This window comes from Sphingobium sp., from assembly GCF_032153725.1.
Taxonomy (GTDB): Bacteria; Pseudomonadota; Alphaproteobacteria; order Sphingomonadales; family Sphingomonadaceae; genus Sphingobium.
In genome coordinates this window covers 1-42,181 of sequence record NZ_JALDYQ010000046.1, presented here as the reverse complement: position 1 = coordinate 42,181, position 42,181 = coordinate 1, and the positions used below count along the sequence as shown (strand labels likewise).

Genomic DNA, 42,181 nt, shown 5'->3' with positions numbered 1-42,181 from the left:
CGTTCAGACGGCAGCACTCTACAATATAACCTACTTCAGTTCCAGGTGACTAGGACCGATTACAACGCTCTCCAACCGACCCTTCCAAGACGTTCAGCAGCCAATTTCGTCTACTCAACTGCGGACGGTCAGGTTTCCCGTCCGGGCCGCCCGCCACTGGCCGATTTCGGAACAGCGGCTTGGCGCCAAACGCTCGATAGAGCTGCCGCTCCCGTTCGAGGAAGCGCCCTAGCTGGAAGCCACCCTGTATGGCCGTTCTGTTCCTGAAATTGGGCTCTTCATAAGTTCAGGTTGCTACAGAAGCCATTCCGCATTGCCCTTTCGCAATGACTCAACGATAAATATGAGTTGGCCTGGGAATTTCCGATGCTGCACAAGCGTATTGGAGAGAGGCAAACAGGGGGATAGGTCTGCCTTCAGCGTTATAGGGGCCAGATTCGATTCAAAAATGAAATACGAATTCTCGCATATTTTCCGCCGAAATCAAGGGAGCCCTCAGACCGCCCCGACCCATGAGGGGGAAATTCTATTCCTCTTTATCGGCGGCATACATCAGCTTCTTCACCTCGCACCCGTAGCCGCTGCCATGGCGAGGCAGTATCCGGACGCTCGGATCAACTGCCTCTACCGGGACGACGAAACTGGCGAAATGCTACAGGAAATCCGCCGTTCCAAGAGCGCGTGGAGCATGCAGATCACTGCCTGCCCTCCCCCGGGATGGAGCACTAATTTAGGGCGCTGGTTACGCCGGCCAGCTATTGAAAAACTGCCTTTGCTCTACAAAATCGCTCGCAAGCATCGCGCTGCGCAAGCCGTGGTCGTTCCCGAACGAACATCAACGCGTCTGCGGAAAATGGGGATGGTGGACGCCCGCCTGATTCACTTCCGCCATGGCGCGGGCGATCGTGCACCAAGATCCGAGAGCCGGTTGAGCACCTTTGACCTCATCGTGGTACCTGGCCAAAAGGATATTGACCGCGCGGTAACGCAACATGGCGTGGATCACACCCGTCTCCGGCAATGCGGTTATGTCAAACTGGATTATCTGTCCAAGGCAGCCCAAAGAGGGCACCATCGACTTTTCCCCGATCAGAGACCGGTGGTGCTCTACAATCCTCATTTTGATCCCAAGATTTCGTCCTGGCACGATGCCCGGCAGGTGATCGAGATATTTTCCAGGCAGGACAGATATAATCTGATCGTCGCTCCCCATATACGGATTAGTGAGCGGTTGTCAGCACAGCAAATCGCTACCTGGAACGCATTGTCGGTGCCCGGCCGCATCATCGTCGACCTCCACTCCCGCAAGATGGTCGACATGAGCTATGTTTTGGCATCGGACATTTATCTTGGGGACGTATCGAGTCAGCTCTACGAATTTCTGTACCAGCCGCGCCCGGTTGCCTTTCTGAACAGTCACCTCGTCAACTGGGTCGACAACCCCCGCTATGCGGGGTGGCACTTGGGGTCGGTAGCAGATCATGTCGACGACATTTTGGTCGCGATCGATGAGGCAGTTCGGAATCACGCCCGGAAAAGCATGGATCAGATTGCAGCGGTTGAAAATGCCTTTGGCGAATGGTCTGACGCTACGATGAGGGGGGCAAAAATTGTCGGCAATTATTTGGGCCTGCGGTCAACGTAGGAGCAACCAGTCTGAGGATTTCGCATTCGCGGCATTGACAATGGGTAATCAGAGCATCTTTCTGCGCAGGTATCAGGCTCCGCACGGTCCTGAAGAGAATCCAGAAATGATCACCCGCGACAAACCCATGTTCGACCAAACGCCTGCCGTTCGTCGATCGCCCGGTTCTCGCACAGAACAAATATTCCTTGATATTTCGGTGAATTAGATTGATCGTTCGTTGTCACGGCGCAGGAAGGCGCGATCGTCATCGGCGCTCTCTGGGCGTGGTGCGGTGCTTATCAGGCAAGACCATGCACGGCTTCCAGCCGGATTACCTCTGACATGATGCATCGCAAGGATCACGGCCTGCACATGTGGATTAAATCATTCGCGCCGACGACAAGGTCATGAGCTTTGTTCTAGATATGACGGATGCGTTATCCCACGCCTCCATCGCAACACAATGCGCGGTCTGCCTTCCCAGTCATGCTGCGCACCGTTGTTCAATGCGGTATTGGCATATTTCTTCTAGCCTTGTTTCTCCGCCAAATCGATTTGACCTCCACGAGATCAGCGATCGGTCGTGCGACAATCGCGCCCCTTATTGCCAGCTTGATGGCCTATGCCTTGGATTTCCTGCTGCGCTCGGTTCGTTTCTGGATGCTGCTCAAAGCAGTCAGTGGCCGGCAACTGCCGCTTCGATCCGTGCCCGGCCCATTTATAGCTAGCTTCGGCATTAGCGACCTGTTGCCTTTACGCGCAGGAGATCTGTTTCGGCTCGCATGGTTCCAACGAAAGAGGGGACTGACGACAGGAAGCGTGATCGGCGCAATGATTATAGAGCGATTCTACGATCTCTCGTCTCTGCTGCTGGTGGCCGCCATGTTACTCGGATGGCATCTGGGATCGATAAGCAGCATATTCATACTTTGCGGCGGCATTTTGGCGATGATCCTGCTTCCAATGGCCCTGAGCCATATCTCTCCCGATGCCCGTCGGACCGCTTCCTTTCTGCCTGCGCGCCCCTGGATGACGCGGATTGCAACCGGTTGGCAGGATATGCGAAACGCCTTTCGCATATTGGGCTCATTCCGCCGTGTAGCTAAGCTGGGCGCAATATCCCTTATTTGCTGGACGCTGGAAGCCAGCCTCTTCCTCGGTGTGTGGATCAGCCTGGGAGAGACGGTTGAGCGCTGGCCAGCGCCAATGGCTGCCTTCACGGCCAGCACCCTGGGAACCTTGGTCCCCGGCCTTCCCGGCCATTTTGGCACGTTCGAGCTTTTCGGCTTCGAAGCTTTCACCCTAAGCGGAGTCACACACGCCAAGGCATCCGCAGTGCTGCTGCTGGCCCATCTGCTGCTATGGGCGCCGACTGCCCTCTTCGCCATAATCTGGCTATTCTTCGTGCAACCGGGTGGACAGTCACGAAAGGCGGCGAAGCAGACCGATGGCATGTTGCCGCATGGCTGAACGATGCGCGGAAGAACCGTGCCCATGCAGGCGATGGCCGCGAAACCAGTCATAACTTTCGATGAGCATGGCCGCGTTGGAATAGCGGGGCCTCCAGCCGAGGACAGTCAGGGGTAAGACCTCAAAATGACAGTCACGATGGTAGGTCCGGTATTGCCAGGCCACCAGCGGCGACAAGCGCAGCCGATGCAGCAAACCCAGTGCAGCCATCGCCGGAAGAGGCGGTAATCCCGTGATCCTTGAGCCGCTTCCCGCATGAGCGATCAGTGCATCCAGATCCTCGGCCAAAGTCCCGAAACGATCCGTTCCGACATTATAGATCCCGCTTTTCTCCAGGGACAACGCCAGCATGATGAAGTCGATCAGATCATCGACATGGACAAACTGCACTCGATTGGAGCCATCGCCAATGATGTAGAGGCGTCGGTTCTCGGCGATCCAGTCGAACAGGATCTGGTAGATGCCCAGCCGTCCCCCGCCCAACGTAGCGCGCGGGCGGATGGTGATAAGGGGCATGCCTGCCTTGCGGCAGAGTTCACTCATCACCTGTTCACCCGCCAGCTTCGACCTGCCGTAGCTCTCGATCGGACGAGGCTGCGTGTCCGCTGTGATCGGTCCGCGTGGAGGCAGGCCGTAAACGGCCGTGCTGCTGATATGGACGATGGCACCGACACCAGAGCGCAACGCTTCTTCGGCAACGATCCTGCTGCCCTTCACATTGACCTCATGATAGCGGCGCCCCGCATTCGACTGCGCGACAAGGGCGGCGCTATGGTGGACCACGCTCACGCCTCGCATAGCCTCAGCCATGGCAGTGCCATCGCAGATGCTGGCCTGGATGAATTCGATGCCGGGCGGTAGGCCCGGATCGCGAAAAAGATCGACGATGCGGACGCGTTCGCCCCGCGCGTGCAGATGCTGGGCCAGACGTGCGCCGATGAAGCCCGAGCCGCCTGTCACCAGATGCAGGCTCATTTGAACTTCCGCTCGATGGCGCGCAGGGCGTTGCGGTGGGCGATGGCCATCACGCTACCCTGCGGATTGGCGACGGTGGGTCCGCACATCAGCGACGCGTCGGCAATGCGCAGGCCGTCGCCGCCATGCACGCGCCCCCAGGAATCTGCGGCGCTGAGCCGCCGGTCCTCCCCCATCGGACAGGAAGCGAAGAGATGCACCGACGACAGCATGGCCGAACGGCGCGGCAGGTGGACCGGCAAGTGCTCGATCTCGTCTACCGAGCGTAATGGGGCAAAGCCCGGAAGGCAGGGCTGAACAAGTTGCGCGCCCGCCGCGAAGAGAGCGCGAATAAGATGCTTCAACCCCTCGTAAAGCTGGTCCAGTTCCGCTTCGTTATGGCGAACCCGGACCAGAGGATCATGTCGCCCGGGCAGGACATGCACCCGGCCATGCCCCGTGCCGTTCTGCACATAATAGAGTCCCATGCGAGGAACCTCCGTCCCGATCAACGATCGCATCTCCGGATTTGCCGACAGGGCTAGCGCCAGAAGCGAAGGCGAACTGATCGAACAACCGATCCCGAAGCGCGGTTCGAACATTTTGATCTGATGGACCGGATCCGGATCGCCCTGACGATTGACGGGCGCATCGAAGAGAGCCACTGCCTTCAGCATCGGATGAAAGCGCAAACTGCCACCGATATTGTGGCGCAGCCCGGATCGCCGGAGCAAGGTCGGGGTCTGTACCGCGCCGCACGCGATGAACAGCGCATTGGCGAGGATTGTCCTATCCTCCACCGGGCTGTCGGGGGCGCGCCGCCGCACTGTGACTTCCCACCGGCCGTTTGCCCGCCGGATGCGCAATGCCTGATGGTCTGCGATCAGCCGCCCGCCTGCCTTGCGGAAGCGGGGAACGAAGGTGGCGCTCATCGACTGCTTTCGGCCAGCTTCATAATCATAGAGGCGCGGCGCTTCGATGGCGTCCCAGCCCAGTTTCGCGGCACCCTCGCCAAGCCGGGAGGACAGCGGCGGCGGCGTTCCCGGTAGAGCTGCGACATGTGCCGTCGCCTCGCAGGCATCGAAATGGGGAGCCAGCATATCGGCAGTGAGGGCTTCCACCTTATGGCTGCGCGCCCACTGATCGAGGATATAGTGCGGCGTACGGTGATAGAGGCCGCGATTGACCTCGCTCCCCCCGCCGACGCAGCGCCCCTCGACATAAGACACCGAAGGGATACCGAAGGCCATCGTAATACCCGCATTGCGATATTTGCTCAGAATTTCTTCGCCGGAAAAATGCGGGGCGGCATCCAGCGGCAGATCAGGCCCTTCCTCCACCAGCAACGTGTCAAATCCTGCCTCCGCGCACAGGGTTGCGGTCACGGACCCGCCCGGTCCAGAACCGATCACCGCGACGTCCGCATGCAAAATGTCGCGGACGGGCTCAGCCATAACGTCGTCCTTCGGACCAGAGGCTGACCAGCGACAGCCCCACATAGAAGCTCATGAGCATTCGCGCGGGTCCCATTGCCGACCGCTCCCATGCCTCCACCTGCGCGCGACGCCTTGCAGCCGGCAGACGGTGGAAAGGCACGCCGCGCCATGGCATCGACCAGACGTCGAAGAACAATGTCGCCGCCCGCATCGGCGGGCGCAGATAGGATGGCATGGCGGCAAAGCTGGCGAGGATGAATTCGCTTGCCGCTTCGGGCGAACCGGGGACGCCCTTCTCCCGCTCCGCAACGGTGGCGGCCAGGGCGCGGACCGTAGCGGCGAAGTCAGGCAGCATGGCCGAAGATCGGATCATCGAAGTGACGAAAGTCGCGTCCCCGAATCAACGCGCGAACGCCCGCGCGCCTTGCCGCTTCGCCATCCCGATCGGCACGGTCGCCGATCATCAGGGTGCGCGAGGGTCCAGTCTTCGCGGCTGCCATCAGCCAATGAAGACCGGCCGGATCGGGCTTCAATCGCCCGACATCGTCCGCCGCCACGGCAAAATGAGCGGAAAGGCCCAGCGCCTCCAGCTTGCGGGCGGCAGGATAGTCCGAATGGACCGCCACGATATGGCTGGCCGCAAGCCGGGCGAACAGGTCCACAATACCCTTCGCGCGAAAGGATCTGAGATGCGGCAAGGGACGTTCATCGATCCATTCGTTCACGACTTCGCGCACCCTTTCACTGTCATGGCCGCGCAGACGATATTGTTGCCGGATGAAATCGACGTCCGCCCTGTCCGCAAGCCGCTCTCTGTGACGGCGAAACGCGCCGAGCAGCCGCGGCACCGCCAGACTGCGACTGCGGACCGCTTCACGCACCAGCAGGGTCAACATCCTGCGGCGTAGCGCAGCCTGATCATAGAGCGTACCGTCCATGTCGAACACGATCAGATCGAACTGCTTCCAGGCGATGCTTCCCGTCATGGCTGCACCTGGACGAAGCTGGGCGCGGAGAGATAGTTCAGGAAGGGCATGTCGATGAAGGTCAGAATGGTGAGCGAGGCCACCACGGCGAAGGACGCCAGCATCAACCTTTTTGACCGGAACAGCCGCTCTGGCCGGGACGCTACCGATCCCTTGAGCATCGCCAGCCAGAAATAGCTCGCAAAAAGCGCCGCGATGAACGGGAGGGCAAAGATATATTCCTGTCGGTACTTGATCAGGAAAACGGCGAGGAAAAAGGCGGACAGCATCGCGTAGAGCAGGCAGGAAACGGCCAGATTTTCCGCATTGTAGCGGCCGAAGGAGCGACGGTAGCGGGGCAGCAGTTCCGCACCGCCATCTGCCGTGATGTCGCGATATTCCGCAAGCCGCTTGGCGGCCATCAGGAAAGCACCGCCCATCCAATAGGCGAAAAGCAGGCTGCTGGGCGGCATGGTGGCGGCGTCGATCATCGTCCAACCCAGCATCAGCCTAATCGGATTGTTGATGCTTTCGCTGACGACGTCCAGATAGACCCGGTCCTTGGTCCGCACCGGTTGGACATTATAGACAAGGCCCGACAGCACGAACGCCGCGGAGGTCCAGGCAAAGAGCGGTCCCAATTGCATGGCCAGGCCAAGGCCGACCAACACCAGAAGCCCATATTCGGCATAGACGATAGGTCCCGAGAGGCTGCGATGCACAGCCGTTCGCGCTGACTTCAACGGGTGGAAGGCATCGAATTCGCGATCGAGCCATTCATTGACGACATAGTTGGCCGAGGCAATGGCAACCGCGCTCATCAACCCCATCAGGATGTGAAGCGGCACGATTCCCGCCGCCGGATGGCGCAGTACATAGGCGAGGACAATGCCGGGCAGGATGAAGACGTGCTTCGTCATGTGGTCGAAGCGCGCTATCGCCAGATAGTCGCGCAGGCGCCCGCGCGGCTGCAAGGGACGGGTCGCGGCGATGCCGTCTGTGCTCATCTTCGCTCTCCTGCAATGGCGGCGGCCGATCCGCCGCAATAGATGCTGCCGTCAATCCGGCGGGCGACGAGGTGAAGGTTCAGAAGGCGTGTGAGTTCATCTTCCGAAGCCATGTAAAATCGCCAGTCGACGTTGTTCAGGAACACGACATAGGCATTGCCGTGCGCCAGCGCGGCGCGCGTCTCCGCAAGCTGGGCGGCGTAGGGGAAGGCAGGATCCTCGCGCCCCGTCCTCAGCAGAATATGGGCGGGAATATTGCGCACGTGGCGGCGCAGCACATAGCCAATGGCGTCGGGGCCGTTGCTGTAGAGCGCCGCGTCGGCCGGAAGCCGCCGCACGGCAGCCAATATGGGGGACTGAGTCCATTGCAGCGATGCAAAGCCGATGCCTTCCCGATAGGCTTGATGGGTCCGGTCGGCGGTCCGCAATGCGTGGCTGACCAGCATGAACATGGCCAGTCCGACAAGCGCGCCATGCATTTTCCGTACTCGGCCGGAACGCGCGGCCATATGCGCAAGGACGATCGTCATGGCCATGATGCTGGTGCAGTAGACCGGATAGGCATAGCGGCTGTTCAGATGCAGATTGGCCTCGATGGACGTGGCCAGGACGATGAAGCCGAGATAGGTGAAGAAGAACAGGCCAAGCGAAATCGCCAGCAGCGAAGGCTCCATTTGCCCTGTTTGCGCCCTTGCCAACATTCGGCGAGCATGGCGTACGAGCAGCGTCATGCTCGCCGTCACCGCCATCAGGAATAACGCGCCGCGGATAGCGAAGGGAACTTCGTCCGGCACGATCCAGGCGGTCAGCGAATTGAAGCTGGTCAGCCAGTCCTCGGCGGTCATATTCCCATACCATTGCAACGGCCTGCCCGTCGAACGGCCCATCAGCCACTCGCTCAGACTGGCCCAGCCAAGGAACAGCAGGGCCGAAGGTAGGAGAATGCACAGAACATCGCCAATCCGGTGCTGCATGGGGTGGCGCGGAAGGATCAGCAGAAAGACGGCGATGGCGGCGCCCAGCGGCGGTCCGGTAAAGCGGACAAGGGACGCAAGGCCGACACCGCTCCCCACGGCGAGAAGCCAGCGCCGGTCATCCGACCGCAGATAGTGGAGCAGCGCAACGAAGGTCGACAGAATCATGGTCAGGAACAGCGGTTCCGACATGGCCAGCGCATGCAAGGCCACGCTTTGCGGCGCGATCGCGACCAGAGCCGTGCCGAGCGCCGCATAGCCGGTGCGCCCGCTCGCTTCCCGAAGGATGAACCAGATCAGAAAGGCATTGAGCGCGCTCACTATCAGTCCGATGCCCCATGCGCCGGTGGCGATGTCGATGCCGCTTGCCGCCGCAAGCTGCAACAGGGCCGGATAAATGGGCGCGTCCCATGGTCGGGCGGCAAGGCTCATATACCGTGTGCTGTCGGGCAGAATACCGATCCCATGGTGGGTCGACAGCATGAAGAGCGACAGGGCCAGCAAGGGAAAGCCCACCGCGCAGACCCGATCATAGGGGACAGCGCGGACCTGCGCGGCCAGTGCATCCTGCGCCGGATACTGGAACATCACTTACCCCTGGCCCAGGGAAGAACCAGAATGCGCCGCGCATTTTCCGCCACGAAGTGCAGGGCGGAATCGGCAATGCCCCGGCTGAAGATATCGTCCAGCCCCTCGATCAGCCGGTCGATCTCCGCGCACGTGACCACGAAAGGCGGCATGAAATGCAGTATGTCCCGCGCGCCTGGCTGGAAGTGGACCAGAATGCCATGCCGGTCATAGAGCTGCCGCGCGACGGCGCCGATCAGCACGGTCTGATAGGTGAGGAAGACAGGATTGTTCGATACGTCGATCAGCTTCGAGACCAGATCTTCGCGGAAATTGAGCCTGATCGCCCGGAACAGACCTCGCCCCCGAACATCGATCAGGGTGCGAGGGTAGCGCGTCTTCAGTTCTTGAAGCCGCTGCCCCAAATAGGCGCCCATTTCCGCAGCATTGTCGATCAATGCTTCATCGTACAGGACATTCAGCGTCTCGATTGCCACCGCGCAGGTTTCCCCAAGGCCCCCGAAGCTGGAACTGTGCAGATTGCAGTCGTTGCGATTGCCATAGGCCCGGTCGAACATCGCTCGGGACGTCACCATCGCGCCGATGGCGCGCTTGCCTCCGCCCAGCGTCTTGGCGAGGGTCACGACGTCGGGCACGACAGCCTCATGCATGAAGGCGCAGAAACGGCCGCTTCGCCCGGTGCCGACCTTCACCTCATCGAAGATTGAGACGATGTCATTGTCGCGGCAAAGCTGCACGAATTGCGTAAGATAGCCTTCCGGCGGCACTTCACAGGCCGTTCCCCTGATGGGTTCGACGATGGCCGCGATGATAGCATTGCCCTTGTCGCCCATCGCCTCCGCCAGGATTGCCGCCCGCATAGCGTCGATATCGCCATAGGGAACATAAACGACATTCTCCTTGGGCACGCCCAGCAGGAAGCCAGTATGCACGTCCGTTGCCGTCGTCAGCGCGAGGGCGCCATGGGTCTTGCCATGGAACGCCCCCCGCATGCAGAGAAACTTGCGCTTGCCCTTTGGCGTCTGGATACGCTCGGCAAGCTTCATGGCCGCCTCGTTAGCTTCCGCACCTGAAGTCGCGAAGAAGCTGGTATCGAGCGGATCGGGCAGGATCTGGGCCAGATTATAGGCCAGCGCCGCCTGCAATTTATTGGGTGAGAGCTTGGTGCAGTCCAGCACGCGCCGTTCATGGCAGGCCCGTTCCGCCGCCAATATGCGCGGGTGGTTATGGCCCAGACCCACCACCCCCATGCCGGTGGAGAAATCGAGTATCTGTCGACCGTCGGCAAGATGCAGCGTGGTCCCCTCCGCCGCACGCACATCGAGCAGGTCCAGCCCCAATATCCCGAAAATTTGAAGCAGATAACGGTTCAGATGGTCCGCATAGAGCCGGTTCGCGCGGTCCATGTCGAGGTCCAGCGCATCGTTCAGGGTCAGCAGCGCCGGCTTCGTGTGGAGGCCTTCCCGGCCGATATCGTCGCGCCGAATTTGCGTTGCCATGCCGTCAATCCCCTGTTCGTTCCTGTCAGGAGGAGACTAGGGGATGCGGCGGACACCACGGAATCCATGGAATTATATACTTCGGAGGAGAGGCGGCGCTACCCCTTCCAGCTATCTCCATTTGCGCGGGGATGCTCAGGCGCTTCTCCTGTGCCCGGCTGCCGGTAATAGAGTGCGGCGAGAGCCGTCCTATTGTTGATCCGCAGCTTCTGGAAAATATTGTGGAGATGAATCTTCACCGTGCCCTCTCCGGCGCCGAGCTGGCGGGCGATCAGCTTGTTGGAAAGGCCGCTGCATGCCAGTCCGGCAATCTCCATCTCACGCGGGGTCAGGCTGGCCAGTTCCCCGCTTGGGTTTTGCGGGGGCAGAATGTCGGCCATGACCGCCACTTCGTCGGCAAACCAGCGCCGCCCGGCGGCAACGCTCCGCAGGCAATCGATCAGCCTGTCCGGAGCAGCTTCCTTCAGCAAGATACCCCAGACATCGTTGGCAATCGCCTCGCTGACTTGCGCGGGACTGATCATGGCGGTGAGGAAAACGACCCGGACCGGAAGGTCCGCGCTCCTGATCCGGCGAAGAATGGCAAGTCCGCTGACATCGGGCATGTTGATGTCCAGAACCGCGATGTCGGGCTTCAGCCGGTCGAGCAGGGCAAAAGCCTTGCTGCCTTCTGTCGTGCTGCCGATTACCCGAAGGTCGCTTTCCATAGAAACCAGATCGGCAAGCCCGCGCAGCAGCACGGGATGGTCGTCCACCAGGAAGACGCTGTGGGCGATCATGGCAACGGCACTTCGATCCGCATGGCAAGGCCGGGTGCATAGCGCGTGATGGCAAGACTGCCGTCCATGTCCTCGACCCGGGCGCGAATTGAGCGTGGGCGTGTCTGATCGTCCGCTTCGCCGACTGCCATGCCGCATCCATTGTCAGAGATGGCGACCGTAAGCCCCTGTTCCACCTTGCTCAGGTCAACCTGCAAGCGCGTCGCGCCGCCATGGCGAACCGCATTGGCGGTCGCTTCGGACAGGAGTTGCACCAGTTCACGATGGACTAGCGCAGGCGCTTCCAGATCGGGAGGGTCTATCGTAAGCCCAATGTCGCATCCCCACTGATCGCAGAGATTATTGACGTTCTGCGACAGGGTAGAGGACAGGTGCCGCACCGTGAACACATCGGTCCGTCGGCTGGATTCGACGAACAGCCTGATACGGCGCTGCTGTTCGATCATCAGCGCGTTGACGCCTTGCAGGGCGCCGCGCGCTTCCGCCGGAACATGCGTCATCGCTGCCTTCAGTTTCAACGCCGCCGCGGTCAGATCCTGCAGCACGCTGTCATGAAGATCGCGGGAGAGACGGACCCGTTCCTGATCGCGGGCGCTCTCGGCTATGGCTTGGGTCAGCGCGAGCCGCTCAAGTTCCTGACCGATGCGCCGCGCGATGATCCGGACAAGCGAGGCTGCATCCTCCTGCCGATAACGCAGGTCCAGCACATAAAGCCGTCCCCTGTTTCTCATGCCCTCGAAACTGGCCGAACAAAGATGGCCATCGTGTCTTACAGGCCCTCCCGTCGCCAGCGCTATGGCCTCAAATTCCGACCGCTCGATCCTGCCGGGCAGATCGTCGTTGACGAGATTGGCGGCCCGCTCTTGCCAAAAGGCCGGACCAAGCCCACCGGCAATGCGCAGGCCCTCTGGCCCGAACAGTGCTGCCATTCCCTCTGGCTTTTCGCGATCATGCCAGACCAGAAGAAGCCGCGAAGCCTCCAACAGACCCGAGGCATGATGGAGAACATCTCGCAGCCATTCCGGCTCATTCAGGCTTGCGGGAGCAACTGCCCATGAGGCAAGTTGGGCAAACCGCTGGCTGCTGCGGGCGCGGTAAGCACCAAAATAGCCGAGCATCGCGGCGGCGACGAGAAAATAAGCCGAGCGCATGATGACCAGGTTCAACTCCGAATCCCCATCGGTCAAGTCTTGCCAACCGACGGCGATCATCATGACTTCCATCGCCAATGCACCCAGGACCGCCCCACGCATGCCCCAGCGCATCGTCGTCGCTAGCAGGATGAACGGTACGAAAGGGAAAAACGGGCTGTCGAGTTCGTCCGTCAAATAGACAAGCAAGGCGAGCGCCAATATGTCGATGCTGTGGGTGATGAGATGGGCCGGACTCGCCAGCGATCGTCCGGGACGGAAAATCGTCAGAGAGAGTGAAAAGCCGACATAGGCGCCAAGCACCAAATGTGCTTCGTCGAGAGATCGGGCCGGTCGGGTAGGATCGAGATATATGGCAAGCGCTGCGAACAGGGCTGAAACCAGACGTCCAGCACAGATCAGCCATTCGGGATCGGAGCCGACGTGCAGCTTCTCCCAAAACTGCCTCCGTTTGCACTTCGAGCGATCCTGCACCTTTGTGTGATAACCGAATGGTCCCACTATGCACCTCGCCATCATCTCGCACGAGGCTCGGAACATACTCAATTGCGATTATGGATGAGGCAGCCATAGTCAGCACGGGGCGCCCACTGATAAAGTCCGGCGAAGCGTTGACCATTTCGTGACACCCAGATTTCCGTTGCCTAATTCAGCGGCTGGACGTTCCTGTAATCACATCACGGTTCTCTTTGGCAGCGCGTCTGTTTCTGGCTCGTTTCGTTAGAAGAAGCTGCTCGCGTCCGCCCCCGCCAGCATGTTCACGCCGACCAGCTGGATGCTCTGGTCGAACGCGCCGTCGCCATTGCTGTCGTAGAAGACCCAGCCGTCGGTCGTGCCGGCGATGAAGGTCACATGATTGGCCCCGGCGGTCGTGTTCGCGGCGGCCAGCGCGTCGGCAAAGACATTGGTGGCGATCGTCTTTTCCGCATAGTCCGCCGCGGGCAGGCTGCCGTTCAGGAAGTCGAAGTCGATGCGGTCGCCCTCGCTCGCCTTGAAGTCGGTGATGCGGTCGTAGCTTGCCGTGTTGAGCGTCGTGTCGCCGCGCGCGAAGACGAAGACGTCCGCCTCCGTCCCGCCGGTCAGCGTGTCCTTGCCCGCGCCGCCGATCAGCGTGTCGGCTCCCGCACCGCCCTTGATCGTATCGCCCGCCGCGCCGCCGTCGAGCAGGTCGTTGCCCGCGCCGCCGTCGAGGCTGTCCTGCCCATCCTCGCCATAGAGCCGGTCGTCGCCCGCATTGCCCAGCATCGTGTCGTTGCCAAGGCCGCCCCAGAGACTGTTATTGCCACTGTTGCCGGTGATGGTGTTGGCGAGCTCATTGCCGGTGCCGTCGATAGCGTCGGTGCCGGTCAGGGTCAGCTTCTCGATCTCGGCCGCCAGTTTGTAGCTGACCGAGGCGTTGACCTGATCGGTGCCCTCGCCCGCCAGTTCGACGATCAGATCGTCATTGGCGCTGTTGCCGTCGTCGGACCAGCTATCGACGATATAGCTGTCGTCGCCCAGCCCCCCGGTCATGCTGTCGGCGCCGGTGCCGCCGTCCAGATAATCGTTGCCCGCGGCGCCGATCAGATTGTCATTACCGTCGCCGCCGAACAGAGTGTCATTATCGTCGCCACCGTCGAGCATGTCGTTGCCGCCCATGCCGTAGAGTATGTCGGCGCCAAGCCCGCCGGACAGCGCGTTCGCCGCGTCATTGCCGGTGATGGTGTTGGCGAGGTCATTGCCGATGCCGTTGATCGCGGCCATGCCGGTCAGCGTCAGCTTCTCGACATTGGCGGCGAGGCGGTAGCTGACCGAGGCATAGACGAGGTCGCTGCCGCCGCCCACCAGTTCGATGACCTGATCGTCATTCCCGGCAAAGCCGTCATCGGAATAGGTGTCGACATAGAAAATGTCGTTGCCCGCGCCGCCGTCCATAATGTCCGCGCCCGCGCCGCCATCGATCGTGTCGTTGCCTGCAAGGCCATAGATGGTGTCGTTGAGCGCGGTGGTCTGATAGGCGAGCACGGTGGTGGTCGGGCTGATGACGTTGTTGCCCGACGAGCCGGTGATGGTCCTGCCCCCCTCCGCCACGTCGGTGATGCTGATCGACAGCGCCTGATCGTCGAACAGGCTGCCGTCGCTGGCGCGTACCGTCACCTGATAGATGCCGTCGCCATCGGCATCGAGCCGGTTCTCATAATCGGGCGCATTGATGAAGGACAGGACGCCCGTTACCGCGTCGATGGTGAAGAGCGCCGCGTCGGCGCCGCCTGCAATCATGTAGGAGGGGGTCGCGCCATCCGCGTCGCTGGCCGCGACGGTCGTGACCGCGCTGCCATTTTCCGCGATGCTGATCGCCGCCGAAGCGCCGCCGCCATTGGAGCTGATGATGGGGGCGTTGTCGTTCACATTGGTGACGCTGATCGCCAGCGTCTGGGCGACGCTGTTGGTGCCGTCGCTGGCGCTGACGACCACATTGTAGATGCGGTCGCCATTGCTGTCGGTCGGCGCTTCATAGTCGGGCGCGGTGCGGAAGCTGAGCGCGCCGGTCGCCGTGTCGATGGTGAAGAGCGCCGCATCCGCGCCGCCGCTGATGCTGTAGCTGAGCGCGCCGCCATCGGCATCGCTCGCCTGCACCGTGGCGGCGAGCAGGCCGTTCTCCGCCACCGACAGCGCCGCCGAAGCCGCCCCGGCATAGGAGGTCAGCACCGGCGCATTGTCGTTGAGATTGGCGACGGTGACGGCCAGCGTCTGTTGATCGGTGTTGCTGCCGTCGCTGGCCTGCACGATCACGTCATAGACATTGTCATGATTGGCGTCGGCGGGCGCCTCATAATTGGGCGCGGTGCGGAAGGTCAGCGCGCCGGTCGCCGCATCGACGGCGAACAGCGCCGCATCCGCCCCGCCGACGATCGCATAGCTGATCGAGGGGCCGTCCGCGTCCGTCGCGGTCACGCTGGTCACGGCGGTCGCATTCTCATTGACCGTGATCGCCGCGCTGGCGCCGCCGCCATTGGAGGTGATGACCGGCGCCGCACCATCGGGCAGGTCGTTCACCGTCACCGACAGCGCCTGCGTATCGACCCCGCCATTGCCGTCATTGGCGGCGACGATCAGCTGATAAACATTGTCGCCATTGGCATCGGCCGGACTCTCGAAATTGGGCGCGGCGATGAAACGCAGTGCACCCGTCCCGGCATCGATGCTGAACAGCGCGGCGTCGGCGCCGCCGATGATGGAAAAGCCGATCGTCTGGCCCGCGTCGGCGTCGGTCGCGGTGACGGTGGTGACGGCCGTGCTGTTCTCGTCAATGGCCAGCGCCGCCGTCGCCCCGCCGCCGTTGGAGGTGATCACCGGCGGCGCGTTCAGCCCGGTCGAGGGGGTCGTCATGTCGGCGAACTGGAAAAATTCGACATTGCGGATCGTCTTGGTGCCTTCGGGCGATCCGGCGCGCTGGTCGACCGCGACATAGCTGCCGTCGGTCTGCAGGGTGAAAGCATAGTCCGCCCGGTTGCCAGAAAAGACCAGCGTGTCGATATCGGCGCTGCCGTCGATCACGTCATTGCCCGCGCCCGCGATGATCGTGTCGTTGCCACCGCCACCATGCATATAGTCGTTGCCCGCGCCGCCATCGAGCCAGTCGTCGCCCGAATCCCCGTACAGCTCGTCCCCGGCGAGGCCGCCATAAAGCTGGTCATTGCCCGCATCGCCGTGCAGCACGTCGCTACCCGAGACAGTGTCGTCGTCGCCATAGAGGATATCGTCGCCCGCGCCGCCCGCCAGACTGTCATCGCCCGCGCCGCCATAGAGCATGTCGTTGCCGTCGCCGCCGCTCAGCTTGTCCTTGCCGCGCCCGCCATAAAGCTGGTCGTTGCCCGATCCGCCGTCCAGCGTGTCGTCGCCCGATCCGCCGTCCAGCGTGTCGTCGCCCGAAATGCCGTTATAGCCAAGGTCGTCGCCATAGAGGATATCGTCGCCAGCGCCGCCGGAGATGGTGTCGCTGCCGCGCCAGCCGAAGATGATGTCGTTGCCGCCATCGCCTTGCAGATTGTCCTTGCCCGCGCCGCCGATGATGATGTCATTGCCCTCGCCGCCCTGGATCAGCACATCCTTGGCATAGTCGATCCCGCCCGCGCCATGCGCCGACAGGTCGATGATGTCGTCGCCATCGGCCAGCCAGAACTGCTCGATATTGTCGAAGCTGCCGAAGCCCCCGGAAATCACGCCATTATTGTAGACGATCGCGTCGTTGAGGTTGGAACCATACATGATATCCGTCCCCTGTCCGCCTAGATAGAGGTCGGTGGATATCTGGATATTGGCGCCGATCAACTGATAGGCGGTACCGCTGCCGGTCAGGATCGCGGAGTTCCAAACCAGCTGCGCCATCACCGCATCGGGGCGCACATAGTCCAGATTGGCGAGTCGGGTGAAAGCAAAGAACTGATCCTTTTCGCTGCCCGCCGTAATCGTCTGACTGCCCACGACATTGAAATAGTTTGCCATCTTGGACCACCTTTCAAATTCCATGGGCCGTCGTTCTAGCGTGACCTGCCCCGCTTGAATGCCGGTCTTTAGTAACCTCAGATGCGCCATGAAAGGGTTGGGAATTAGGATGATTGCCGATCCGAAAGTGCAACATTGTAGACCATTAGATTGAGCCCAGATTTCCAATTTAGGATTATGCTGAAGCGTAGTCTGAAAAGTTCACAATGAAAAATCCGCTGTCAGCGGCGTTGCTCGCGTGGCTTACCTTGCGTACATGCTGTCGCCACTACCCCGGTGCAGCAGACGGGCTCGAACGTCGCTCAAACTCGCCCGTCCATATCAACCTTCCCCGTAAGGGTTAACGGGTCGGCCTGCACATCGTCCTTTTCGAGGATTGCTCAGCGTTCACTCACGTTACGGCCTGTACGCTCGCACGGTCACCTATGTGACCGTTATCCTGGGGCTTCAGACATTTCGTCACCTCCATGCCTGCCCCGGTTGCTTCCGGCTGGAGCATCGCCGGGTGGGCCTTTCACCCACTGGTAAATGTGCCACCTTTCACGGCGCACACCCAAGTCGGCCACTCAGCCGCCGAATTTTGCTTTCGACGTGCGGACCGACCGCTCCTTGCCACAGATCACACCTGCTGCTATCTTACCTCTGTCTTACTCACGGAGGCCGCCATGGGCGTTCAGGAACGGATCACTACCACGGTTTCAACCAAAGGGCAGGTTATCTTGCCCAAAACGATCCGTGAACAGAAACATTGGGCGGCGGGCACCAAGCTGATTGTCGAAGAAACGGATGAGGGCGTGCTCCTGAAGGCTGCGCCTGTCTTTGCCGCCACAGACATCGAATCCGTCTTTGGTTCGCTGCGGTCAGCAAAGCCCGCGCTCTCTATCGATGAGATGAATATGGTCATATCTGAGGAAGCAAAACGGCGTGCGCGGGATTGATACCAACATTGTCGTCCGCTTGCTGACCGCCGACGATGAAAAACAGGCGAAGGCAGCCCGCCGGGTCGTTGAAGGAAACGAAATTTTTCTCGGCGTAACGGTGCTATTGGAGGCAGAATGGGTGCTGCGAGCAGGTTATGGTTTCGCGCCCGATCAAATTGCTCGCGCGTTACGCGGTCTAGCCGGTCTTCCGGGCATGCTGGTAGAGGAGCCTGCCCATATGGCATTAGCCCTCGATTGGATGGAACATGGAATGGATTTCGCCGACGCCCTTCACCTTGTGCGATCCGCCCAATGCACTGAATTCCTGACTTTCGACCGCAAGTTCGCCAAATGCGCTGCGAAATTGGACACGGTCCCGGTCTTCGTGCCCTAGGCCCATCCTGGACGACAAGGTCGAACGGGGAAGCGATCATCGACCCTTCCCGGCCGTTCAGCGCCTAATTTTTCAGTCCCAGCTGCAGACCGTCAGGTTTTTCGTGCCGGCCGCCCGCGATTGGCCGAAAGGCGAATGTCAGGTTTGGAGCGGCAATCATGGTATAGCTGCCATTCGTCGCGAACAGGCGCACCTTCGCGTAGCAGTTGATTTAGCCACCGGCTCCTTGAGGTGGTTCCAGGGCGCGTCGCTGCTGAAGCGTCCGGGCGGCAAGTGAGCACAGGATAGCCCAGGCGCCGCCCACGCACCAACCGGCGATGACGTCGCTGGGCCAATGCACCCCCAGATAAACGCGAGACAGACCGATCGTCATGGTCAGGATCACCGCCAAACAGATTAGATAAATGCGAATCGCCGGGCTGGTCTGCGTACGTGCGAGCATTACGCCCAGCGTCAGAAAGGTGACGGCTGAGTTCATTGCATGTCCACTGGGAAAGCTGGCACTGGTGACTTCTACCAGATGCTGCACATCGGGACGCGATCGCGCGAACAGCTGCTTGAGTAGCGTGCTGGCGGCCGCGCCACCGGCCACCGTGAGAACCAGGAACGCCGCCATGCTCGCGCGGCGTGCGGCGAGAAGATATCCTGTGGCCGCTACGGTTATGAGCGTCAGGACCGATGTACCGCCCAAGGCTGTCAGTTCGATCATCGCTGCCCGCAGCCAGCTCGGTCCCACGGGAACAGCTGGATCGGCGGTGTTGCGAAGTGCAAGCAGCAACCAGCGGTCGAAAGCGAGGATTTCCCCCTCGCGCACCTCTGACGCGAGGGACAGAAATATGAAGAGGGCGGCCGCCGACAGGAAGAACATGACAAGCACGTAACTTTCCGCATGATGGCGGTGCGGCGCGGTGTTCAGTTGGGGAAGCCTCATTGCCTATCTCCAGCTGTGTCGCCAATCGGCGTCGACTCACCAGCCTGTTTGTGATCGTTCCCCGATCCTTGATCCCGCCCGGTTTTACCGCGCAACGGGCTTCCCCGCCGTTTGCCGCGTCTGTAGCTGCCAGAAAAGTGCAGCACCGCAGCAGGAAGGAACAGCAACACAAGCGGTACCGCCGCAGTCAGTCCGAAAATGATCGCAGTCGCGAGTGGCTGCTGCAATCCCGCGCCGCGACTGAGGCCCAGCGCCAGCGGGCTCAGCGTCAGGATCGCAATCAGGGCGGACATGAGGATTGGACGCAGCCGCTTGCGGCCGGCGATGACAAGTGTCTCGGCCTCGCCGCCTTTTTCTGGATCAAGTTCGGCAAGGAAGAAGATGACCAGTTCCGTCACCATGCCGACGACCATCGTCAGCCCCATCAGCGCCGAAATGTTGAGTTCGATGCCCGTGATCCAGAGCCCGATCAAGACGGCGGCCGCCGACAGCAACACCGTCATCACGGCGGCGAGTGTCCAGGCGATACGTTCGAACAGGATGGTCAGCAGCAGCGCGGTCAGCAGCAGCGCGGATGCGAAGACCATGCTCAGATCAGCAAAGCTCTTCTGCTGCTCCGCATAAAGTCCGCCATAATCGACGCGGATGGCGTTTGGCAGATGCAGTCCCGCAACGGCCTTGCGGACATCCCGCATGCCGGAACCGAGATCGCGTCCTTCGAGGCGGGCGGTGACCGCGACGAAGGGAGCCAGATCCTCCCGCGTCAACTGCTGCTGTCCTGCCTTCACCTTGACATCCGCGACCTGGCCGATCGTCAACCCATGACCATCTGGTGCGACAAGCGGCAACCGCGCAATCTGTGCGGCGCGTTGACGCAAGTCCGCCGGCGCCCGGACCCGGATCGAGAGCAGTTGCTCTCCCGCGCGCATCCTGGTCGCCTCCGTCCCACCGATCAGTCCCTCAATTTGCGAGGCGAAGGCATCGGCGTCGAGCCCCTGCTGGGCGAGCGCACCGGGACGCACGCGAATATCGACCGCGTCGCCCGCGACACGAAGCCCGTTCACGACCTCGACGACCCCCGATATCCTGCCAATCGCGTCGCCGACCTGTCGGGCCGCCTTGTTAAGGACCGCCGGGTCATCGCCGAACAGCTTGACTTCGATCGGTTGCGGCACAGCGGTCAGATCGCCGATCAAATCCTCCATAAGCTGGATCGTCTCGATTTCCAGTCCGGGCACGTTCGCCTCGATCCGGGTTCGAACGTCCGTCATCACCTCGTCAATCGGACGACGCGATCCGCCCTTCAAGCGGATGAAATAATCGCCCTCGTCGGCTTCGGTGAGGCCGCCGCCTAGTTGGAGGCCTGTGCGCCGTGAATAGCTGGCGACTTCGGGGGTCGCGGTGATGATCTGCTCAACCTGCCGTAGAATGCGATCGGTGTCCGAGAGCGCCGCGCCGGGCTGGGCCTTATAGTCGAGGACGAAGCCACCTTCATCCATGGCCGGCATGAAGCCAGAAGGCACGTTGCTCCACGCCAGATAGCCAAGGCCCGCCACCAGGATCGCGGTGACGAGAACGAACAGGCCCGGCTTCGCGAGCGCGCGACGCTCGGCCCATTGATGGCCGCGCTCCAGCCCATACATCAGTCGATCTGCCTTGCCCGCCGCTTCGACATCCTTGTCGTGCAGCCAAAAGGCCGCAAGGAGCGGAATGACGAAGCGCGCATATAGCAGCGACAGCGTCAGCGCCGCCGCCATGGTGAGCGCGAGCGCCTTGAAAAAGCCGCCCGTGACACCGCTCACGAAGGCGAGCGGCAGAAAGATGATGATCGTTGCAAGGCTTGAGCCATAGAGCGGCTTGCCCATCTCCGCTGCCGCGACGAGGAGGCCATCGCGGTCCTTCGCCGCGCCTTCCTGCATGCGCCGCATCATGTGCTCAAGCATCACGACAGCATCGTCGACGACCAAGCCCACGGCGGCGGCCATGCCGCCGAGCGTCATCATGTTGAAACCCATGTGGAGCGCGAGCAGCAGCAGGCAGGTGGCTGCGAGCACGGCCGGCAGCGCGACTCCGGTGATCACCATCAGCCGAAAAGAGCGCAGGAACAGGAACAGCACCAGACCCGCGAGGAAAGCGCCGAGAAGAATTGCATCGCGCACGGCATTGGCGGCGCCCGTCACCAGTTCCGACTGATCATAGAAGGTCGTGACCGACACGCTCGGCGGCAGTTGGATCTGCTTGAGCCGCGCGTCGATCGCCTTAACGATAGCGACGCTGTCCCCTGTCAGAGACTGGCGGATGTTGATCAGCACCGCATCGCGTCCGCCCGACGTGACGCGGGTGAAGTTGGGCGCCGTTGCGGGATGAATGGAGGCAATTTGCCCGAGGGTCACCACCGCCGCCGGCGACGGAGGGGTGGGCTGGCCCGGCAGCGGATTGGGAATGGCGGGCGCTGTGGTTGCCGCCTTGACGGGCAATAGACCGATATCGCTGATCAACGTTGCGCGGTTCTCGACCAGCACCAGATAGAGGCGATGCCGGTCCTCGATGCGGCCGACACCGCGGATTATGCTCGCGCGCCCGATCGCCGTGGCGACATCGCTCAGGCTGATCCCGAGCGCCTGCAACCGCCCCGGATCGATATCGACCGCGATCTCTCTTGGCGCGCTGCCAAGCACGTCGACGCCCGCAACCCCCTGCACCGACGTTAGCGCCGGACGGATCTGCAACTCGGCAATCTGGCGAAGGCTTGCCGGATCAAGGCTGCGCGACGTGAGGGCGATCCCGAGCACGGGAAAGATCGTAGGGTCGGATCGGCGAACGCTGAAGCGTGTGCCCTGGGGCAGGTCTGGCAGCGCGGTGGCTAGCGCGCCCTGGGTGGCGAGCGTCGCCGCAACCATGTCCTCGCCCCAAGCGAAATTGAGGCCGATTTCTGCAGAGCCGCGGCTTGTCGTTGAGCGCAGGCGGGTAACACCGGGAACCTCTCGCAGCGCGATTTCGACCGGTCGGGTAATTTCCGCAGCCATCTGGGCGGGTTCACGGTCGCCAGCTTCGATCGAAACAAGGACGCGCGGATAGTCGATGTGGGGGAAGAGGCTCACCGGCAGCTTGAGCGCGGCGGCGATGCCGGCGAGCGCCAGCAGGATCGCCGCGAGCGTGATCGCGCGCGAATGGGCGCTCAGGGTCCGGATCATTTCGTACGGACTTTCATGCCGTCCGCAAGTGCGGTGCCTCCTTCGATCACGACGGCTTCACCGGGCTTGAGGCCGCGCATAATTTCGACCCGCTGACCATTGCTGGCTCCCGTCGTCACATCTCGCCTATGCGCGGCGGCGCCAGAAACAACGAACACATAGGCTTGGCCGGCATCGTCGAGCAGCGCGGCGTAGGGAACGGTTGGCGTGCTGCCGGTCGTGGGCAACGACAATTCAGCGGTGAGGGGCTGACCCGCACCCATCAACGCAGCCGCCGGAATACGCACAAACAGCGAGGCAAGCCGCGTCTGGGCATCTACGTTGGGATCAATCGACAGGACCGTCGCGGTAAAGCCGGGTCCACCCGCCGAAGGCTCGATGCGGATCGGAGCGCCAGGGCGAACCTGCCGCGCCAGCGCCGGGTCGACCCCGAAGCGCGCTCGAAGATCGCCAGCGGCATTGACGGTCGCCACGGGGGTTCCACCGGGCACAAGGCTTCCCAAAGCGGCGGAGATGGTCTGGACATATCCAGCGAACGGCGCGCGCAGATCAAGCCCGGCGGAGCGGGCGGCCACGCTCTTGTGGGTTGCTCTGGCGGATTGCGCCGCCGCACGCGCCGTTTCGACATCACCGTTGCTCATCAGCCCATCGGCGCGAAGGCGCTGCGCCCGCGCATAGGCCTGTTCAGCCGCGCGGGCATCGCTCGCCGCCTTTTCAAGATCGAGCCGCGCCGTTGGGCTGGGCGTCAGGCGAACGACCAGTTGCCCGCGCGATACCGCACTGCCGGAGGGAGCCACAATTGCAGCAACAATGGCTTCTTCGGGTGCGCTAAGGATCGCGTTACCTGCCGCACCGGCTTCCGCCGTGCCATAAAGCTGCGTTGTCGACCGGATCTGGGCGGACTGGGCTCCTGCTAGTTTGACCAGCGCAACCGGATCGGTTTCGGATTGGTCCGAACCTTCGCTACCCGAACAGGCGGCGAGCGCCAACAGGGCAATGCAGAAGCATTTTTTCATGGTGTCCAAGTCTCCTGCGGCGTGCCGATCAGCAATTCGAGCGCGATGGTCTGTTCGGCAATGTCCCGCTCGGCTTGGGCAAGTTGCAACTCCTTGTCGCGGAGCGCCTGCTCGGCGGTCGCGGCAGTCGCCAGCGAGAGATCGCCCCGATCTGCGGCACGCCGGTTGGCGGCGGCGAACCGCCGCGCCGCCGGAAGCGATGCAAGCACCGCGTCGCGCTGGCGGCGCGAAAGGGTGACGCCAGCGAGGGCAGCGGAGATCTCTGCGCGCGTCTGGAACAGGCGCGCGTCATATTCTGCCTTGAGGGCGGCGCGCGTGGCCCGTTCGACCGCGATGCCGCCGCGGTTGCGGTTCCACAGCGGAAGGGTGAAAGCCACGGCAGGCCCAACCGTAACGTTTCCAGCCGTATCGCGGGCAGTATTGACGGTAAGGTCGAGCGTCGGAAATTGATCGAGCACCGCCTTGTGCAGCGCTGCCTCCTGCGCGGCATAGCCTGCGCGCAGCGCTTGCAGGTCGGTCCGGCCTTTCTGCGCCATCGCAAAGAGGATGGCCGCATCGGGCGGCGGAGGAGGCGGCAGGAACGGCGGGGCGAGCAGCAGGACTTGATCCGGCGGAAAGCCGATCATCCTGGCGAGCTCCAGCCGCGCCGCGCTCAATTCCTTTTCATCGTTGCGAAGGCGCTCGGCGGCGTCGAAGGCGGCGACACGTGCGCCCTGCACCTGATCTCCCGCGATGTCGCCGCGTCCAGCAGCGCGGAGCATATGGTCGAGCATGACCTGTGCGGACTCACGGCTCGCGCGATCCAGTGCAACCTGCCGCTCCAGCGCACCGATCCGCGCCGCCTGAAGCCGCGCCTGACCCGCCGTCTGCCATTCGCTCCATGCCAGATCGAGCCGGACCTTGCGAGCCTCGGCTCGAGCCTGTTGCCGTGTGACGCCGCGAGTGCGAAGCGCGTTCAAATTGAAACCCAGGCTTGAAGCGATGCCGAGCATGGTGTCCGGCCCGCTCAGCACATTGTCCGCGCCCAGGCTGAAAGTGGGATCAGGCAACAGTCCCGCGGCGAAAACCTGCGCGTCAGCCACGCCCGAGCGCGCCCGCAAGGCCGCGAGATCGGGATTATTGACCACCGCGAGCACGGCGACACCTTCAGGCGTCAGTGGCGCCGAGAGGTCGATAGATGTCGGCTTCAACCAGGGCCTGTCGATGGCCCCAGCGCGAGCTTCGAGTATGCTGGCCAGTGGGGCTGCCAAAACAGCAGGATCATCCTTCAACGGGGAGGATGAATAGGTCGCGCAACCCGCCACCAATATGGTGAGGAGGAGACTGGAGACAGTCCTCAAGACAGCCTCCTTTCCGGAAATGTCAAAGCCGCATACAGTCCTGGCCCGGCGTCGCTTAGTGTGAAGTCGGCGCCATGCGCCTCGGCAATGGCCCGCACCATGCTAAGGCCCAGACCATGCCCCGGCGTCGCGCGCGCAGGTTCCAGGCGCACGAAGCGCTGCTGCACCCGTGAGCGATCTTCCTCGGGAATCCCTTGACCGTTATCTCTGACCTCCAACGAAACGCCACCTTTCACGCGCCGAACAACAAGCTGCACGCGCGTATCGGGCGGAGTATGGTGAAGGGCGTTTTCAACAAGGTTGATGATGGCTTGAGCGAGCAGCTCTCGGTCGCCGGTAACAACCATGTCGGGGGCAATGCCGGTGTCTAGGACGCGTCCTCCATCACTTGCCAGAAGCGACAAGGTGTCGCCCAGATCGGCAGCGAGCGCGGAAAGATCAACGGGCGCAAAGGCCTTTCGAATATTGCCTTCCTCCACTTCGGAAATCCGCAGAATCGCATTGAAGAGGGACAGGAGGTCTTCGGCGCGCTCCACGGCCTCGTCCACCTGCTCTGCGCTTCCGGCAGCATCACCATGCTGTCGCATCAATTCGAGCTGATTGCGCAGCGCCGTCAGCGGCGTACGCAAGTCATGCGCGATGTCGGCGCTGACCTGCCGAAGGTTGGCGACCAGCTCCACAATTCGATCAAGCATGGCATTGAGCGATCCCGCGACCCGATCGAACTCGTCGCCAGCCGAACCTTCCACAGCACGCTGATCCATGTCGCCTGCCATGATAGCGGCTGCCGTGGTCTCGATATTGCCAAGTCGTCGCCGCAGATAGCGCGAGAGCAGGAGCGCTCCCCCCAGCCCGACGAGCAGGATGACGATCAGCGCCGCTGCGAACAGGCCCAGAATGATATTGTCGATAGATTCGAGCGCTTCCAGATCGGCGGCTACCACCAGGCGATAGCCCCCGGGCAGTCCCGTCGTCTGCGCTCGGGCGGGGTCGAGGCCTTCAACTGGATCGAGGAATATGATCCTATGCCAACCCAGCACAGGGGGCCGCGTGTCGAGGTTGCCAGCGATGCGGCGGCCGTCAGGCGCGAACAGTGCGGTGCCCAGGGCAATCGGGCCAGGCCCCTGCTGCGCGGCGGCAGCTTCGGCAAGACCTCTCACGCCATCGTCGCGATATTCAGCCAACAGGGCTGCCGTCGCATGCTCGATGTTGCTGTCGATCTGGCGCGCGAATGCAGCGTGGGTTGCCCAGTAAACGGCCAGCCCGAGCAGCAGCATGGCGGCTGCATAGGCCAGAAAGCCAACCAGCGCGATGCGTCGAGCGGCGCTGCGCGGCAACAACCTCACGCCGTGCGCATCCGATAGCCGACCCCGCGCACGGTTTCGATCGCATCCTGCGCAAATCCCTCATTGAGCTTCGTCCGTAGGCGGCTCATATGCGTCTCGACGATTTTGGTCTGCGGATCGAAATGAAAGTCCCAGATCCGTTCGAGCAGCATGGTCCGGGTCACGAACTCGCCGGCGTGGCGCATCAACTCCTCAAGCAAGCGGAACTCGCGCGGCTGCAACAGGATGGGCTTTCCCTCGCGTCGGACTTCGCGGGTCAACAGGTCCATCTCTACGCCATTTGCCTGAAGTCGGGTCGTTACCACCGCCGGGGTCAGGCGCCGCCCCAAAGCCTGAATTCGTGCGGCAAGTTCGCTGAAGGCGAATGGCTTGACCAGATAGTCATCGGCGCCGGCCTGAAGGCCATCGACACGGTCTTCAATCCTGCCCAGCGCCGTCAGCATGAGGACAGGCGCCATGACTCCGCCCGCGCGCAGCCGCATGAGCACACTCAAGCCGTCCAGCTTGGGCAGCATGCGATCAAGGACGATAACATCAAGCGCTTCGGTCAGCCCGTAGTGAAGCGCATCCTCCCCATTTGTGGCAGCGATGACATTGTGCCTGAGTTCGCCGAGCCCCTGCTCGATGAACCGAAGCGTCTTTTCCTCATCTTCCGCCACCAGGATGCGCATCGTCCGATTCAATCCCTTGCGTTCAAGGCTTCGAATTTGTTTTCAACGATACGCCCGGTCGCAACGTCAACGCCAATCTCGTGAATCTTGTTACCCTGGCGAATATCGAACGAATAGCGCAGGCTGCCGCCTTCGCGCTCGCGTTCTGCCTTTTCGATCCTGCCGGGCGCTACCTTGAGCGCAATTGTTCGGGCCTGAGCCATGGAAACTCCAGCGGGCTTGGCTGCGGCGAATTGCGGCAGTCCAGCCGCAATGAGGACCGGAACGATCAATAGAAACTTCTTCATGGACATTCACTCCTGAGCTTGTGCAATTTTGCACAGGTCTGAGTTAGCCCAGCATAGCGCACGCCATGATTGCGGTGGGGATACAAATTCCCAAACTTCGTGGTCTTAAGGTTGTTAGGCCCCTGGGATCAAAAGCGCAGAGCCAAGCTCGCTCCCGCACCATCATGGGCGGCCCATGGGAAAATCCTGATGCTATCGTCCTTCCTGCTCGTCAGCAGAAAGCCGCTCGCCTCACCAATCAACATGCCCGCTGCGACGTCGTGCCAATGATGTTTCTTGCTCTCGACTCTCGCCACCCCAACAAAGGCGGCCACAAGTTGAGCGGGCACACCCACTTGCCAGCCATAGCGATTTTGCAGCGAAGCCGCCGCAGCGAAGGCCGTTGCAGTATGAGCCGAAGGGAACCCGTGGCGGTTGGAGCCATCGGGCCGCATTTCGGGGATGGCCTGCTTCAACCCCTCGGATATCAGAAAGGCCGCTCCGACGCTTTCGCCCGCTTGCAGCGTCCCGTTCCAGTCGCCGTTCACCGCCGGCAGGCCGAGGGCGCTGGCAACGACGACCGTCCTGGCAATATCGCTGGCCTGCGACCAGCCATGGGGCGACGCCATCGCATGGCCGGGACACAGGGAAAGAACTACGCCTAACAGGACGCCCGATAATCTGCGCATGAATGACCCCTTGGGCTGAATACCCATGGGACCATCGACGGCACGGCAGACCGGTCACCTCAGTTGTGTAGGGACGCCATGTCGAACTTCCTCACCATTGCCGCGCGAGCGAGATCGTAACGGCGCGCGGGCGTAGCGGCGTATATTGCTGTGCCGTGCGGATCGAAAAGGGGTTCCCGAAAGCGAAACTATCGCCGCGAACATCGAACAGATTGTCGATCTGAAACGCGGCGGTCCAACCATCACGCTCCAGCATGGAATTGAGCGCCACAGTGGCATAGGGCCGCATCGATCGGTCGAGATCGTCGTCGAAGCTCAGACGCGCGTGGCCGATATAGTTGGCCTGAATCGCGCTTTGCCCACTCCAGCGGCCCAAGGTATAGCGACGCGACAAGCTCGCCCGTCCGGTCACGTCCGGGGCGATTGGCAAATGACGATCCGACAATTCGATGCCAGCGGCACTATGGGTCAGTCGGGCATCCTGCGCCGCCCCCCCCAGCGTCAGGGTATAACCGCCCCCCATCTGCCAGTCCGCGGCAACTTCCATGCCGATGATCCGGGCGCGTCCGGCATTGCGGGTCGAAACCAGTCCATCTGCCAGAAGATAGTCCGACTGGATGTCATGCCAGTCGGTATAATAAGCGCTGCCCGACAGCTTCAAGTGGCCACCCAGCAGGCTGCGACGCATGCCCAGATCAAAACTGCCCAGTTCATCGGCATCGAAGCGGCCCGATGTGGTCATTCCCGTCGGAGCAAGGCCGCCGGGGCGCATCGCACGGGCATAGCGCAGATAGACCAGCCCACCGCCCTGCAAGCGGTAGGACAGCGCCAGGCTGGGCGACAGGATCAGCATTCCCTTCGCCTCGGCCGAATGGCGTCGTTCCGCTTCGTCGGATTCATCCTCGGCGCGGGACTGATAGATGCGCGCGCCCAGCGTCGTATCCAGCCGCGCCCACAAGGGGATCGTCACTTCGCCGAACAGGGCAGCTTCCATCACCACGCGGTGCGTCTGTTCGACGGTCTGTGATGACCCGTCCGTCGCCGTGAGGGTGCCACGGTTCCGAACCGCGGCGCGCAGGAAGGAAGCGCCGGCAACCCAAGGGCTACCCTTTCCGGAGGAGAGCCTGATTTCCTGATTGAACAAAGAATAATGGCGGTCATCATCGAAGCGCACCGTGCCAGAAAGGCCGAAATCATCCGCCACATCGCTGGCGTCGAGCGCATAGCCGACGGCATTTCCAACATGACTGGTGACAGACAGCAGTTCCAGACCGCCCAAGCGGCCAGCGACAGTCGCGTGGAACATCTCAAAATCATTGTCGGTGGGCTCGGCAAGGCGGCCGGGCCGGATCAATCCTTCGCCCGCGCTAAGCACATATTGGCTGTCGCGCGTCGCAATGTCTTGCGCGGTATAGCCCAAATCCACGGACCAATCTTGCGAGGGCTGCCATTTGAGGCCGACCCGAAGCCCCTGTGTTCGCGTTGAATTGCTGTCCTTGCCACTGGCTGCGTTGTCGATCCACCCGCCATCCGTGAGGCGATAGGCCACCGCCCGCACCGCCAGCCGATCCTCGATCAGGGGCAGGTTCACAACCGCTTCACCGCCAGCGCCCGTGCCACCATGTTCGACCGCCGAGGCGGAAAGCCTTCCCCACGCCGATACGCCGTCAAGGTCCGGCCGCCGCGTCACGATATGATAAATGCCGCCCAGCGCGCCTGATCCGTAGAGCGGCCCCTGCGGTCCCTTCAATATCTCGACCTGCTCGACATCGATCAATCGCAGATCCGGGTCGGGCGCGTTGAAGGTGACGCGCGCATCATCGACCTGCACCGCCACAGTGGACTGGCTCTGGCCAAGGAATGGGCTGTCCGCCACGCCCCGGATGAATTGGCGGTTGCGGCCGGGACCAAGATTGGTTGTTGCAAGCCCTTCGACCCGCAGACCCACATCCTTGCTATCCAGAGGCCGTGGGGATGATCGGAGCGCTTCGATCGGCAGAATCGATACGGACAGCGGAACCTCATCGAGCGCCAGTTCTCGCTTCTGCCCGGTGACCACGATGTCTGCGCTGGCCCCGGCAGGCGCCGCGTTCCGCGCCGCAACTGCCCGTGAGCGGCCAGACTGCGGCGCAACCTCAAGCCGATAGAGGTGAGGGGCCAGCTTAACCGCGCGCAAACGGGTGCCGTCCAACAGCTTGTGAAGGGCTTTTTCGGCCGACATGGTCCCCTTGATCGGCCTGGCTGTCACCATTGGAAGCGCACCAGGATAGCCGACCGACAGTCCCGTTATTTCCGAAAAGCGGGCCAGGCTTGCGGCGAGCGGTCCTGCCGGCAGGTCGAAGCTGAAGCGCTCCTCCCGCGCTTGAGCCGGGCCGACCCCCAGCGTCCCTTCAGCGATCAGCACCGCCAAGGCGAACGGCGCCGCCAGCCTGCGAATGCACGGCCACGCCCATGACCGTCGCAAGATCGGGCAGCAGTCTCGATCCATCGCCAATGACGAGCGTGCCCGAAAAATGTCTGGTCTCCAGAGAAGGATCGATGATGACGCGCTTGCCCGAATAGCGTGAAATATCCGCGACGACGAGGGCGAGCGGCGCATCGCTATATGAAAGCCGCCCCGCGCGCCAGCTACCCACATCGGCGACCGCAACGGGCGCAAGCGTCAGATCGCCGTTCGCCCCGCCGGTCAGTTGCTGCCCCGCCTGCAACCGGACCTCTCCCTCCGCCTTGTCAGACGCGACGGCGACCGCGCCCTCCGACACGCCGACACGGAAAGTGCCGCCGGAAAGATTGACCGAGAAACGGGTGCCGATATCGATGATTCGATAAGGACCGGCCTCTATTGTCAACATACGGGAAGGATCGTGGCGCACGGCGAAAAAGGCTTCCCCGCTTGCCAACTCGATCCGTGCAGCATCCTTGCCATGCACGACGATGCGGCTGGCTGGCGACAGGAGAATGTTCGCGCCATTGGCAAGCGCGACGGCGCGGCTCTTCCCCGCATCGGCGGCATAGACGCTGGGGGCAGGTTCCTGTTGGCGCAAGGGCAGGCCAATGGCCAGCGCCAGCACTGCGACGATCCCGACACCCAGCGCCCATTTCATCCGCCGATGCGGACGGGGAATTGCTTGCTCCCCCTGCACGTCGAAAAGCGACCCGACGGCATCCTTATGTTCTTCCACCATCGCGGTGGTCAGGGCGATGGAATCGAAGGCCTGACGATGGCGCGGATCTGCCTCTAGCCAGGCCATATAGCCGTCCCAGTCAGCATCATCACGCTCCAGCGCCGCCTGCCAAGCCAACGCCTCGTCGAGCACCCTTTCATCCAAATTCGACTGCGCCGTCATGGCCAGTCCCTTCCTTCCCTGTTGCCGGTCACAGACGGCACGCGCTTTCCTTTACCTCAGCCCAAGAGCGCCCGTCTCAGATATTTCATCGCCACGGCCATGTGTTTTTCCACGCCGCTCTTGCTGATCCCCAACTGCGCGGCCACTTCGGCATGGCTCAAGCCCCTGATTTTGTGCAGCTCGAAAGCCCGCCGCGCACCTTCGGGCAGATTGGCGATGGCCGATGCCAGGGCGGCGACCTCTTCCCTTGCGATGATCTGGTCCTCTGCGGTCCCACTTCGATCAGTCGGCTCCATACCTGCCTGCGCGAAATCCGTTTCCTGATCGGACCAGCGGCGTTCGCGCGCCATCCGCCTTTGTCTTTCGCGAAGGCGATCCACCACCAGATTCTGCGCCATGCGGAATAGATAGGCGCGGCCATTACCCACAGGGCCAACGGGACGCTGCCGCGCCCGCAACCAGAGTTCCTGCAACAGATCTTCCGCCTCGACCGGATCACCCAAGCGCGCGTTCAGCAGCCGCCTGAGTTCGCCGCGGTGCAGGCCATAGAGCGTCTCTACTTCTTCTTCCTGATCGGCATTCATGACCATGCCTTGTTCGGACTGCTTGCTCGCGGGTAGCGGCTGCTGAGCCGTTTCCTAACTAAAACAGCCGGCCATTCAACCGGCTGTGACCGGCATGAAAAAAAATTTCACCTTTGTCGATAAGCGAACTGAGGTACCCGCAAAAGCGCGACGTCTCGATTGAATGCGCATCGGATTCCTGTTCAACCACGACCAGATTCATCAGGTCGCCCACAGCCTGCCCATCGCCATCGCGCTCGCGAAGGGCGGGTTCGACGGCGAGATCATCGTGGCCACGACCAATGACCGGCTCGCGGCGGAAGTCGAACGGCTGGCCGGGCCATGGTTGGGGTCTGCGATCCGCCACGTTCCCCTGACACTCGCCCCCCGTTCGGCGCGGGTTGCCCGGCTGCTCGGCGGGCTTATCCCGGCGGGCAAGCTGATGCTCTATGGCGACAATCTGGATTTCTTCCGCAGCTTGGACATGCTGGTCGTTGCAGAAAAAACCTCTCTGCTGCTTAAGACGCGCTATGGCCTCGACAATCTGTTCATGGTCCACACCCGCCACGGTGCCGGAGACCGCGCCATCGGCTTCGACAAAGCCAGCGCGCGCTTCGATCATGTGCTGTGTTCGGGCGAAAAAATCCGCCGGCGCCTGATCATGGAGGTCGGGGTCGATCCTGACACGATCAGCATTGTCGGCTACCCGAAGTTCGACATGGTGCGCCAGGCGGGCCGGACCCATCATTTCGACCGCGAACGGCCGGTGGTCCTCTATAATCCCCATGTCTCGCCACATCTTTCCTCCTGGTATCGTCATGGACGCGCTGTGCTTGACTTTTTCGGCCGCCATGATGCGCGCGAACTGATTTTCGCGCCCCATGTCATGCTGTTCGAACGCCCCTTTGTCCTCACCGTCGACCGGCTGAGCATCAGCCGCGCAGGCAAGATCGGAAACCGCTATCTGCACGGCGACAATATCCATTTCGACCTCGGCAGCAGAGCCTCGACGGACATGAGCTACACCATGGCCGCCGACATCTATCTGGGCGATGCGAGCAGCCAGATTTACGAGTTTCTGCTGCAACCCCGCCCCTGCATCTTCCTCAACAGCCATAATGTCCGATGGCAGGGCGATCCCAATTTCGCGCATTGGCAGGCGGGTGAGGTCATTACCGATCCGGACCAGCTCGGCGCCGCGCTCGATCGGGCAGACGAGTTACACCAAAATCATTATCGCGCTGTTCAGGAACGGCTTTTCAATGAAAGCTTCGACCTCAACGGACGCCCTTCGTCGGAACGTGCAGCCGAAGTGATCGCATTGCTGGCGGAAAGGCGCCGGTTGAGCGGCACGGCTCGTCCGGCGGTCCGGGCGGCATGACAGAACGCCTGACGATCGTCCTGCCCTTCTTCAACGAACAGGGATGGATCGGCCGCACGATCGACAGCCTCGCCGCCCAGAGCGATCGGCGGTTTCGCCTGCTGCTGATCGACAATGGATCGACCGACCATGGCGCGGCTGAAGCGGCGACCCACGCTGCACAGCTAGGGAGCCTCGCCACCATCCTGCCTTGCCCGACGCCGGGCAAGATTCACGCCATGGCGACAGGCCTTGCGGCGGTTGAAACTCCTCTGGTCGCCATATGCGACGCCGACACCCTCTACCCATCCGATTATGTGAAGCGGATCATCGCCCTGTTCGACCGGCATCCTGATGCTGCGGCAGTCATGGCCATCGACCTGTACGCCCCGCCACTATCGCCTGAATCAATGCGACGAGCTGCCTTCATCTTGGGCAAGAGCCGCCGCTTTCCCGGCAAATGCCATGCCGGAGGTTATGCCCAGGCCTTTCGCACCGCTGCGCTGAGGGCAGCGGGCGGTTTCGACTCGGGACGCTGGCCCTATGTGCTGGAGGATCATGAGATCGTGCATCGGGTGATGCGCCATGGCCGCACCCTCTATGATGCCGACCATATCTGCTTCCCATCCGACCGTCGTACCTCCCGCAAGAGCGTAAGCTGGACGCGCGCGGAAAGGCTGCTCTATCGCTACATCCCTTCGCAGGCGCTGGACTGGTATTTCTACCGCTTTCTGGGCCGAAGGCTTGCTGCCCGCAACAGCATGGGGATTGCCCTGCGCGCCAAAGACTGGTCTTCATCGCCCTCATGAGGCAATTCGCGGGAACGACCGGACGTATTTTCAAGGGATTGGGACTGGTACTCGGCGGCAAGGCCGGGGCCGGACTTATCAGCCTTGTCTATCTCATCATCGCCGCGCGGGCATTGGGGCCACGCGACTACGGCATATTGGTGCTGGTCCATGGCTATGTGACGGCGGTTTGCGGCATCGTCGAATTTCCCGCCTGGCAGGCCGTTGTGCGCTATGGCGCTGAAGCGAGCGCGGAAGACGCGCCGCACCGGCTTGCCCGGCTGCTGCGCTTCGGCACGACGGTCGAACTGGCCGGCGGTGTCGCCGCCATCATCGCGACCATGGCGCTTGCACCCTTTGTCGGCCCGCGCCTCGGCTGGCCGCCTGAAACCGTGGCGTTCGCCATTCCCTACAGCTTTGCCGTGCTGGGATCGGTGCGCTCTGCGCCGGCGGGCTATCTGCAACTGATCGACCGTTTCGACCTGATCGGCCTGCATAATATGGTCCAACCGGTGGTGCGCCTGATGGGCGCATCGCTGGCGCTCCTGATGGGCTGGGGCCTCAAGGGCTTCCTCGCCGCCTGGCTGACGGCGGCACTGACGGAATTTGCGGTTCTCTGGGCCATGGGCCTGTGGTGTGCGCATCGTCGGCTTGGCCCCATATTGCTAAATCCCGAACGCGGCAGTGCAAGCGTAGACAATCCCGGCATCTGGCGCTTTCTGGTCGCAAGCAATGCCGATGTTACATTGAGCGAACTCGCAGGCCGGATCGCTCCGCTGATCGTGGGCTGGGTCATGGGACCAGCGATGGCAGGCCTGTTCGCGGTCGCCCAGCGCGCCACCGTCATAATAGCCCAGCCCGCGCAGATATTGGGCAACACCGCCTATACAGAGCTGGCCCGCATGGTGGCAGCGGGGGAAGGGGGGGCGCCGCTACGCCGGACGCTCTGCCGGGTGATTGGCATAGCGCTCGCCGCCGCCGCCCCGGTCACCATCATCGCAGCACTATTCCCTACCCCCATCGTCACCCTGCTCGCAGGGTCCGCCTTCAAGGCGGCGGGGGGCGTGATGGTCGTGCTGATCGCCGCGCGCATGATCGCCGTCATCGGTCCGCCATGCAGTTCCGCTCTGTCGGCCATGGGCTATCCGGCCCTCTCCATGAGTGCCAATCTCTTCGCCAGCTTGGTCTTCCTGCCGGTGCTGCCCTGGCTGCTGCAAAATGCCGGGCTGATGGGCGCGGGCGTGCAGGCAGTCGGCCAGGCCCTGCTGGCGAGCCTGCTGCTTGCAGGCTTGGTCTGGCGCCGAAGCCTCGCCCAATGAGCTCCATGCGGATCGCTTATGTTATCAACTCCGTCGAAGGGGGCGGCGCGTCCCAACCCGTACCCGCGATCACCCGCGTCCTGCGTGAGGCGGGTGCGGAAGTGCGCGTGTTCGCCCTCACGCCCCGCGACCGCAGGGGATTGCCCGCCATGATGGCGGCAAAGCTCGATCCCCTTGTCCGCGAAGGTGGCCTGACCGATCATCTCGCCGCCGTCTTGTGGCTGAAACGCGAAATCGCCGCCTGGGGCGCGACCCATATCTGGACCTCGCTCAGCCGCGCGACGATCCTGGGCCTGATTCTCGGCCCGAAACTCGGCCTTCCGGTCATCAGCTGGCAGCATGCCGCTTATCTCAAACCCTGGAACCGGCGACTGATGCGCCTGCTGCAACGCCGCGCACTTTTATGGGTGGGCGACTCTCGCTCCGTAACGGCGCTGACCGCAGAGCGCCTCGGCGTGCCCGAAAGCCGCCTGAAATGCTGGCCCATCTTCGCCGCTGACCCTGCCTTGCCGCAGGCGAAGCCATGGCAGCCCGGCGAATCGCTGCGCATCGGCAGCCTCGGACGGCTGCACCCGGTCAAGGGCTATGACGTGCTGATCGGCGCTCTCGCCCGCCTCAAGGCCGACGGCTTCATCCCACCCGCCCCGCTCGACATCCGCATCGCCGGCGACGGCGCGGAAGGCCCCCGTCTGAAGGAGTTCGCGCAGCAGGCGGGCCTCGATTCCCTCTCCTTCACCGGCTTCGAACCGCAGGCCGATCAATTCCTGTCCCGTCTGCATCTCTATGTTCAACCATCGCGCTCCGAAGGCTTCTGCATCGCCGCGCATGAGGCGATGACGGCGGGCCTGCCCGTCATCGCCTCCGCTGTAGGCGAACTACCCTGGTCGATCCGGCAGGATGTAACCGGCCTAACCGTTCCACCGGCCGAGATCGACGCGCTGGCAAAGGCGCTGGCCGCGCTCCTTTCCGCTCCCGGCCGACTGTCTCAAATGGGTCAGGCCGCGCGCGCGGACATGCTAGCGCGATTTTCCTGGGATCACTTCGCCGCGACGGGCAGCGCGATTATCGAGCGTATCCGCCAAGCATCCGCCTGACGTCCAGCGCCAGCCCACGCAGCGACGTGTCGATCCGCTTCACGTCGAACAGGGTGATATCGCCGCAAGCCGCCAGGGTATGCATTCCCGCACAGGCAGCAGGGGCCCCGAGCGCTTCGCCCGCCAATGCCTCAAAATGTCCCTCGTCCAGTCGGTCGATCCAGAGCGGGCGAACCCCTCCACCGTAGGTCAGGTTGCAATCCTGCACCGGCAGCATGATCCGTCCGCCGACCATCACCGGCACGCCGCCGGGCCGCGCAGAAGCCCGGTCCACCCGCACCGGATTGCCGGGATGCGGCGTCCAGGGACCGCAGAGCTTCTCTGCCCAGGCGACATGCAGATGCGCCTGTTTCGACGCCTTGTTGGTCGCGGGGGAATAGAACAGCCACCAGCGTCCCTCATGCCGTAGGAGACTGGCGTCAACCGGCACGCAGTCCAGCATGATCCGGCATTCCGCCCGCCAATCGGACAGGCCTCCATGATCGCGATACAGCGTAAGCCCGCCCGACCGATGCGCCTCCGGTAGCATCCAGACTGCGCCTTCGCCGGCAAAGACCTGCGGATAGGAAAGGTGCCACTTATCAACAAGACAGGGCTTCCGGTCGAGCAGCCGCAATTCCGTATCGAAGATCAGCGCCTCGATAGTTCCATGACGGTCACGATAATCATATCGCTCGGCAAAGACGTGCAACAATCCGGTTTCGTCCCGCCAGCCGAAAGGGTCCGCGAGAAAGGTGAAAGCCGGTTCTTCGGGCAGCCAATGGATGTCAGGCCCGATGCGCCCCGCGCTTAGAATCTGCTCGACGGAATATCGCGCGATCCCGCATCTCCAAATATCTTTGCGTCGGGGCATGATTCGGGATCGTTAAGCGGCTGTGGATGGCAGCACAAGAGCGGACACAGGCTTAGCGATCATTGCGCAGCGCCCACCAAATGATGGCCGTAGCCCACGGCCAGGCCTCGCAACTGCAGCGGTGCCGCAGGCCGCATGGATGCTCCGTTCCGCTTTCGGGAGGCGATTGCACCGAGGATCCGACCGTCCATTTGTGGGGAGCGGTGCGGCGCAAAGGCCTGTAAAACAGGAGGCGATGCCTCAGAGTCGGATTCGAAACTATTCCGTTTCCTGACAGGCCCTTGCGGCTCGCCGAATGAATGCCTGCACTGAGGCTGCGAAGAGCCACGCAGTGGCGGATGCAATGGTCTGCTCGAAATCCTTGGCCAGACGGCGGTTACGGTTGAGCCAAGCGATAGTGCGTTCGACGACCCATCTGCGCGGTAAGACTTCGAAGCCATTTGCTGCGTCCGAGCGCTTTATGATCGCGATCGTCCATTTGCCCAGCGGTCGCAACGCATCCTTGAGTTTCTGGCCTGCATATCCGCCATCGGCGAAGACATGCCGCAGCCACGGGAAGCGCTTGGTGACGCCGCCCAAAACCAGTGGGGCGCCATCGCGATCTTGAATATCAGCAGTGTGGATGACGGCATGGACCAGATTGCCTTCGGTATCAGTCAGGATGTGACGCTTGCGTCCCTTGATCCTCTTGCCCGCATCGTAGCCTCTGGGGCCATCGGATTCCGTGGTTTTTACGCTCTGACTGTCGACCACACCAGCACTGGGCGAAGCTTCACGCCCCTGTGCTTCGCGGACCAACATGAGCAATCCATGGTTGAGTGCCTGCCAGAGCCCATTGTCGCGCCAAAGGTAAAACCACCGCCGCACCGTCGAAACCGGGGGAAAACAGGGCGGCAACATCCGCCACGGCAAGCCGCCACGCAACAGATAGAAGATGGCTTCAACAATCCGGCGCATCTCCCATCTGCGTGGTCGTCCGGTCGGTGCAGGCGGAGGCAGAAGAGGCTCGAACAGCGCCCTCTCGGCGTCGGTTAAATCTGTTGGCAAAGACAGCCCGCTTCGCGCATGTAGCGCGCGAGTGGTATCGGTCCACATCGTTGATCCTTGGTAGTTTCGCAAAAACCCGTGAATCAACGACAGGTCCAGCCGTCAGGCTAACCTGCTGATACCACTCACCTTAGTTTCGGATCGGACACTAAGCAACATCCAGATCCCTCCGCTCGATCCGCCGATAGGCCGCAAAAAGCTGCCGAAAATGATCGGCCATGGTCATGGTCGAAGCGGCAAGCGCTTTTGCGCGGCGTATGGTCATGACCGATGACGCGGCTGTTACGAGATCTGCGGACCGCCATATTCCACGCGTGATGGCATGCCGCGGCTCCGCGGGAAACCGCGTGGGGCACTGTAGTGCAGTAAATACGGGCCTGTGGCGAGGCGAGGTTGCCATCTGAGGCTGGAAGTTCCTACGCAAGCGCCCGAAAATCTTTACCATGTCTGAAGATCGAGGCTCCAATTGAAGCGCTTCGTTCTTCTGATCCCATTATACGACGACCGAGCATCGATCGCAGAGCGAAACAAGTGATCCACGGGAGCGGTCACGAAGCTGAGGATGCAGCTTGACCGAAGGACTCCCAATGAGAGAAGGACTCATTGATCAGAGCCGGAAGTGACAGTGGTGACGTTGAAGATGGGGTTCTGCTCGTGAGGAAGATTAAACTCCACTGGACCTTGGATTCCCCTCCGGCAATGTCCGGGAGCTTGATCGCGTCGCATTACGATTCACCGGTCTGGAAATTGGCATGCGCCATGGTATATGGAGGCACTGGTTCCTGTGCAGCACGGACAAGACCTGTGCAGCGGCATTCAGGTCATCCCGCTCGACCACTGTCCCAGCCGTGAAGACGCCCTTACATTTGCGCGCCAGGGCAAGATCCCGTCCCGACCCGCTGCTTCTTCCCCCCATTTTGCTGGGCGCCGATAGTATATCTACAGATATAGTACGGGAGGTTTACCTCGTTTCCTGAGTCGCGGAAACGAGGAAAAAACATACGATCTTTCGCGACAGCTGAGTCTGTCTTGATGTTGGTGAGGATCGGAAAGGAAAGCGACAATGGATATTAAAGACATTGTAAGCCCTGCGATTGCTGCGGTTCTTTTGGTATCTGGGGTTCCAGCGCTTGCTCAAGATGTAGGCGATCACGGTCGTTTGCCGCGACCCGATCATTCACGTGACAATCCGCCTCCTTCGAATGGGACAGCATCCACAACCACGGCGTCGACAACGGCATGGGAGCAGGACAAGCGTGATCCCGGTCATGCCGTTGTCACGAATGAAAAACTCCGTGACACCGTAAGACGCCGCTAGATGTGGGAAGGACCGCTTACGCAAAAGTAAGCGGTCCACACGATAGGGTCACATGGAAAAGCTGCGGCTTGGCGTCACGCTAAGTTTTAGGAGGCAACGAGATGAGAAAGCTATTCATCTTGATTGGCGTAGCGCTTGCTCCGATGTCTCAGGCTCACGCGGCGGAACCCGCGGCGCCTTCGGTTAAACCCATCGTAGAGGATGCCGAAATAGTCGTAGACGGATTGGCGTTCACGACGCTGCACCGTGACACAGATCTTGCCGGTTTCGAGCTTGAATTTGATACGTCAGTTGTTCGAGAATTCCGCCCGTTATCAGATACTTCGTCCGTCATTTCTTCTTCCTCTTTTGGTTTGCTAGGCCTTTCTGCAAATACACAACCCGCACGCCTGACCGACACCCAATTTTCAATCCGCCGCTCGGTCGCGCTCACCAAAAATTTATTGGTGGATATGCTGGTTCGTGCCGAATTACCAACGGGAGATGTTCGTGCTGGCCTCGGTCGGGGTCGCAGCGAACTGATGGCCGACCTGGGTATTAGGGGTGAACTCAAGTCAGTCAGCCTTTGGGTCGGCGGCGCCCGTCGCTTTAACAATGCGACCCAATGGACTCCTGGACGTGACGTGAACGAAATTTATGCCGGATGGAATGCGCGCATCAACACGAATGAAGATGTCCGCATGGATTTCGTTTCCACCAATAAGAGAAGTCCGACTTTGCCTCGTGAGTGGCGGATTTCGTTAGAATACAGTAACGCCTTGGATGAATTCGTGCGAGTGGCCTTATATGCAGCACAAGATGTAGGGCCTTGGGGTAAGGATCTGAACGCGGGCTTTATCCTCCGAGCTAAGCTCTAAGCGTACTCCACTCAACGCTTATACAAGGTCGATCTTCGGTCAGGCAAGTCACCGTCTCCGAGATCCTGCCAATCAGCAACAATCGACACTATGTAACTGGCAACCGCTCCACATCGCCAGACGTCTTTCGCCTCGGAATGCGTGTAGCTATGCCGATCCTCGCCGACAAAAGGTAAGGGTGGTCTGAAAAACCGCGCATGTCAGCTATCCGGTATGCTGCGCTCCAAAGCTGACCGAGCGGAATGTCCCCATTCCGACAGCAACCTCTTCAAATTTTAGAGGGAACCCACATGCGGCCGAAGGGCATCAACGGTGGCCACCAATCCCGCTGCCTCGATATCCAGCAAGAGGTCATGTGCCGATTTTTCCGGCCTGCGGAAGCGCTCACGCATCCGGCGAATAGCCGCAACGGCGCGGCCAGTATAGAGCGCGGTGGTATCGGCGATAAAGTCGTCCGATGACCGGGCTTCCAGATTCAGGCTCGCCACCAAGGCGTCGGGAAAGTCCTTGAGATTCTCCGTTACGATCGCGGCGGCCTGGGTCTTTACAGCGGCGGCGATCACGTGTGCGTCCCCAGAATCCGGCAGGGTCGCCGCCAGCGGCATGAGGTGGCCGAAATCGACGACCTCTGCATCGCCAAACGCCTGGCGCATTCGGGCAATCTGGGTAGCGGCCAACGCCTCCGCCTCACCTATAGGGCGCCCCTTGTGGGAAAGCATCTTTGCGATTGCTCGGCCCGTTTCCTCAAGAACCGGCGCAGACCACCGGATGCGGAAGAACTCCGCTTCCGCCAATGTCAGCAGCAGGTTTCGGCGCAGCACGCTGGCAAGCGTGCAGGCATCAATGAAGGCCGTGTAGCGATTGGCGAACAAGGGTCAGAACAATTCGGCGTCGGTCGCCGCCAGATCGTCAAGCGCCTTGGACCGTTGCCCATCGCGCTCCCGCTTGTACGCGAACAGATCCTCGGCGCGCACGCGCCGATGGCGCCCGACCAACGTGTGGGCAATCTCCTTCCTATCCAGCAGGGAGATAAGATAGGGCCGCGATACGTTGAGCACGTCAGCCGCCTGCTGGGTCGTCAGCATCTGACTGATCGGCACGAGGGTGACGGCATCGCCTTTGCCGATATGCCGAAGCAGTTCCATCAGAAGCTGGGACATGGCGGGTGTCAGCGTGATTTCGGTGGGGGTCTTGTCCCCCTCTTCCAGGAGACGCAGTTTCGCATCGCCAGCGGCATGCGCGGCAATGATCTTCCGCAGCTGATTGGCGGCATCCTTCTCACCCGCTGAGGGCAAGCGGCTACCGATTTCTTCCGCAAAAGCGGGCATGGTCATGGCGCGTCTCCTCGCGCGCCATATAGTCACTAATCGCAGCAAACGCAACTATCGAAGCAAACGAAAAGGAAAACTCCCTTACCGGAGCTTGGAAAGCAGACGGCCTGCCGCACCATGTTCGGCGGCCAGGTTGCGGTTATAGCTGAGTGGCATTTTCGGCGATTTCCAGCGCAGCGCGTCCATGATGCCGGCGATATCCTCGCCGGCCACGAACAGGTCGTTGGTGATGCCGATGCGCGTCGAATGCGCGCTGATCCCCTTGACCCATAGCTTGATCTCCTCTGCCGTCAGGTCGGGCAGCAGTCCTGCGTCCCAGGCGCCCTGGACCCGCGCCTTGAAAATCTGCGTCACTGCCTGGGGCTGTAGCGCGGCGCTGCCCAGGGTCACGGCCGTCAGCGGGTCGATGCCCGTGCGCCGCGCGGGTTTGGTTTGCGGCATCAGACCGGGCAATCCCCATTGCGTAGCGGCGGCCCGCTGTCGCGCCTGCGCGACGGCGACGTGGTAAGGCTGTGTGCCGACCGGGGCGAACTGTCGACCCCCGCCGAGCTGGCAACGCGCGAGCCGGCCGAAGCGCCGGTAGCGGCAAGCGGTACCGGTCG

At 61.8% G+C, this 42,181-nt stretch carries 34 protein-coding genes and 1 pseudogene; 9 read left to right on the top strand and 26 right to left on the bottom strand.

What is annotated here, in order from left to right:
• Positions 1 to 448 precede the first annotated feature (448 nt).
• Both RUH75_RS15150 and RUH75_RS15145 read left to right on the top strand, forming a co-directional pair.
• Positions 449 to 1,645, top strand: coding sequence for a CDP-glycerol glycerophosphotransferase family protein (locus tag RUH75_RS15150; protein WP_313807425.1), 1,197 nt, complete (start codon positions 449 to 451; stop codon positions 1,643 to 1,645).
• Between the two features lie 468 nt (positions 1,646 to 2,113).
• On the top strand, positions 2,114 to 3,097 hold the full coding sequence (locus tag RUH75_RS15145) for a lysylphosphatidylglycerol synthase transmembrane domain-containing protein (RefSeq protein ID WP_313807423.1): 984 nt from the start codon (positions 2,114 to 2,116) through the stop codon (positions 3,095 to 3,097).
• Here the strand turns inward: RUH75_RS15145 and RUH75_RS15140 are convergent.
• The 10 genes from RUH75_RS15140 to RUH75_RS15095 form a co-directional block, all read right to left on the bottom strand.
• Positions 3,050 to 4,072, bottom strand: a complete 1,023-nt coding sequence (locus RUH75_RS15140) for an NAD-dependent epimerase/dehydratase family protein (RefSeq protein ID WP_313807421.1) — start codon at positions 4,070 to 4,072, stop codon at positions 3,050 to 3,052. The two genes, RUH75_RS15145 and RUH75_RS15140, sit on opposite strands and share 48 nt — an antisense overlap.
• Positions 4,069 to 5,505 carry a GMC family oxidoreductase gene (locus RUH75_RS15135; RefSeq protein ID WP_313807418.1) on the bottom strand — a complete coding sequence of 479 codons (1,437 nt, stop codon included), beginning with the start codon at positions 5,503 to 5,505 and terminating at the stop codon, positions 4,069 to 4,071. The genes RUH75_RS15140 and RUH75_RS15135 overlap by 4 nt, the downstream gene beginning before the upstream one ends.
• A complete protein-coding gene (locus tag RUH75_RS15130) occupies positions 5,498 to 5,842 on the bottom strand; it encodes a hypothetical protein (protein WP_313807416.1) in 345 nt (114 codons plus the stop codon). Before RUH75_RS15130 ends, RUH75_RS15135 begins: the two co-directional genes overlap by 8 nt.
• Positions 5,832 to 6,473 (bottom strand): HAD family hydrolase, encoded by a 642-nt coding sequence (locus RUH75_RS15125; protein WP_313807414.1) that lies wholly within the window; start codon positions 6,471 to 6,473, stop codon positions 5,832 to 5,834. The genes RUH75_RS15130 and RUH75_RS15125 overlap by 11 nt, the downstream gene beginning before the upstream one ends.
• On the bottom strand, positions 6,470 to 7,459 hold the full coding sequence (locus RUH75_RS15120; protein ID WP_313807412.1) for a UbiA family prenyltransferase: 990 nt from the start codon (positions 7,457 to 7,459) through the stop codon (positions 6,470 to 6,472). Before RUH75_RS15120 ends, RUH75_RS15125 begins: the two co-directional genes overlap by 4 nt.
• Positions 7,456 to 9,021, bottom strand: a complete 1,566-nt coding sequence (locus RUH75_RS15115) for an ArnT family glycosyltransferase (protein WP_313807410.1) — start codon at positions 9,019 to 9,021, stop codon at positions 7,456 to 7,458. Before RUH75_RS15115 ends, RUH75_RS15120 begins: the two co-directional genes overlap by 4 nt.
• Positions 9,021 to 10,520, bottom strand: coding sequence for an aspartate aminotransferase family protein (locus RUH75_RS15110; protein ID WP_313807408.1), 1,500 nt, complete (start codon positions 10,518 to 10,520; stop codon positions 9,021 to 9,023). Before RUH75_RS15110 ends, RUH75_RS15115 begins: the two co-directional genes overlap by 1 nt.
• 98 nt (positions 10,521 to 10,618) lie before the next feature.
• On the bottom strand, positions 10,619 to 11,299 hold the full coding sequence (locus RUH75_RS15105) for a response regulator transcription factor (RefSeq protein ID WP_313807406.1): 681 nt from the start codon (positions 11,297 to 11,299) through the stop codon (positions 10,619 to 10,621).
• Positions 11,296 to 12,753, bottom strand: coding sequence for a histidine kinase (locus RUH75_RS15100; protein ID WP_313807403.1), 1,458 nt, complete (start codon positions 12,751 to 12,753; stop codon positions 11,296 to 11,298). The genes RUH75_RS15105 and RUH75_RS15100 overlap by 4 nt, the downstream gene beginning before the upstream one ends.
• Before the next feature lie 417 nt (positions 12,754 to 13,170).
• Positions 13,171 to 16,935, bottom strand: coding sequence for a cadherin domain-containing protein (locus RUH75_RS15095; RefSeq protein ID WP_313807401.1), 3,765 nt, complete (start codon positions 16,933 to 16,935; stop codon positions 13,171 to 13,173).
• Between the two features lie 665 nt (positions 16,936 to 17,600).
• On the opposite strand from RUH75_RS15095, the gene RUH75_RS15090 reads away from it, so the two are divergent.
• Both RUH75_RS15090 and RUH75_RS15085 read left to right on the top strand, forming a co-directional pair.
• A complete protein-coding gene (locus RUH75_RS15090; RefSeq protein ID WP_313807399.1) occupies positions 17,601 to 17,873 on the top strand; it encodes an AbrB/MazE/SpoVT family DNA-binding domain-containing protein in 273 nt (90 codons plus the stop codon).
• On the top strand, positions 17,860 to 18,249 hold the full coding sequence (locus RUH75_RS15085) for a type II toxin-antitoxin system VapC family toxin (RefSeq protein ID WP_313807397.1): 390 nt from the start codon (positions 17,860 to 17,862) through the stop codon (positions 18,247 to 18,249). Before RUH75_RS15090 ends, RUH75_RS15085 begins: the two co-directional genes overlap by 14 nt.
• Before the next feature lie 211 nt (positions 18,250 to 18,460).
• Here the strand turns inward: RUH75_RS15085 and RUH75_RS15080 are convergent, their stop codons facing one another.
• The 11 genes from RUH75_RS15080 to RUH75_RS15030 all read right to left on the bottom strand — a co-directional run bounded on the left by RUH75_RS15080 (position 18,461) and on the right by RUH75_RS15030 (position 31,633).
• Positions 18,461 to 19,180, bottom strand: a complete 720-nt coding sequence (locus RUH75_RS15080; protein WP_313807396.1) for a phosphatase PAP2 family protein — start codon at positions 19,178 to 19,180, stop codon at positions 18,461 to 18,463.
• A complete protein-coding gene (locus RUH75_RS15075) occupies positions 19,177 to 22,374 on the bottom strand; it encodes an efflux RND transporter permease subunit (protein WP_313807394.1) in 3,198 nt (1,065 codons plus the stop codon). The genes RUH75_RS15080 and RUH75_RS15075 overlap by 4 nt, the downstream gene beginning before the upstream one ends.
• On the bottom strand, positions 22,371 to 23,390 hold the full coding sequence (locus RUH75_RS15070; protein ID WP_313807392.1) for an efflux RND transporter periplasmic adaptor subunit: 1,020 nt from the start codon (positions 23,388 to 23,390) through the stop codon (positions 22,371 to 22,373). The genes RUH75_RS15075 and RUH75_RS15070 overlap by 4 nt, the downstream gene beginning before the upstream one ends.
• Positions 23,387 to 24,730 carry a TolC family protein gene (locus RUH75_RS15065; protein WP_313807390.1) on the bottom strand — a complete coding sequence of 448 codons (1,344 nt, stop codon included), beginning with the start codon at positions 24,728 to 24,730 and terminating at the stop codon, positions 23,387 to 23,389. The genes RUH75_RS15070 and RUH75_RS15065 overlap by 4 nt, the downstream gene beginning before the upstream one ends.
• Positions 24,727 to 26,076, bottom strand: a complete 1,350-nt coding sequence (locus RUH75_RS15060; RefSeq protein WP_313807388.1) for a HAMP domain-containing sensor histidine kinase — start codon at positions 26,074 to 26,076, stop codon at positions 24,727 to 24,729. The genes RUH75_RS15065 and RUH75_RS15060 overlap by 4 nt, the downstream gene beginning before the upstream one ends.
• The gene (locus RUH75_RS15055; RefSeq protein ID WP_313807386.1) at positions 26,073 to 26,747 is read right to left on the bottom strand and encodes a response regulator transcription factor; all 675 of its coding nucleotides are present in this window, start codon (positions 26,745 to 26,747) and stop codon (positions 26,073 to 26,075) included. The genes RUH75_RS15060 and RUH75_RS15055 overlap by 4 nt, the downstream gene beginning before the upstream one ends.
• 8 nt (positions 26,748 to 26,755) lie before the next feature.
• Positions 26,756 to 27,034, bottom strand: coding sequence for a PepSY domain-containing protein (locus RUH75_RS15050; RefSeq protein WP_313807384.1), 279 nt, complete (start codon positions 27,032 to 27,034; stop codon positions 26,756 to 26,758).
• Between the two features lie 128 nt (positions 27,035 to 27,162).
• Positions 27,163 to 27,702: a phosphatase PAP2 family protein gene (locus tag RUH75_RS15045; RefSeq protein ID WP_313807382.1), complete on the bottom strand. Its 540-nt coding sequence runs from the start codon at positions 27,700 to 27,702 to the stop codon at positions 27,163 to 27,165.
• 91 nt (positions 27,703 to 27,793) lie between these two features.
• Positions 27,794 to 30,106, bottom strand: a complete 2,313-nt coding sequence (locus tag RUH75_RS15040; protein WP_313807427.1) for a TonB-dependent receptor domain-containing protein — start codon at positions 30,104 to 30,106, stop codon at positions 27,794 to 27,796.
• Positions 30,093 to 31,049 carry a FecR domain-containing protein gene (locus RUH75_RS15035; protein WP_313807380.1) on the bottom strand — a complete coding sequence of 319 codons (957 nt, stop codon included), beginning with the start codon at positions 31,047 to 31,049 and terminating at the stop codon, positions 30,093 to 30,095. Before RUH75_RS15035 ends, RUH75_RS15040 begins: the two co-directional genes overlap by 14 nt.
• A gap of 56 nt (positions 31,050 to 31,105) precedes the next feature.
• Entirely contained in the window at positions 31,106 to 31,633 is a 528-nt protein-coding gene (locus RUH75_RS15030; RefSeq protein ID WP_313807378.1) for an RNA polymerase sigma factor, read from the bottom strand.
• A 163-nt stretch (positions 31,634 to 31,796) separates the two neighbouring features.
• Here RUH75_RS15030 and RUH75_RS15025 point away from each other — a divergent pair, with 163 nt between their 5' ends.
• From RUH75_RS15025 to RUH75_RS15010, 4 genes are read left to right on the top strand one after another with little or no spacing between them, the layout of a single operon-like run.
• On the top strand, positions 31,797 to 32,993 hold the full coding sequence (locus RUH75_RS15025; protein WP_313807376.1) for a hypothetical protein: 1,197 nt from the start codon (positions 31,797 to 31,799) through the stop codon (positions 32,991 to 32,993).
• The gene (locus RUH75_RS15020; protein ID WP_313807374.1) at positions 32,990 to 33,781 is read left to right on the top strand and encodes a glycosyltransferase family 2 protein; all 792 of its coding nucleotides are present in this window, start codon (positions 32,990 to 32,992) and stop codon (positions 33,779 to 33,781) included. Before RUH75_RS15025 ends, RUH75_RS15020 begins: the two co-directional genes overlap by 4 nt.
• Positions 33,778 to 35,079: a lipopolysaccharide biosynthesis protein gene (locus tag RUH75_RS15015; protein WP_313807372.1), complete on the top strand. Its 1,302-nt coding sequence runs from the start codon at positions 33,778 to 33,780 to the stop codon at positions 35,077 to 35,079. The genes RUH75_RS15020 and RUH75_RS15015 overlap by 4 nt, the downstream gene beginning before the upstream one ends.
• Positions 35,076 to 36,173, top strand: a complete 1,098-nt coding sequence (locus tag RUH75_RS15010; RefSeq protein WP_313807370.1) for a glycosyltransferase — start codon at positions 35,076 to 35,078, stop codon at positions 36,171 to 36,173. The genes RUH75_RS15015 and RUH75_RS15010 overlap by 4 nt, the downstream gene beginning before the upstream one ends.
• Here the strand turns inward: RUH75_RS15010 and RUH75_RS15005 are convergent.
• Both RUH75_RS15005 and RUH75_RS15000 read right to left on the bottom strand, forming a co-directional pair.
• A complete protein-coding gene (locus RUH75_RS15005) occupies positions 36,142 to 37,026 on the bottom strand; it encodes a formyl transferase (RefSeq protein WP_313807368.1) in 885 nt (294 codons plus the stop codon). The genes RUH75_RS15010 and RUH75_RS15005 overlap by 32 nt on opposite strands.
• A gap of 258 nt (positions 37,027 to 37,284) precedes the next feature.
• A complete protein-coding gene (locus RUH75_RS15000) occupies positions 37,285 to 38,121 on the bottom strand; it encodes an IS5 family transposase (protein WP_313807366.1) in 837 nt (278 codons plus the stop codon).
• Between the two features lie 1,371 nt (positions 38,122 to 39,492).
• Here RUH75_RS15000 and RUH75_RS14995 point away from each other — a divergent pair.
• A complete protein-coding gene (locus tag RUH75_RS14995; protein WP_313807364.1) occupies positions 39,493 to 40,248 on the top strand; it encodes a hypothetical protein in 756 nt (251 codons plus the stop codon).
• A gap of 275 nt (positions 40,249 to 40,523) precedes the next feature.
• Here the strand turns inward: RUH75_RS14995 and RUH75_RS14990 are convergent, their stop codons facing one another.
• The 3 genes and pseudogenes from RUH75_RS14990 to RUH75_RS14980 form a co-directional block, all read right to left on the bottom strand.
• Complete coding sequence (locus RUH75_RS14990; protein ID WP_313807362.1) at positions 40,524 to 41,120, bottom strand: PIN domain-containing protein; 597 nt, start codon at positions 41,118 to 41,120, stop codon at positions 40,524 to 40,526.
• A gap of 3 nt (positions 41,121 to 41,123) precedes the next feature.
• Positions 41,124 to 41,582: a helix-turn-helix domain-containing protein gene (locus RUH75_RS14985; RefSeq protein WP_313807360.1), complete on the bottom strand. Its 459-nt coding sequence runs from the start codon at positions 41,580 to 41,582 to the stop codon at positions 41,124 to 41,126.
• A gap of 78 nt (positions 41,583 to 41,660) precedes the next feature.
• Positions 41,661 to 42,181 (bottom strand): annotated as a pseudogene (locus RUH75_RS14980) (hypothetical protein); the annotation flags it as partial.

Coding starts and splice junctions, on each gene's coding strand:
- RUH75_RS15135 (WP_313807418.1), bottom strand. CDS start 5,505: ATGGCTGAGCCCGTCCGCGACATTTTGCATGCGGACGTCGCGGTGATC.
- RUH75_RS15010 (WP_313807370.1), top strand. CDS start 35,076: ATGAGCTCCATGCGGATCGCTTATGTTATCAACTCCGTCGAAGGGGGC.
- RUH75_RS15150 (WP_313807425.1), top strand. CDS start 449: ATGAAATACGAATTCTCGCATATTTTCCGCCGAAATCAAGGGAGCCCT.
- RUH75_RS15070 (WP_313807392.1), bottom strand. CDS start 23,390: ATGAAAAAATGCTTCTGCATTGCCCTGTTGGCGCTCGCCGCCTGTTCG.
- RUH75_RS15030 (WP_313807378.1), bottom strand. CDS start 31,633: ATGAATGCCGATCAGGAAGAAGAAGTAGAGACGCTCTATGGCCTGCAC.
- RUH75_RS15015 (WP_313807372.1), top strand. CDS start 33,778: ATGAGGCAATTCGCGGGAACGACCGGACGTATTTTCAAGGGATTGGGA.
- RUH75_RS14995 (WP_313807364.1), top strand. CDS start 39,493: ATGAGAAAGCTATTCATCTTGATTGGCGTAGCGCTTGCTCCGATGTCT.
- RUH75_RS15105 (WP_313807406.1), bottom strand. CDS start 11,299: ATGATCGCCCACAGCGTCTTCCTGGTGGACGACCATCCCGTGCTGCTG.
- RUH75_RS15080 (WP_313807396.1), bottom strand. CDS start 19,180: ATGAGGCTTCCCCAACTGAACACCGCGCCGCACCGCCATCATGCGGAA.
- RUH75_RS15095 (WP_313807401.1), bottom strand. CDS start 16,935: ATGGCAAACTATTTCAATGTCGTGGGCAGTCAGACGATTACGGCGGGC.
- RUH75_RS15005 (WP_313807368.1), bottom strand. CDS start 37,026: ATGCCCCGACGCAAAGATATTTGGAGATGCGGGATCGCGCGATATTCC.
- RUH75_RS15050 (WP_313807384.1), bottom strand. CDS start 27,034: ATGAAGAAGTTTCTATTGATCGTTCCGGTCCTCATTGCGGCTGGACTG.
- RUH75_RS15120 (WP_313807412.1), bottom strand. CDS start 7,459: ATGAGCACAGACGGCATCGCCGCGACCCGTCCCTTGCAGCCGCGCGGG.
- RUH75_RS14985 (WP_313807360.1), bottom strand. CDS start 41,582: ATGACCATGCCCGCTTTTGCGGAAGAAATCGGTAGCCGCTTGCCCTCA.
- RUH75_RS15025 (WP_313807376.1), top strand. CDS start 31,797: ATGCGCATCGGATTCCTGTTCAACCACGACCAGATTCATCAGGTCGCC.
- RUH75_RS15055 (WP_313807386.1), bottom strand. CDS start 26,747: ATGCGCATCCTGGTGGCGGAAGATGAGGAAAAGACGCTTCGGTTCATC.
- RUH75_RS15090 (WP_313807399.1), top strand. CDS start 17,601: ATGGGCGTTCAGGAACGGATCACTACCACGGTTTCAACCAAAGGGCAG.
- RUH75_RS15110 (WP_313807408.1), bottom strand. CDS start 10,520: ATGGCAACGCAAATTCGGCGCGACGATATCGGCCGGGAAGGCCTCCAC.
- RUH75_RS15125 (WP_313807414.1), bottom strand. CDS start 6,473: ATGACGGGAAGCATCGCCTGGAAGCAGTTCGATCTGATCGTGTTCGAC.
- RUH75_RS15020 (WP_313807374.1), top strand. CDS start 32,990: ATGACAGAACGCCTGACGATCGTCCTGCCCTTCTTCAACGAACAGGGA.
- RUH75_RS15000 (WP_313807366.1), bottom strand. CDS start 38,121: ATGTGGACCGATACCACTCGCGCGCTACATGCGCGAAGCGGGCTGTCT.
- RUH75_RS15045 (WP_313807382.1), bottom strand. CDS start 27,702: ATGCGCAGATTATCGGGCGTCCTGTTAGGCGTAGTTCTTTCCCTGTGT.
- RUH75_RS15145 (WP_313807423.1), top strand. CDS start 2,114: ATGCTGCGCACCGTTGTTCAATGCGGTATTGGCATATTTCTTCTAGCC.
- RUH75_RS15115 (WP_313807410.1), bottom strand. CDS start 9,021: ATGTTCCAGTATCCGGCGCAGGATGCACTGGCCGCGCAGGTCCGCGCT.
- RUH75_RS15075 (WP_313807394.1), bottom strand. CDS start 22,374: ATGATCCGGACCCTGAGCGCCCATTCGCGCGCGATCACGCTCGCGGCG.
- RUH75_RS15130 (WP_313807416.1), bottom strand. CDS start 5,842: ATGCTGCCTGACTTCGCCGCTACGGTCCGCGCCCTGGCCGCCACCGTT.
- RUH75_RS15140 (WP_313807421.1), bottom strand. CDS start 4,072: ATGAGCCTGCATCTGGTGACAGGCGGCTCGGGCTTCATCGGCGCACGT.
- RUH75_RS15035 (WP_313807380.1), bottom strand. CDS start 31,049: ATGACGGCGCAGTCGAATTTGGATGAAAGGGTGCTCGACGAGGCGTTG.